Below are 57,671 nucleotides of genomic sequence, written 5' to 3'. Positions count from 1 at the left end.
GAGGTGCGGTCCTGGAAGCGGATCCGGATGAGGTCGGGCACCGAGTAGACACTGTGCTTCTTGCCGATCCAGTTCAGGCGGCTGCCCAGCAGGAACCAGGCGGCGGCGAACCCGAACGGCGCGAAGAGCCCGACGGCGATGAGCGCCTGCAGGCCCCAGGAGTACGTCTGCCCGGTGCCGCCGACCATGCCCCAGCCGGACTGGATGGACGAGAAGCTGGCGATGGCCATCACGAAGAAGCCGAGCGACTGGCCGGCCACGAGGAATTCCTTGGCCGACTTCATCTTGGTGTTGGCCCACGCGCCGATGGCGAACATGAGCACGAAATAGGCGAGAACCACGCCTATGACTACGGGATTGTTCATTTCGCGTCCTCTGAGTGGGTGGTGCGAAGCTGCGCTGGGTGATCAGCGCGCAGCTGCGCGCGGCGGATCTTGCCGGTGTTGGTGGTGGGGAGCTCGTCGAGGAAGACGACCTCACGTGGGTACTGGTAGAAGGCCAGCCGTTCCTTGACGAAGGCCTGGATCTCGGCGGCGAGCTCGGGCGAGCCGGTGGCGCCCTCGCCGAGGACGACGTACGCGACGATCGCCTCGCCGCGCAGCTCGTCCGGCACGCCGATCACGGCCACCATCTCGACGGCACTGTGGCGCAGGATCTGGTCCTCGATCTCGCCGGGGCCCACGCGGTAGCCGGCCGAGGAGATGAGGTCGTCGTTGCGGCCGGAGAACCAGAAGTTCCCGTCGTCGTCGACCTTGGCGAGGTCCCCGGTGTGCAGGACGCCGTCGGCGGTCTTCTCCGCGGTCTTCTCGGGCGCGTTCCAGTAGCGCAGGAACGCGTTGGGGCTGGGCAGCCGCACGCAGATCTCGCCGACCTCCCCCGCCGCGACGGGCTCGCCGAGGTGCTCGCCACAGCTGTCGAGCAGCACGAGGTCGAACCCGGGCGTGGGGCGGCCCATCGAGCCGGGCGGGGTCGAGAACTCGGCGTGACACGTGCCCACGATGAGATTGCATTCGGTCTGGCCGTAGATCTCGTTGACCTGCACGCCCAGCGCTTCGCGCGCCCATTCGGCCACGGCCTCGCCGAGCGCCTCGCCGCCGGAGAACGCGGCCCGCAGCCCGGTGCGCGAGTAGTCCACGTCGGAGGCGCGCATCATCTTGAGGATGGTCGGCGGCAGGAATGAGCAGGTCACGCCGTGTCGACGGAGGATGTGCTCGACGGTCTCCGGGCTGGGCCGCCGGGTGGAGGCGACCACGGGCACACCGCTGTAGAGGCTGGGCAGCAGCACGTCGAGCAGCCCCCCGGCCCACGCCCAGTCGGCCGGGGTCCAGAACACGTCGGCGGCGCTTTCCCCCGCCGCGGGGAACCCGTCGAGCGCGCGCACGACGCCCGGCATGTGCCCCAGCACGACCCGGTGGCCGTGGAGCGCGCCCTTGGGCTGGCCGGTGGTTCCGGAGGTGTAGATGAGCAGCGCGGGGTCGTCGGGTCCGGTGTCGGCGACGACGACGGCGAGGTCCGCCTCCTCCGCCACCGCGAGCGGCAGCACGGTAAGCGCGCCGGCCCCTGCAGCACCGGCAGCAACGCCGGCTCCGTCGGCGGCCGCCGCAGCGGACTCGTCGATCGCCGGCGCCGTACCGGCCGCGTGCATCGCCCCGGCCACCGGCGACGTCGCGTCCGGCACCGCATCGCCGGTCACCAGCACGGTGCGCAGCTCGGGCAGCTCGGCCAGTTCGTCGGCCAGGCGGGCGTAGCAGTCGGCGTCGAACACGGCCGCGACCGCTCCGGAGTCGCCCATGCGGAACAGCGCCGCCTCGGGTCCGAACTTCACCGACAGCGGCACCGCGATCGCGCCCATGAGGTACGCGGCCATGTGCGCCACGGCGGTCTCGGCGGACTGGGCGCACATCACGGCGACGCGGTCGCCCTCGCCGACCCCGCGCTCGCGCAGGAAGGTGATGAGCCGACGGGCACGCTCGCCCAGTCGGCCGAACGTGGTGATCTCCGGCGGGTCGTCGCCGCGGTCCACCACGATCGCGGGGTTCTCGGCCGGATGTGCGTCCATGCACGCGGCACCGATGTTGAATCGTTCCGGGATCTCCCAGTGGAAGTCCTCGGGCCGCAGCGGCGGGCGCCAGGGCCGGGCCGCCGGGCTGGCTGCGGCCCGGGTTGTGAACTCGCTCACGTCTGATGACATGCCATGACCGTAAGAGTGGCATAGACCACATACAATGGAGATTCCCCCTAGCTTCGGAGTGTGCCCATGTCTGAATCTCCATCCACCCCGTCCAGCACCTACGAGTTCCTCACCCTCGACGTCACCGAGGGCATCGCCCTGGTCACCCTGGGCCGGCCGCCGGTCAACGCCCTGTCCCGCGCGATGCAAGAGGAGCTCCGCGCAGTCGCCAGCGAGGTCTCCGGCCGCGACGACGTCGACGCCGTGGTGTTCACCGGCAGCGAGCGCGTCTTCGCCGCCGGGGCCGACATCAAGGAGATGCGGACCATGCCGCATGCCCGGATGGTCACCGAGGCCCGCGAGCTGCAGTCCGCGTTCACCGCCGTCGCCGCGATCCCCCAGCCCACCGTCGCCGCCATCACCGGCGCAGCCCTGGGCGGTGGCATGGAACTCGCCCTGTGCTGCGACCGGCGCATCGCCGAGGACAAGGCCAAGCTCGGCCAGCCCGAGATCCTGCTCGGCATCATCCCCGGCGCCGGCGGCACCCAGCGCCTGACCCGGCTCGTCGGCCCGGCGGTCGCCAAGGACCTCTGCCTCACCGGCCGCACCCTCACCGCCGCCGAGGCCCTCGAGCTGCGTGCGGTCGAGGAAGTCGTCCCGGACGGGCAGGCCACCACCCGCGCCCTCGAGTGGGCCCGGCAGTTCGTCGGCGGACCCCGTATCGCGCTGCGGGCCGTCAAGGAGGCCGTCGACCGCGGTATCGAGGTGGACCTCGACACCGGGCTGGCCATCGAGCGCGCCCTCTTCGCCGGACTGTTCGCCACCGAGGACCGCGAGATCGGCATGCAGTCGTTCATGGACTCCGGCCCCGGCAAGGCGCAGTTCACCGGCCGCTGAAGCCCGCTCGAGCCATGGCCGTCGACCTCGCCCTCGGGCTGCGCGACGTCCTCGACGCCTCCGCCGAGCTCGCCTCGGCGGAGGACGAGGACGCCGTGCTGCACATCGCCATCCGCAGGGCCCGCCAACTCGTGGGCACCGACCTGGCCTACGTCATGCTGCTCGACCCCGAGCGCGGCGACACCTACATGCGGATGGCCGAGGGCGCCACCAGCCCCAGGTTCGACACCATCCGCCTGGGCATGGGACTCGGCCTGGGCGGGCAGGTCGCCGAGGCCATGGCCCCCCGCTGGACCCGCAACTACCTCGTCGACGAGCAATACACCCACGTCATCGACCCGATCATCGTCGAGGAAGGCCTCACCGCGATCCTCGGCGTCCCCGTGCGCACCCACGGCCGGCTCACCGGGATGCTGTTCACCTCCGATCGACGCGAACGCGACTTCACCCAGGACGAGATCACCCTCCTCGCGCTCCTCGCCGACCAGATCTCGGCCGCCCTCACCGCCGCCGAACGCGCCTCCCGCCGCCAGCGGGACCTCGACTCCACCCGCGACGCCCTCGACATCGCCCACGCCGAGACCACCCGCCTGTCCGCCACCGTCGACCTGCACGAACGGCTCACCCGGCTGGTCATCTCCGGCACGACCGTCCCCGAGATCGTCGACCTCGTGGTGGACCTCGAGGGAGGCACCGCCGCCGTGTTCGACCTCGCCCACCGGGAGATCGGCTCGGCCCGCTCCCCCGAGGGACCGCCCGTCGACCTGCTGCGGCAGGTCCTGGCCAAGGTCGGCGCGGACTCCGAGTCCGCGACCACCGCGGTCACCAGGTCGGAGGACGGCCACCTCGTCGTCGTCACCCCTGTCGTCACCGGACCTGACCACCTCGGGTACGTCGCCTTCGCCAGCCGCGGGACCGTGCCCGCCATCCGGCCCGTCCTCGCGCGCGTGAGCTCGGTGATCGCGCTGATCCTGCTGGGGCACCGCGCGCGCGACGAGGCCGACAACCGCGTGCGTGGCGAGCTGCTGGCAGAGGTCCTGTCCCCCGGCGAGCACGACCTCGAGGCCATCGCCCGGCGGGCCGCCCTGCTCGGGGTGGACGTGGACGCCGACCTCGTGGCGCTGGTGATCACGCCCGCCGAAGCCCGGATGACGCGCGCGCTGGAGACCGAGTGCCGCTCCCTGGCCCGCGCCGACGACGGGCTGGTCACCACCTACGGCGACCGCGGTGTGATGCTCCTGCCGGGGACCGATGCCGGCGCCACCGCCCGCGACGTCGCCGCCCGACTCGGCGCACACCGGGCGACCGTCGGCGCCGCCGGACCGATCGTCGGCATCGCCGGGCTCGCGGAGGTGGGCGACCACGTCGAGCGGGCCGGACGGGCCGCGCGGCTGCTCATCGCGCTCGACCGGGCAGGTGACGGCGCCGCCACCGAGGAGCTCGGGCTGTACGGGCTGCTGTTCAGCGAGGTCGACCGCGAGTTCGTCACGCAGTTCATCGAGCGCAACCTCGGCCCGGTGCGCGACTTCGACCGCACCCGCGGAACCGCGCTACTCGACACGCTCGAGGCGTGGTTCGCCGCCGACGGCAGCCCCTCCGCCACCGCCGAGCGGCTGTTCGTGCACGTCAACACCGTGTACCAGCGGCTCGACCGGCTGGATTCGGTGCTGGGCACCGGCTGGCGCCGCGGCGACCGCGCGCTCGAACTGCGGCTGGCGCTGCGGTTGGCGGAGTTGCGGGGGGCGTGAGGTGCGGGGGCCCGACCCAAACCTGGGGTGCCCTGAACGGGCCGTGCAGGGCACCCCAGGTCAGCGGCGGTTTCGACGCAATGCGGCAGGGGCCGGCTGTCCGGCGGCAGGCTCAGACGACGGTGCCCGGCACGACCACTGGGTCGACTGCCGGGAAGTTGCTCTTCGCGTAGCCGGCGATCGATCGGATGCCCGCGATGTTGATCGTCCCGCCCACGGCTGCGCCCGCCACGGGCACGACCTTGACCAGGTTGATGGACCCCGTGGTGCCGAACTTGGTGACCAGACGGAAGCCCACCGCCTTGTTGATCTTGGTCAGGACAGTGCCCGGAACCCTTTTCAGGGCCGCGACGGCCGTCTTGGTGCCGATCTCGACTCCGGCCTTTGACATCGCCTCGACACCGGCGGATCCGATCAGCGACACCGCGATGACACTGCGGACCTCCTCGCTGTGAACGTCATATCCGCGCAGGTGTGCGACCGCCGCGATCATGCGGGTGGCTCGCGTGTAGAAGACGGTGACATCCGTGGGAATGGCCACCGCCATCGTGGCCAGCCCACCGAGTCCGGACACGAACCCCGACGCGCCCACGACCCTGGTGTGCGTGGCGATGATCCGCTTGATGGCCTTTTCGGCGTCGCCACCGGAGTGCTTGAGTGCCTCGGCGGCGATGGTCTCGGCACCCTTGACCGGTCCGAAACCGTTCACTCCCGAATCGAGGATGAAGTTGATGGTGGCCGTGGCCGCCGTCTCCATATCGCCTTCAGAGATCGACTTGGTGATCTCCTTGACACGATTGGGTTGGGCAATCGCCATGAGGGGGCGCCTTTCGGACAGGCCTGAGGGGGACGGTTCGCTCTCACTGCGGCCGCTAAGTGAGCCCGTGCGCCGGGGAGGGAGTCTCGGCACTGGGAAAGAGAATAAACACTCTTTGCCCCGAGCAGTTAACGGTGTCGACTATTCGGTGCGGGACGCGCGCCCGCGGCGTGGCCGGCCCGAGCCCTCTGACCTGGGGCGCCCTGAACGGGCTGAGCAGGGCACCCCAGGTCAGAGGCGGTATCGGCTGGCGACGGCCCGGGTGCCGGCGGTGGCGCGGACGGCCGGCTCGGGCTCAGATCGCAAGTGCCGCCGAGACCTCGTGGGCGGCGGTCGCATCAGAGGCGCCTGAGTGCGAGATCCTCCCGGACTCGATGACGTAGTAGACGTCCGAGGCCCGCAGCGAGAAACCCACGTGCTGTTCGACGAGCAGGACCGACAGGTCGCCGCGGGAGGCCAGGTCCACGATGATGCGCTCGATCTCGGCGACGACGTTGGGCTGGATGCCCTCGGTGGGCTCGTCCAGCACCAGCATCCGGGGTTCCGTGATGAGCGTCCGGGCGATCGCCAACTGCTGCCGCTGGCCGCCGGAGAGCAGGCCGGCTTTGCGGTCGAGCAGCTCCTTCAGCGCCGGGAAGAGGTCCAGCGACTCGTCGATCAGCGCCTTGCCGCGCTTGCGCCCATCGGCGACCACCTGGAGGTTCTCGGCCGTCGTGAGCTGGGTGAACGACTGCTGACCCTGCGGGACGTAGCCGATCCCGCGGGCCACCCGCGCGTGCGGCCGCAGGGAGGTGATGTCCTCGCCGTCGAACTCGATCGTCCCGCCCTTGCAGGGCAACAGTCCCACCGCGGTCCGCAGCAGCGTCGTCTTGCCGGCACCGTTGTGGCCGAGGATCGCGGCCACTCCCCCGGCCGGGACCTCGAGGTCGACACCGTGGACGACCTCCGAGCCCCCGTAGCCCGCGCGGACGCCGGTCATCTTGAGCAGTGCGGTCATCGTGGGGACTCCTCGGTCTCGTCTGCCAGCTCGGTGCCGGTCGCGGCGGCGGTGCCCAGGTAGACCTGCTGCACCTTGGGGTCGGCCTGGATCTCGGCGACGGTGCCCTCCGCGAGCACCTTGCCGGCGGCCAGGACGGTGACGGAGGTGGCGAACGCGCGCATGAAGTCCATGTCGTGTTCCACCACCACGACGGTGCGGTCGGCGGCGATGCGCTGCAGCAGCTCGCCGGTGGCCTGACGCTCCTCGGCGCCCATCCCGGCGACGGGCTCGTCGAGCAGCATGACGTCGGAGTCCTGGACCAGCAGCATGCCGATCTCCAGCCACTGTTTCTGCCCGTGCGCCAGCACCCCTGCCTTGGTGCCGGCGAGGTGCCCGAGCCCGATGGTCTCGAGCGCATCGGCGACCCTGTCCTCCCGGCCGTGGCGACGCCGCAGCAGGGTGAGCGGGCCGCGGCCGGCGCCGGCGGCGATGTCGAGGTTCTGCTCCACGGTGAGGTCCTCGAACACCGACGCCGTCTGGAAGGTGCGGCCGATGCCCATCCTGGCGATCTTGTGCGTCTTCATCCCCAGCACCGGCTGCCCCGACTTGTCGACGGTGCCGGTGGCGGGCACGAGCCCGGTGATCGCGTCGACGACGGTCGTCTTGCCGGCGCCGTTCGGGCCGATGAGGAAGCGCAGGTCGCCCTGGATCAGCGTGAGGTCGACGCCGTCCACGGCCTTGAACCCGTCGAACGTCACCGTCAGATCGCGGACCTCGAGGTAGGTGCCGGCGCCTCCCTCCCCGGAGCGAGTCCGGGCGTTCTTGCGGGCGCCGGAGCCGGGCAGGCCGATCTCGGCGCCGGTCAGGGTGCCCGCAGAGAGGGCGGCACCGATGCCGAAGGCGGTGGTCGGGGTCATCGGGACTCCTCGGGGGAAGCGGCGCCCGGCGCCGACGAATCGGGATCAGGTTCGGCGACGCCGGTGGTGGCGGGCCGGTCGGAGGTGGCGGCGCTCGTCGTCGTCGTTGTCGTCGTCGTTGTCGTTGTCATTGCGGGGGTGTCCTTCGCCCGCCGACGCCGCATCACGAACAGCGACGCCAGGCCGCCGGGCAGGAACCCCACCACCACGATGAACAAGATGCCCTGCAGGTAGGTCCACTGCGACGGGTACGCCTCGGAGAACGCGGTCTGCGCCCAGGCCACACCGATCGCGCCGAGCACCGGGCCGAGCAGGGTCGCGCGGCCGCCGATCGCGACGCCGATGAGGAACGCGATCGAGGGCGCGATCCCGATCGCCGACGGCGAGATGATCCCCACGATCGGCACGAACAGTGCCCCGGCGAGCCCCGCGGCGAACGCGGCCACGGCGTAGGCGAACGATTTGACCATCGCCGGGTCGTAGCCGAGGAACCGCACGCGCTCCTCCTGGTCACGGACGGCCACGAGCAACTCGCCGAACCGGGAGTTCATGAGCTGGCGCACCAGCAGCACCACGAGGAGCAGCGCCCCGCCGGCGAGGAAGTACAGCATCCGCCGGTTGGCCGGGTCGGACAGCGCGAACCCGAAGAACCCGGTGAAGCGGTTGAGCCCGTTGGACCCGCCCAGCTCCGGCCGGCTCACGAGGAAGATCGCGGCGGCCGCGGCCAGGGCCTGCGAGAGGATCGCGAAGTAGGCGCCCTTGACCTTGCGGTTGAACACCAGGTAGCCGAACCCGAACGCCAGCAGCGGCGGCACCAGCAGGATCACCGCGAGCGTGAACCCGGGCGAGGCGAACGGCACCCAGTACCCGGGCAGCGCGCGCATCCCGGCGATCTGCATGAAGTCGGGCAGTGCGTCGGCGCCGCCGCGGTCGCGGGCGTCGGCGATCTTGAGGAACATCGCCATCGCGTACGCGCCCACGCCGAAGTACACGCCCTGGCCCAGGGTGAGCATGCCGCCGCGCCCCCACGCCAGACCGATGCCGCTGGCGACGATCGCGTAGCAGAAGAACTTGGCCAGCAGGCTCAGGCGGAAATCGGACAGCAGCGCGGGCGCGAGGCCGAAGATGATCAGCGCGGCCACCGCGAGCGCGGCCCAGAACGTCCACCGTGGCCGCTCGGCGTCGCCGGTGAGCAGGCGCCGGGCGCGGGTGCGCCGGGGCGGCGCGGCGGCGGGATCGGCGGCGGCGGCGCTTCTCGCGCTCCTGACGGAGAGGGTGTCGGTCATGCCAGGCTCCTGGTCTTGACGGCGAACAGGCCCTGCGGGCGCACCTGCAGGAAGATGATGATGGCGACAAACACGAGGACCTTGGCCACCGAGGCGGTGGTGGAGTACTCGAAGAACGAGTGCAGGACCCCGAGCGCGAACGCCGCGATCACGGCCCCCCGCAGCTGGCCCAGGCCGCCCACGACCACCACGAGGAACGCGTCGATGAGGTACGACTGGCCGATCGTCGGGCTGGTCGAGCCGATGAGCGTGAGCGCCACCCCGGCGACGCCGGCCAGGCCGGAGCCGATGAAGAACGTGGTGATGTCGGTGCGGCGGGAGCTGATGCCCGACGACTCGGCGAGGTCACGGTTGAGCGTGACCGCCCGGATGCGGCGGCCCATGGGCGTGAACTTCATCGCGGCCATGACCGCGGCGACGCAGGTGATCGCCAGGACGAAGATGAACACGCGAGTCAGAGGCACCGACGCACCGAGCAGTTCGACGCTGCCGCGCAGGAACTCCGGCACCGCCACGTTGACGGCCGGCGCGCCCCAGATGTCTCGGGCGATCTGCTGCAGGACCAGGCCCACACCGAACGTGACGAGCAGGGTGTCCAGTGGACGGGCGTAGAGGCGCCGGATGAGCGTCACCTCGAGCAGCACGCCGAGCAGGCCGCCGACGACGAAACCCAGGGCCAGGGACAACAGCAGGCTCATCCCAGAGGCGGCGGTGATCTGCTGGACGACGTAGGCGGTGTAACAGCCGGCCATGATGAACTCGCCGTGGGCCATGTTGATGACGCCCATCTGGCCGAACGTCAGGCTCAGTCCGAGCGCGGCGAGCAGGAGGATGGAGCCGATGCTCAATCCGGTCGCGAGTTGTCCGACGAGGATGTCCACATCGGCTCCTTTCTCCGGGTCCCGCCCTCCCCCGCCCCCGGCTGCGGGCCGGGAGCGGGGTGGGCGGGGCTGGTATGGCGGGCGTCAGTTCCCGGACAGGTCGCCGGCCCAGTCGTAGGACTCGAGGAACGGGTCGGGCTCGATCGCCTCGCCGGAGCTCCACACCTCGTAGATCAGGCCGTCGGGGCGGATCTCGCCGACGATCGCGGTCTTGGAGATGTGGTTGTTCTCGCCGTTGATGGTGACGGTGCCCTCGGGGGCGTCGAAGCTGACGCCGTCGGCGGCGTCCTGGATGGCGTCGACGGCGAAGGAGTCCGCCTTCTCGACCGTGTTCTTCCACAGGTAGACCGACGTGTACGCGGCTTCCATCGGATCGGAGGTGACGCGGTTCGCGCCGTACTTCGCCTTGAACGCCTCGACGAACGCGGTGTTCTCCGGCGAGTCGATCGTCTGGTAGTAGTTCCACGAGGTCAGCTGGCCGTCAATATTCGCGGCGCCGATGCCCTGGACCTCCTCCTCGGCGATCGACACGCTCACCACCGGGGTGTCCTCGGCGGACAGGCCGGCGTTGGAGTACTCGCGGAAGAACGCCACGTTGGAGTCGCCGTTGAGCGTGTTGAACACGGCGTCCGGGTTGGCGGTGCGCACCTTGTTGACGATGGTGGAGAAGTCGGTCGAGCCGAGCGGGGTGTAGTCCTCGCCGAGGATCTCGACCTCGTTGGCCTCGGCCCACGCCTTGATGACGCGGTTGGCGGTCTGCGGGAAGACGTAGTCCGAGCCCACCAGGTACATGGACTTCACACCCTGCTCTTTGAGGTACTCCAGGGCGGGGACGATCTGCTGGTTGGTGGTGGCACCGGTGTAGAAGATGTTCTCCGACGCCTCGAGGCCCTCGTACTGCACCGGGTAGTAGAGCAGCGCGTTGGCGTCCTCGACCACCGGCAGCATCGCCTTGCGGGACGACGAGGTCCAGCCGCCGAAGATCGCCGCCACGCAGTCACTGGTGATGAGCTTCTGCGCCTTCTCCGCGAACACGGCCGGGTCGGACGCGCCGTCCTCCACCACGGGGACGATCTGCTTGCCCAGCACGCCACCCTCGGCGTTGATCTGCTCGATCGCCAGGGCGACCGAGTCACGCACTGTCTTCTCGGAGATGGCCATCGTCCCGGACAGCGAGTGCAGCGAACCGACCTTGATGGTGTCGCCGGAGGTGTCCACACAGGACTCGGCGGCGGCCGCGGCGGTGTCACCGGTCCGGCTGCCGCAGGCGGTGAGCGCTCCCGCGCCCAGGAGCACGAGGCCGGCGGTGGCCAGCGCGCGCCGGGTGCGGGTCGTGCGCGGCGTCTGGCCCGGGCGCGCTGACTTCCCAGAGGAGAGAGAGGTGGAGTTCACGTGGTTGACCTGACCTTCACTGACCGGCTGTCGAGGCCTCCCGCGGGCTGCGGGTCTCGAAGCGCGATGCCGATAAAGGTATGGCCACGATGTGAGTCAGCTGAGTCGCCGGTGTTTCGCCACCGTTGCCTCTACCGGCGGTGTGTGAACGGTGTGTATCTCGTTCGTCTCGCTATAAAACTGCGGCTGTGAGGGGCTCCTCTGGGCTCGCGCCGGAACCGCCGGCGCCGCACAAACCCGCCACCGCCGCCGCCGCCGGTTACGCGCCCCCTTCGACTTACGTGTCCTGTGTGTACGCCGTCGGTCGGGTTGTGCTGCCGGAACGGTCCATAGAGGACGCATACCCCGAAGGGCCGGGCGTCGGCGGGCCGGCCCGGCGGTCAGTTCTTCCGCAGATCCGGTGCCGGGGCGCCCAGCAGGTGCACGCGGGCGGCCGACCACACCGCCCGCACGGCGGCCTCCACGTTCTCCTGCCCTCGGCCCAGTACCCGCAGCCAGGCGCCGCAGCCGTCCGGCAGGGTGCTCACCCCGCACCGCACCGCCGCATCGGAGCCATCCGAACCCCGGGCCGAGCCCCGGGCCGCGGCCCCGGCCGCCTCGTCCGCCCCGGCCGCCTCGTCCGCCGCGGTCCGCATGACCGTGGCCAACTCGTCGGCCGGGCCGGGGGCCACCACGAACAGCGTCCCGATCGCGTCGGCGGCGCCGGCGACCAACGGATGCCCGGCCCGGTCCCGCGTGATGAGCGTGGTGTCCACGGCCAGCGGGGTGCCATCGGGGCGGGTGATCTCCACGGCGGAGACGTAGGCGTCCACGGCCCAGTTCTCGCCCCGGGCCACGCGCCCGGCGGTGAGGATGTCCGCGGCGATGAGTACCGCGTCGTCGGGGACCTCGGCGCGCAGTCGCTGCTGGAACCGGCTGCCGCCGTACGGGATGAGCGGGTCCGGCAACCACTCGCACACCGCGCCCGGGCCGAGGGTCAGGGTGACGGTCTGGGTCGCGAAGCCCACGTCCATCCGGTGCACGCGGTTCGCGGCCTGCGTCGTGATCAATGCGTGGGCTCCGGGCCCGAGTCGCACGTCCATGTCGAGCCGGTCGCCCCCGACGATCCCGCCGCCGGTCGACATCACGTACACCGTCGGCATCTCCCGCAGCACGGGGTCGATGTACAGCGGACGCATCACCTGCAACGGCGACTTCTGGAAGCGGTCGGCGAGCACCGTCCGCCCGGAGACACCGCGGCCGACGCGGTCACCGCCGGGACCGCCGCGGCCGCCGCGGTCATCGCCGGCGGCGAGGCGGAAGTCCAGATCGAGCACGCCCACCTTGCCGGGCGAGCCGACGGGCAGCGCGCCCGGCCCGGTCTGCGGACCGGCCGCGACGACCGGCCAGACGAACCCCGGGTCCGCGGCGCGGGTGAGCCGGTCGCTCACGGGGTGGGGAGCAGATCCGCCCGGCGGGACTCGAAATAGTCCAGCACCTCCGTGATGCCCTTCCCGCTGAGGCAGTCGGTGAGGGCGACGGGCTTGCCGGAGCGGACGCGGTCGGCGTCGGAGGCCATGACGTCCAGGTTGCAGCGCACGTACTTGGCGATGTCGATCTTGTTGATCACCAGCAGGTCGCATTCGGTGATGCCGGGACCGCGCTTACGGGGCATCTTCTCGCCCTCGGCCGTGTCGAGGACGAAGACGAACAGGTCGACCAGCGCCGGTGAGAACGTCAGGGTGAGGTTGTCGCCGCCGGACTCGTAGATGAGCGTGTCGACGTCGGGGTGTTCCTCGAGCAGCTCGGCGCCCACCGCGAGGTTCATGGTGGGGTCATCGCGGACGGCGGTGTGCGGGCACGAGCCGGTCTCCACGCCCACGACCCGGGCGGGGTCGAGGACACCGGCCAGGGTGCGGCGGACGTGTTCGGCATCCTCCTGCGTGTAGATGTCGTTGGTGATCACCGCCGGGGTGCGTCCCCGGCCGATCAGCTCCGGGACCAGCGCCTCGATGAGCGCCGTCTTGCCCGACCCGACCGGGCCGCCGATCCCGATCCGCAACACCTGCTGTGCCTCTGCCATGGACGAGACGCTAACGCAGTCGTGTTTCGAAACTGTTGCGCACTTCGGTGAATGCAGAACGGCGGAGTCTCCCGCTCCTAGTTCCTCGGGAGGAACACCGCTACCGACAGCGTCGCCACGGCGATCAGGACCACGACCATCGCGATGGTCCCCGGCCATCCCGCCAGGTGCAGGAAGATCCCCCCGGCGAAGCCGAAGATCGACGAACCCCCGTAGTAGCCCAGGTTGTACAGCGACGAGGACTGGGAACGTCCCGCGACGGCCGAGGCCCCCGCCCAGCCGGACGCGACCGCGTGAGAGGCGAAGAACCCCACGGTGAGAACCACCGTCCCGGCGATGATCACCCACACCTCCGGGATCAGGGTGAGTGCCGTGCCCGCCATCATCGTCAGATTGCCGGCGATCAACACCGGTTTGCGGCCGAAGCGCGAGGCCAGGACGCCGGCCCGCGGCGCGGAGAAGGTGCCGGCCAGGTACGCCAGGAAGATGAGGGACACCGCCCAGACCGGCAACGAGAAGGGCGGATCGATCAGGTGGAAGCCGAGGAAGTTGTACACGGCCACGAACCCGCCCATGGACAGGCATCCCTGCAGATAGATCACCAGCAATGCCGGTGATCGCAGGTTTCCCACGAGCGCCCCGATCGCTACCGACAGCCGGGTGACCCGAGGGGTGAAGTTCTGCGCCCTCGGCGCGGTACGCAGAAAGATCAGGACACAGAGAATCGCGACGCCCGTGACCACTAGCATCCCGGCCTTCCACCCGACCTGCTCCCCCACCGGAGCTGCGATGAGACGTCCGGACAGGCCTCCGATCGTGGTGCCGGAGACATAGCTTCCCGCGGCGATGGCGCCGACCCGCGGGTTCACCTCCTCGCTCAGGTACGCGACGGCCAGGGCCGGAACTCCCCCGAGCATGAGTCCCTCGACGAACCGCACCACCAGCATCGACGTGAAATCGGGCATGACCGTCATCAGCGCGGCGCAGACACAGGCGAGAATGATCGCCGCGAGCATCGCCTGCTTACGTCCCACCGCGTCCCCGATGTACGACCACGGGATCACGCCCAACGCCACCCCGAGAGTGGCGGCGGAGATCATGAGCGCGGCCCGGTCCGGACTGACGTCCTGGTCAGCCGAGATGAGCGGCAGCAGTCCCTGGGGTGAGTAGAGCTGGGCGAAGGTGGCCACGCCGATGAAGAAGAGCGCCGCCAACAGCCGGCGGTACTGCGGAGTCCCCGCCTGCAGCCTCACGTCGTCGCCACTCACGATGCGCGCACGCATTCCGAGAGCACCCGATTCCCCATGTCGACCTGCACACGCCCCTCCGCTTGGTCGGCCCTGGCTGCAAAGCGAACGCGGCCAGCGTAGGCCCTCCCACGAGGGGCATCGTCGAGTGCTTCGTCCGGCAGAGCGCCCCGGGCCGGGCTGCCCTGGCGGGGGTGTTCAGGGCACCGCAGGTCAGAGCGCTGCGCGTGGAGAACTCATGCGGGTCAGGAGGCGAAGAGCCGCGCGTCGGCCCGCTCGTGGTGGCACGAGGCAAGGTCCAGTACGGGCGCGAAGCCACCGAGTTCGGCGAGCGACCGGCCCACCGCGGCGTCGGCGACCTCCGCGATCACCGGGGCCGCCCCGCGCACGAGGGCCTGCGCACTACGGTGATCGGCCAGTCGCAGCCGCAGCGCAGCGCCCGACAGACTGATCACCAACGCCGTGAGATCCGCCGCGACGGCCTCCCGTTGGCTCAGCCCGCCGCGGGCGTACACGACTCCCATGACCACCGACTGCGACCCCGGCGACCGGCGGGCCCGGACGTGGTCGTTCCACGCGGACACCACCGGGTCGTCGAGGAGCTCGGCGGCCAGGTCGAGCACCTGCTTGCCGGTGCGGGTGGCGCCGTCGCGGAACTCGCGGGTCAGCCGCGTGGCGTGGAGCCGCCTGTCGATGCGGGTCAGCGCCGCGACCAGTCCGTCGAGGTCGGCTGAGTGCTCGTACGTGGCCTCCCAGGCGAGGGCCAGCGCGGTCGCCTCCGCCGGCCCGGCCGAGTACCGCAGGATCCCGTGCACGGCCTCGGCGACGGACCGCGCCCCGGCCCCGGCTCCGGCGTCCATCGCGCCGAGCTGCCGCAGCCCTTCGAGTCCGTGCGAGAGCGTGTACATGCCCGAGGGGAACGACGAGTCGGTGAACTGCAGCGCCAGCAGCAACTGCGAGAGGCCCGGGGTGCCCATCACGCCAGGTAGTGCAGCTGCGCGAGCGGCAAGGTGGTGGCGGGGGCGATGGTGGCGGGCTCGCCGTCGACGGTGACCACGTAGGTCTCGGGATCCACCTCGATGGTCGGGCAGCGGTCGTTGCGGACCATGTCCTTCTTGCCGATCCCGCGGCACCCGCGCACGGGCAGGCACGGCGAGGTCAGGCCCAGCTCCTCGGGCACGCCCGCCTCGATCGCCGCGGCGGACAGGAACGTCACCCGCGTCGACTGCAACGCCCCGCCGTACGCGCCGAACATCGGCCGGTAGATCACCGGCTGCGGCGTGGGCAGCGACGCGTTGGGATCGCCCATCGGCGCCCACACGATCATCCCGCCCTTGATGATCAGCGACGGCTTGGCCGCGAACGAGTCCACCGGCCACACCACGAGGTCCGCGAGCTTGCCGGGTTCGATCGAGCCGAGGTGGTCGGCGATGCCCGCGGCGATCGCGGGGTTGATGGTCATCTTGGCGACGTAGCGCAGGACGCGCTCGTTGTCGTTGCGCGCGCCGCCCGGCCCGTCATCCGAGGAGCCGTCGGGAGAGGCCGCCACGTCCTCGGGCAGCGGCCCCCGCTCGACGCGGCAGTGGTGGGCGGTCTGGAACGCGCGCTGCCACGACTCCCCGATCCGGCCCATGGCCTGCGAATCCGAGGAGAAGATGGAGATGATCCCCTCGTCGTGCAGGACGGTCTCGGCGGCGATCGTCTCGGCGCGCACCCGGGAGTCGGCGAAGCTCACGTCCTCCGGGATGTCGTGCGACAGGTGGTGGCACACCATGACCATGTCCAGCAGTTCGTCCACCGAGTTCAAGGTGTACGGCAGCGTCGGGTTGGTCGAGGCAGGCAGGACGTTGGGCTCGCCGCACACGCGCAGGATGTCGGGGGCGTGCCCGCCGCCTGCGCCCTCGGAGTGGAACGTGTGGATGGTGGAATCGCCGAACGCGGCGCGCGTGTCCTCGTAGAAGCCCGACTCGTTGAGGGTGTCGGTGTGGATCGCGACCTGCACGTCGTACTCGTCCGCGACCTCCTGCACGCAGCGGATCGCCGCGGGCGTGGTGCCCCAGTCCTCGTGGATCTTCAGCCCCGCTGCGCCGGCCACGATCTGCTCGACCGCCGACTCCGGCTGCGAGGTGTTGCCCTTGCCCAGCACCCCGATGTTCACCGGCAGCCCGTCCGCGGCCTGCAGCATCCGCCCGATGTTCCAGGCGCCCGGCGTGCACGTGGTGCCCTTGGTGCCCTCGGCCGGGCCGGTACCACCGCCGAACAGGGTGGTCACGCCGTTGCTCAGCGCCTCCTCGACCTGCTGCGGCGCGATGTAGTGGATGTGGGTGTCCACCCCGCCGGCGGTGACGATCTTGTGTTCGCCGGCCACCACCTCGGTGCCGGGCCCGATCACCAGCTCCGGGTGCACCCCGTCCTGCAGGTGCGGGTTGCCGGCCTTGCCCACGGCCACGATCCGCCCGTCGCGCACCCCTATGTCGCCCTTGACCACACCCAGCACCGCGTCGACGATGATCGCGCCCGTGATCACCAGGTCCAGCGCGCCCGACGCCCGCGTGCCAGCCGGGTCCTGCGCCATGCCGTCGCGGATCGCTTTGCCGCCGCCGTAGACGGCCTCGTCTCCGTACCCGCTGCTGCCGTCGGTGGTCACGGCGTTGTGATCGGTGGCGATCTCGATCACCAGGTCGGTGTCGGCAAGCCGCAACCGGTCACCGACCGTGGGTCCGTAGATGTCGGTGTAGGTGGCGCGCGGCAGCACGGTCGGCGGGCCGTCGGGGGCAGGGACGCGAGCGGCGGGCACACCGTCGGCGACGGGCGTGACCTCGTCGTCGTCGTCGTTGTCGTCACCGCCGCTGTGCAGGAACCCCCGCTCGACCATCCGCTCCAGCGCGCGTTCGCGCACGGCCGGGTCGTCGAGCGGGCCGTCGACCAGCCCGGAGAAGCCGTGGCACACCCGCTTACCCGCGAAGTCGACCAGCCGCACGGTCCGTGTCTGGCCGGGCTCGAACCGCACCGCCAGCCCCGCGCCGATCGCCAGATGCCGACCGTAGGCCGCGAGCCGGTCGAAGCGCAGCTCCCGGTTGGCCTCGAAGAAGTGATAGTGCGAACCCACCTGGACGGCGCGGTCGCCGGTGTTGGTCACGCGGACCTCGATGGTCGCGCGGCCGGCGCCCAGCTCGATGTCCCCGTCGCCGTAGAGGTAGTGCACCGAACCGGACATGTGTGGCTCCTGGAGGGTCGTGGGGCTAGTGGGAGTGCGTGTAGACGGTGCCGTCGGCGGCGACGTGCGAGTGCGCGTACCCGTGGCCGTCCTCGGCGTCGAGGGCGGCGTCGATACCGTCGTCGCCGTGGTCGAGCCGGTGCACGGCTTCGCGGACGCGGGTGTCGATCACGCTGCGCAACACCGCCGGGCCGAACAGGTACTCGCCCTCACCGGGCAGGTCGAGCCCGGTGACCGGCGCGGGGGCGAGGGTCGCCGACACCAGGGCCGGCCTCCCACCACCGAGGGCGCGGACGCGCTCGAGCCCCTCGGCCAGGTCGGGATCGGGTTCCTCGCCGCCGTGGAACGCCACCTCGACCAGGCCGGGTTGCCCGTACTGGCGGGCGAGCCGGGCGAGGCGGTACAGCTCGGCGTCGGCGAACGGGTCGATCGAGCGGCTCACCACGAGCGCCGAGCACACCGCACCGTGCCTGCGGATCACCGCGCGCAGCCGGGTGATGAGCATGGTCGCGTCGCCGAGCGGCGCGGCCAAGGCGACGCTGCCCGGGGCGAGCCGCGAGCCGCCCGGCCCGGTGACGGGCAGGCGGCCCCGGACGTCGCGCAACGTTCGGGAGCAGTCGGCGATCATCGCGGGCGCGCGGCCGAACGTCATGGGGACGACGACGACAACATCGCCCTCCCCCGCCTGGTCCGTCACCAGGTCGGCGAGCTCGCGGCCGGGCCGGGCCGCCGGGATGCCCAGGTCCGGCATCTGCTCGGACTCCGGTCCCAGCGCGAGGACGACCCGGGCGGTCGCCGGGTCGGTGTGCCCGTGGCCGTTCACGCGCTCTGCTCCACCGGCCCGATGGGGTCGTGCACGGTGACGAGCTTGGTGCCGTCGGGGAACGTGGCCTCGACCTGGATCATCGCCAGCCGCTCGACCACGCCGTCCATCACCTGACCGGCGTCCAGCACCTGCCGGCCGAGGTTCATGCACTCGGCGACCGTGCGGCCGTCGCGGGCGTGCTCGACGATCTCCCACGAGATGAGCGCGGTGGCCTCGGGGACGTTGAGCAGAACCCCGCGCTCGAGCCTGCGACGCGCGACCTCGGCCGCGGTGAACAGGGTGAGCTTGTCCAACTCGCGGGGGGTGAGCTTCATCCTCGGGTCCTTCTCTACTCGGGCGACGACGCATCCGGGATCGGCAAGGGCGTCGGCGTGTGCACCGGCGCTCGTACGAACGCTAGCGACGTCGTGTGTCGGCAGTGTTACCTGGCCCGGCGGTACCCGACCCGGCCGAGGCCTCAGACCCCGAGCGTCAGCGAGGGGGTGAGGGACCGCGAACAACACACGTTGATCAGGGCGTTGGACTCCCTCTCGGCGGGCGACTGGACCTCGTCGCGGTGGTCGGGGATGCCGGCCAGCACCGGCGTCAAGCACGATCCGCACAGGCCCTGTTCGCAGGCGAGGGTCGTCTCCACGCCGTCGCGGCGGAGCACGTCGGCGATCGTCTCGTCCGGGCCCACGGTGAGCTCCCGGCCGGTGGAGGACACGACCACGGTGAACACCTCCCCCGCGGTCTCCACCGACTGCGCCCGGGCGAACTGTTCGGTGTGCACCGCGTCCTTGGGCCACTCCATCGCGGCCGCACATCCCGTCGCCGAGGCGACCATGCCCAGCGGTCCGCAGACGTAGAGCGCCAGGCCCGGGGCCGGGCGCGGGATCACCGACTGGGCGTTGCCCCGGAACCCGTCGCCGTGGGCGCTGTAGTGCACCACCACCCGGTCCCGCCACGCGCGGCTATCCAGGTGGCGGCGCAGGGGCAGGCTCTCCGGCGTCCGCGAGTACACGTGCATCTCGAACGAGGCGCCCCGCCGGTGCAGCCTCTCGGCCATGGCCACCATCGGGGTGATCCCGATGCCGCCGGCGATGAGGACGCTGTGGTCGGCCTCCGGATCGAGCCTGAAGGTGTTCCGGGGGTGCGAGATCGTCAGCCGGTCCCCCACGGAGAGTGCGTGGACGGCGACCGAACCTCCCCGGCCGTCGTTCTCGCGCAGCACGGCGACGAGGTAGCGGTCGGTGTCGTCACCACGGCCGACCAGCGAGTACTGCCGGGTCAGCTCTCCCAGGTGGAGGTCGATGTGCGCCCCGGCGTCGAAGCCCGGCAACCGCGTCCCCGACTCGGCCGGGTGCAGTTCCACCAGGACGACGCGGTCGCCATCGGCGGTGAGTGAACCGACGACGACGTCGAGTACTCCGGCGGCGCTCATGCGGTGAAGAACTCGGACAGACCGGCGGCGCGCAGGGCCCGGCGGTAGGCGATCGAGGACCGGTCGGCGGGGATGTGGACCTCCAACTTCGGGTCGAGTGGCAGGTTCTCGGGTTTCTGTTGCTCCACGATCCGGCGGTCCTCGTTGAAGACCTGCAGGTTGAACTCGTACACCTCGGACAGCGGTTGGTCGGTGTCGAAGTTGCGGCACCGGGCGTCGAACAGCCGGGTCCGGGTGGCCGAGACCGGCGAGGCGGCGTTCATCAGGCTGAGGCGGATGCCGTCCGGGAAGAACACCACCAGGGTCCCGGTGAACGGCACGTGGAGTCGGTAGTGCCGCAGCCACAGGAAGTCGTCGGGGACCTCGAGCGCGGTCCCCGGCGGCAGGTTGGACACCGTCGACCAGTACTCGGACTCGAACCCGTCCGCGGTCGGCACCGGCATGTACTCGGGGACCACCTGGTTCTCGGGGTCGGCGAACGTCTCGTGGTGGACAAAGGCGAAGTGGCCCACGTCGAGGAAACCCTCGATCTGACGGCCGGCGAACGCCTCGATGTCGATCCACGGGCAGTTGATCTGCTGGAAGCCGGGCTCGTCCCAGTGCGGGACGGGCGGGATCGCCGGTTCGTCCCCGGGGGCCGCGGCCAGGGAGGTCCACACCAGGCCGTACCTCTCGACCGCGGCGTAGGAACGCAGGTGCATCCGGGCGGGGATCTTGTCTCCCGGATGTGCGGGAATCGAGGTGCACTTCCCGCCCGAGCCGAATCTCAGCCCGTGGTAGGGGCACCGGATGCCCTCGTCGTCGCCCTGGTCCTCCCCCAGGCTGAGCTTGGTCCCACGATGGGGACACAGGTCGTCGGCCACCACCACCTCACCGTTCTCCTTGCCACCCACCCGGTAGACCACCAACGGCACGTCCAACAGGGTCGCACCCAGGGGTCCGCCGGTGACCTCACCGGACGTGGCGACCGGGTACCAGTAGCGGGCCAGGATCTGCCAGTCATCGGGCGTGAACGTGAGCCCTCGGGGCAGCGGGAGCGGCTCCGGGGCGGTGTCGGTCTCCGCAGGTGACAGCGTCGTCAGCGACATGGGTTCTCCCTGTTGGAATTGGTGGGGCGGGGTGTCGTGCTCGTGGCGACGAGCGCGTCTCGACGGCTCGTCCGATTCACTGTGGTGATCGTAGGAAGCAATATTTATTAGTAGGCATCTATCGCGTTACGGCCGCGTTTCGACTCGCCCGCTCGTGGACCCGCCCGGTTATGGTCGACCCGTGCCCCACTCCCACCGCCGCGCCGGACAGGCCCCGGTCGAGCCCCTCATCAGTGCGTCCCTCGGCCGTGCGATCCGCGAGGCGCGCACCGCCAACAAGCTCTCCATGCGCGCACTCGCCGCCGCGGCCGAGATGAGCCAGCCGTTCCTCAGCCAGATCGAGGCCGGACAGACCATGCCCTCCCTGGCCACGCTCTACCGGATCGCCAAGGTTCTCGGGATCTCTCCCGCCGAGTTGTTGCCGGCCGAGCCGGATCCGGCGCCGGTCCACCTCTCGCGCGCCGCCGAGGCCACCTGGGTGCCGATCAGCGAGAAGGAGAACGCCGGCACCACGCGCGTGGTGTCCAAGGGGCTGGCGAACGTCCAGGAGTACCGGATCCGGCCGGGCCAGTACCTGGGCGACTGGTTCGAGTCCGACGGCGAGCTGAGCGTCTACGTCATCGAGGGCACCATCGCCGTCGACCTCGACGGCATGGACCCGTACGAACTGGGGCCCGGCGACGCACTCACCCACCCGGGAGGGCTGCGTAACCGCTGGTCAGTGGTCGGGGACGACCCAGTGCGCATCTTCCTCGTCTACGCCGGCGACCGCTGAGCGGCCACGCCCGGCACGGTCCGATCGCGCGCCCCGCACGCCGCAACACGGCCGTAACTCTATAGCCACAAGCAATAAATTATTGACTCCTACTATCGGCGATAGCCGACAGAAGAGAGTCAGACATGACCACCCAGCGCCTCCTCGTCCCCGATCTCGTCGTCACGATGGATCAGGACCTCACGGTCCTCTCGGACACCGCCGTCCTGGTCACGGACGGCGTGATCACCGCCATCGGCGACCCCGGCGAGCTCGCGCTGACCCACCCGTCAGCCGAGCGGGTCGACCTGCCCGACCGTCTGCTCATGCCAGGGTTGATCAACGCCCACCACCACTCGGGCATGCTGCGCGGCACCGCCGAGCACCTGCCCGTCTGGGAGTGGCTGCGGCTGCACATCGACCCCATGCACCGGGTCCTGCGTCCCGAGGAAGCCGAGGCGGCGGCGTGGCTCTGCTACGCGGAGGGCCTGCTCGCCGGCACCACCACCGTCGTCGACATGTGGCGGTACATGGACGGCGCCGCCCGCGCGGCCTCCACGCTGGGCAACCGCGTGGTGACCGTCAACTACGTGGGCGAACACCCCGACTTCGACTACTTCGACACCCTCGATGACAACGAGCGGATGCTTCGGGAGTGGACCGGCGCGGCCGGCGGACGCATCATGCCGTGGGTCGGCCTCGAGCACCCCTTCTACGCCGACGCGGCGGGCCAGCAGCGCGCGATCGACATGGCGAGCGACTACGACACCGGCCTCTACACGCATTGCAGCGAGTCGGAGGTCGAGCTGGCGGACTTCCGGGCGCGGTACGGCGCCCGGCCGATGTTCGCGCTCGAGAAGCTGGGGTTCTTCGACGTCCCACGCGCGCTGATCGCCCACGCCGTGTGGCTGGACCGGTCCGAGATCGACCTCATCGCCGAGCGCGGGGTGGGCGTGTCCCACAACCCGGTGTCCAACATGAAGCTGGCGAGCGGGATGGCCCCCGTCGCCGACATGCTCGCCGCCGGTGTCAACGTGGGGCTCGGGACCGACGGGGAGAAGGAGAACAACAACCTCGACATGTTCGAGGAGATGAAGGCCGCCTCCCTCCTCGGCAAGCTCCGCACCATGGACGCGGCCGCCATGGACTCCTGGGAGGTCCTGCGCATGGCCACCCGCGGTGGCGCGGCCGCGATCGGGCGGGGCGACGAGCTGGGGGCCGTGGCGGTGGGCCGCGCGGCCGACCTCATCGCCGTGCGTACCGACACCCCCCGGATGACCCCGCTGCTGCCCGACGGGTCCTACGCGAACCTGCACCACAACCTCGTCCACGCCGTCCGCGGCTCCGATGTCGACCTGACCATGGTCGCCGGCGAGATCGTGGTCCGGGACGGCCGGCTGGTCAACGCCGACCTGCCCGAGCTCATCGAGCGTGTCCGATCCCTGGTCCCCGACCTGTTCGACCGCCGCTCCGCCTGGCTCGAGACCCAGCAGGACCCCGCGGGACTGTTCCACGGCTGACCGCCGCCCTTCCCGCGTCTCCCCCACCCACCTCCACGGATTCGAGAACCCCCATGACGATCGAGATCCCCGCCATCGCCTACCGAGACCGGGTGGCCCGCTTCCTCTCCGACACCCCCGGTCGCCTGCTCATCGACGGCCGGTGGCTCGAACCGGATACCGGCCGATCCCTGCCCACGGTCGACCCCGCGACCGGAACCCACCTCGCCGACATCGCGTGCGCGGACCGGGAGGACGTCGACCGCGCGGTCGCCGCCGCCCGCACGGCGCTCGACGGCCCGTGGGCCACCATGACCCCGGCCGACCGGGGCGCGCTGCTCTGGCGCATCGCCGACCTCATGGAGGACCATCTCGACGACCTCGCGGAACTCGAGACCCTCGACCAGGGCAAGAACCTGCGGACCTCACGCTTCGGCGAGGTCCCGGCGGCGATCAACCAGTTCCGCTACTACGCGGGCTGGCCCACCCGGATCCTCGGCCAGACCATCCCCACCTCCCTGGGCCGGACCCCACCGGGCAAGCAGGTCCTCGCCTACACCCGTCGCGAACCCGTCGGCGTGGTCGCCGCGATCGTCCCGTGGAACTCCCCGCTGATCATGGCCGCCATGAAGCTCGCCCCCGCCCTGGCGGCCGGCTGCACGATCGTCCTCAAACCGGCCGAGAACACCTCGCTCACCGCCCTGTACCTGGGCCGGCTGCTGCAGGAGGCCGGGGTGCCGAACGGCGTGGTCAACATCGTCACCGGTCTGGGCGCCGCGACCGGCCAGGCCCTCGCCGAGCACCGCGGGGTCGACAAGATCGCGTTCACCGGCTCGACCGCCGTCGGCAAGCAGCTGGTGGCCACGGCCTCGGCCGACCTCAAACGCTGCACCCTCGAGCTCGGGGGCAAGTCCCCCGCGCTGGTGATGCCCGACGCCGACCTCGACGCCGCGGTCGAGGGCATCTCCCGGGGCATTTTCGACAACGGCGGGCAGGTCTGCGTGGCCAGCGCCCGCGTCTATGCCCACCGCTCGGTGTTCCGGGACGTCGTCGACGGCATGGCGGCCTTCGGCAGCAGACTCCGCCTGGGGCACGGCCTCGATCCCGACGCCGACCTGGGGCCGCTGGTCAGCGGGACCCAGGCGCAGCGCGTCGCCTCGTTCATCGACGAGGGCCGCCGCGACGGGGTGACCGTGGCCGGCGGCGGGGAGCTCACCGGCCCGGTCGGCACCTTCTACACCCCCACCGTGGTGACCGACGTGCGCGCCGACATGCGGCTGATGCGCGAGGAGGTGTTCGGGCCCGTCGCCGTGGTGACCCCATTCGACGACGTCGACGACGTCATCGGCTGGGCCAACGACTCGCGGTACGGCCTCGCGGCGAGCGTGTGGACCGAGGGCCTGAGCACCGCGCACCGCGTGGCCGCCCGACTGCAGGCCGGAACCGTGTGGGTGAACTGCCACTCCTTCCTCGGCCCGGAACTGCCCAAGGGCGGCCACAAGGAGTCGGGCTGGGGTTATGAGAACGGCCCGCAGGGGCTGGAGAACTACCTGGAGACCAAGACCGTCGTCGCGCTGGTCTGACCCGGCACGACCGCCACCAGGCACGACCGCCACCCGGCGCGACCACCTACGAGAAGGGACCACACCAATGAGAGCCGACGCCGTCGAAGCAGTGTTGAGGGGCCTGAAGAAGGCCGGGGTGAGCATCGCCACCTACCTGCCCGATTCGCTGCTCAAGGAGCTGTACCCGGCCCTGGACGCCGATCCGGACATCCGCACCATCCCCGTCACCAACGAGGGCGAGGGGGCCGCCCTCGCCGGCGGGGTGTTCCTGTCCGGCAAGCGCGCGGTGCTGGTGATGGAGAACTCCGGCCTGCGCGCCGCGACCGAGCACCTGGCCCGCCTCGGCCTGGGCGCCGGGATCCCGGTGGTGATGATCATGAGCTACCGCGGCGAGATGGGCGAGAACAACTGGTGGGCCATTCCCCACGGCGTCACCATGGAGCCCCTGCTCAAGACCCTGCGCACGCCCTACACCGTGGTGCGGGACGTCGAGGAGATCGAGACGGCGATCGTGCGCGCCTACGACACCGCCTACGCCTCCTACCACCACACCGCGATCGTGCTCGCCGGCGACCTGGTCCGCTGAGCACCCGAGAAGCACGGAAAGGAACCCCCATGAGCTACTCCCGTTTCGAGGCCATGACGCTTCTCGCGGCACGCCTGAAGGACGAACTGGTCATCCTGTCCCTCGGCGGCGCGGTCGACGAGTGGTACAACGCCGCCCCGCACATGCGCGAGGCGAGCCTGTTCCAGCAGCAGCTCGGCTGCGTCACCCCGGAGGCGCTCGGCCTGGCCGTGGGTCTGCCGCACCGCCGTATCGTCTCCCTCGACACCGACGGCGGACTGCTGTTCAACCTCGGCGCCCTGGCCACGGTCGCCAACGAGCAGCCCGAGAACCTCTTCATCGTCGTCTGGGACAACGAGCAGTACCAGTCCATCGGCGGCCCGGCGACCCACACCGCGGCCGGCCGCGTGTCCCTGTCCGGCATCGCCCGCGGGGCCGGCATCACCCACGCCTACACCGCGCAGACGCTCGAGGAGTTCGACGCGCACTGCGCGGCGGGCCTGGCCGCCCGCGAGCCGTACCTGGTGGTGGCCAAGACCGACGGGATCCTCGAGCCCGGGATCCGCCGCAAGCACTCCGACGGCCGCGAGGACAAGTACATCTTCGTCCGCCACGTGGAGGCCACCGAGGGCATCTCCATCATGGGTCCGAGCGAGCACAACTGATGCCGGTCGTCCACGCTCCCGCGGCGCACTACGACACGGTCGTGGTCGGCGGCGGCGCGGCCGGATGTGTGCTGGCCGCCCGCCTGACCGAGGACCCCGGCCGGCGGGTCCTGCTCATCGAGGCCGGCCCGGACCACCGGGGCCTGCGCGAGGTCCTCGACGCCGCCCGCTGGGACTCGCTCATCGGCGGTCGACTCGACTACGGCTACCGGTCCCGGCCGACCGACCACGTCCTGGGCCGCTCCATCGCGATGCCCCGCGGCCGGGTGCTCGGCGGCTCGTCATCGACCAACGCCATGCTCTGGTACCGGGGCCACCGGGCCGACTACGACGCCTGGGCCGAGGCCGGCGCCACCGGCTGGGGCTACGACGACCTGCTGCCCTACTTCCGCCGGTCGGAGGCCCGCCCCGGAGGCGATCCCGCCTACCGCGGACTGGACGGACCGATGCGGGTCGCGCCACTGGCCCGGGTGCATCCCATCGGCCACGCGCTGCTCGACGCCGCGGCCGAGCGGGGCCTGCCGGTACTGGAGGACGCCAACGCGGGGTCCAACGAGGGCGCCGTCGTCGCCGACTACAACGCCGTGATCGGCCCCGATGGCGGGTTCGAGCGCTGGAGCACCGCCCGCGCCTACCTCGAGCCGGCGCTGGCCCGCCCCAACCTGGAGATTCTGGTCGACTCCCCGGTTCACGCGGTCCTCATGACCGGCACCCGGGTGACCGGCGTACGGCACCTCGTCGACTCACGCGACCCCGGGCGGCGCGACCCGGTCGACACCCTCGCCGACCAGGTGGTCCTGGCGGCAGGCGCCCTGGACACCCCGCGTCTGCTTCAGCTATCGGGGATCGGCGACCCGGACCGCCTCGCCGCCGCGGGTGTTCCCGTGACCCACGCCCTGCCCGGCGTGGGCGAGAACTTCCAGGACCACCCCCTGATCCTGGGCATGAACTTCCGGGCGCGGGCCGACCTCGGACCGGTGGTCGGCAACGGCGGCGGCGTGATGGTCAACTGGCGCTCCTCCCACGCCGAACACGGCCCGGACCTGCACGCGGTGGTGGCCCACGGCTCCCGCGGCGACGACGCCCTGCACGCCGCGCACGACCTGTCGGGCAACCGGGTCTTCGCCCTGGTCCCGGGCCTGTACCGTTCACGCAGCGTGGGGTGGGTGCGGATCCGCTCCGCCGACCCGGGCACCCCGGCGGACTTCCACCCCAACTACCTGGCCGATCCCACCGATCTGGCGGCGATGGTCGAGGCGGTCGACGCGGTGCAGGACCTCGTGGCGACGACTGCCTATGCCGACCTCGCCCAGGGGCCGATCACGCCCGCGGCCGGCCTGGACACCGCCGCCACGACCCGATTCGTCAGGGAGAACATCGGTTCGTTCTTCCACTGCTCCGGCACCGCCCGGATCGGCACCGACGAGCTGGCCGTGGTCGATCCCCAATTGCGGGTCCGGGGCCTCGACGGCCTGTGGGTCGCCGACGCCTCCGTCATGCCGTCCATCCCCACCTGCAACACCCAGGCCCCCACCGTCGCGATCGCCGAACGCGCAGCCGAACTGCTCACCACCCACCGGTGACACCGCCCACCCGTAGCACCCGGCAGGAACACCCCAGGAGGACCCCACGATGACCGAGACCCCGCCCTCCCCCGGCGACTCCGACGCCCGCTCACCGGCAGCGGGCCTGGACGCCCTGAACTCCGCCGACGCGGAACAGCTCGCGCCGGTCCTCACCGACCTGTCCGGCTCCGCGGCGTGGGCGCGCGCGATGATCGACGCCCGCGCGTTCCCCACCACCGAGGCCCTACACACCGCCGCGCGGGACATCCTCGCCGGTCAGGACGACGACGAGGTGGTCGCCGCCGTAGACGCGCACCCTCCGATCGGTGCTCGAGGGCGGGTGAGTGAGGCATCGGCCAGAGAACAGAGCGCCGCCGCCAGCGCTGACGCCGAGATCGCCCACCGCCTGGCCGAGGGTCAGAAACGCTACGCCGAACGCTTCGGGCATGGTTTCCTCGTCTGCGCGACAGGATTGACCGCGGAGCAGGTCCTGGCCGAGGTCGACCGCCGGATGGCGATGACCCCCGCGGAGGACCTCGCCGCCACCCGCGAGCACCTGACCCGCATCAACTCGCTACGTCTGGACCGCCTACTCGAGGAGGGCACGCTCTGATGTCGGTCAGCACCCACGTCCTGGACACCGCCACCGGTTCCCCCGCTGTCGGGTTGGCCTATTCCCTGGCCGACGATTCCGGCACCGTCCTCGCTTCCGGGGTCACCGACGACGACGGTCGCGGCCCCGACCTGAACCTCGTCGCGGTGCCGGCCGGGGTCTACCGCATGACGTTCGACACCGGCGCCTACCAACTGTCGCGCGGCACGACAGGCTTCTACCCGGAGGCGGTGGTGTGCTTCCAGGTCGCCGACCCATCCGCTCACCACCACATCCCGCTCATCCTGTCGCCGTTCGGGTACAGCACCTACCGCGGATCCTGACGCCGCTCACCTGGGGTGCCCTGCGCGCCCCGTCGAGGGCACCCCAGGTCAGCGGGCTCGTTGGTTCAGGGGCCGCCCGACCCACATGCCGACCGACTCAGCGGCCCGCCCGGGGAGGTAACCGGCCCAGCGGCCCGGACAGCGCTGCCCTGACCACGGTGCCCTGGACAGCACTGCCCTGAACAGCCCTGCCCTGCGCGCCCCTTGCAGGGCACGCCAGGCCGGGGGGTGACAACTGTTGCCCCCGGGCCGGCTAACTCAGGGCGCCGCCCTTCGACGGCCGACGGCAATCGCGCGTCCGTCGCCGTTGTTCATCTCTAGCCCACACGCCGCCTCAGCAGCCGACCCAGGGCCCTGACCTGGGGTGCCCTGCGGGACCCGGTCAGGGCACCCCACAGGCCGACCGACTCAGCGGCCCGCCGGGCGAAGCTCGGCGGCGATCGCGTGTTCGTCGGCGGTGACCAGCTCGTAGTCCCGGACCACCACGCGGCCCCCGACCACCACATGCCGGGGTCGGCGGCCGGGCGAGACCCACAGCAGGCCGCGGACCGGATCGGCGACACCGGCGTCGGCGACACCCGAGACGTCCCACACCACGAGGTCGGCTGCGCAACCCGGGTCGAGTCGGCCCAGTTCGGGACGCCCCAACCCGTCCGCGGATCCGGCGGTGGCCATGGTCAGGACCTCGAGAGCGTCGAGGGGCCGGCCGACCAGCGGGGCGACCTGCATCGCCAGCCGGGCGTCGGCCAGGAGGTGGCCGGCGTCGTTGCTCCCGCCGCCGGAGGTTCCGAGGCCCACGGGGACACCGGCGTCCAGCAAGGCCGCGACCGGCGCGACGCCCCAGCCCATCGGCAGGTCGCAGCCCGGGGCGTGGGTCGCGGTCACGCCACGGCGGGCGAGCAGCGCGGCCTCGTCGGCCGTGATGTCGCACAGATGCGCCAGGGTGACATCGGGCTCGAGCCAACCCCACTCGTCCAGCAACTCGAGGGGCCGGCGACCGTACTCGCGGGCGGCGCGCTCGACGTCCACCTGTTCGTTGGCCTGGGTCCGCCGACGCAGCCCGTGCCGGGCCGCGACCTCACGCAGCGTCGCGAACGTCTCCGGCCCGTCGGCGTGCACGCCGGATGGTCCGACGGCGAGCTGCCGGAACCCGTCCGCGCTCGTTCCGGAGGTGGCGTCCGGCAGATGCGCGGCCAGGATCGCGGTGACCGACTCGGCGGCGGCGTCCGGATCGTCCCCGGCAGTGCCGCGCACGAACGCCAGGCGGGCACCGAGCGAGTCCGCTGCGGCGAAGGCGGCGCCGGCCAGGTCGACGGGGTCCTGACCAGCGGGCCAGGTGAGGTGGTGATCGGCGACCGTGGTGACGCCGCACAACAGCGACTCGGCCAACGCCACCCGAGCAGCCGAGAACACCAGCTCGGGGTCCACGGCCGCGCTCACGTACGCCGCGCGCATCACGCCCAGCCACTCCGCCATCGCCACGCCCCGCGTGCCCGGAAGTGTCCGGAACGCGCTCTGCAACAGATGATGGTGCGCGTTGACCAGGCCCGGAGTGATGACCCCGCCGCGGGCGTCCAGGATCTCGGCGGCGGAGCTCGTCGTCGTCGCCGTACTCTCGTGGCCCACCCGGCCGTCCACACAGGTCAGCGAGGTCAGCGAGGCCACCGGCGTCGTCGGCCCCGCCGACCGGGTACCGGCCGTCTCCCACCCCGGCGTCCACACCGCCGAGGCTCCGGTCACGTGCAGCACGCGCGCCGGCGGTGCCTGGGTCACGACGCGCCTCCCACCGCGGCGGGGGCCGACAGGTCCGCACCCGGGTCGGCCGCGGCGGGTGCGACCCCGACTGCGGCGGTGCCCGGGCCCGGCTCGTCGGCGGCGATCTCGACCGGAGCGAAGGAACGCAGCCACACCTGGTCGGGAGTGAGCGGGATGGCGTCCTGGCGGACCCCCGTGGCGCGGCGCACCGCGATCCCCACCGCGGCGGCGACCGGGCAGTACGGCGCCTCGGACATCGACTTGGCGCCGAGCACGCCCTCGGCCTCGACGGTGTCCGCGAAGAACACCTCCGTGCGCGGCACGTCGCCCATACGCGGCGGGTGATAGTGGCGGAAGGTCGCATTGGACACGGCGCCGTCGGAGTCGAGGAGCATCCGCTCGTACAGTGCCGCGCCGAACGCCTGGGCCACGCCGCCCTCGATCTGGCCGCGGAGCTGCTGCGGGTTGAGCACCCGCCCGGCATCCACGGCGTTCACGCTCTGCAGCACGCGCACCACACCGGTGTCCGGGCACACGGCCACCCGGACGCCCTGGACGGTGAACGCGGCCTGGCGCCCGAGCCCGTCGGCCGACCCCTCCGCGGACACCGGCAGGTGCGCGCCGGAGCGGAGCAGTGAGGCGACCCGCGTGGCGGCGCGGTGCAGCGCCCGGCCGCCGACGACCGTGCCGGCCGAGCCGAACGCGCCCGTGTCGTGGGCGAGGAGGTCGGTGTCGGAGGCGTGCAACACCACCGAGTCCGACGGCACGTCCAGCACCTCGGCGACGATCTGCGTGTGCACGGTGGCGGTGCCGTTGCCGAACTCCGCGGTGCCGACATAGGCGTGGACCGTGCCCTCGGCGTCGACCTCGACCCGCGCGGACCCGTGGTGGCCGCCGGGCGGATTGGTGGCGATCATGCACAGCGCGACCCCGCGGCCCTCGAGCCACCCGGGCGGGGCGGCGTCCCCGCGGCCGGAGGCCAACGCCTCCTCGACGTGGTCCACGCACTGGTCGAGTCCGTAGGAGGACAGGGAGAGCTCGTCGTCCGGTCCCGCAGCGCTGATGAGCGGGTCGCCCGGCCGGATGACGTTGCGCCTGCGCAGCTCGAGCGGGTCCAGACCGGCCTGGTCCGCGAGCTCGTCCAGGGCGCTCTCCAGCGCGAAGCCCACCTCGCCGAGGCCGTAGCCGCGGAACGCCCCCGAGGGGACGGTGGTGGTGTAGACCGACTCGGCGTCGACCCGCTTGGCAGGACTGCGGTACAGCTCCATCGACTCGGTCACGGCGTGGAACATCACGCCCGTCGTGTGGCCGCCGTGCGCGCCGGCGTCGACGAGCACGTCGAACGCGAGAGCGGTGAGGCGGCCGTCGTCGTCGCAGGCCGCCGTGATCGACACCCGGAACGGGTGGCGCACGGTGGCCGAGGTGAACTGCTCCTCCCGGCTGAACTCCCACACCACGTCCCGACCCGTGCGCAGCGCCGCCAGCACCGCCAGGTCCTCGACGATCAACTCCTGCTTGCCGCCGAACCCACCGCCCACCCGGGCGGCGTGGACCCGCACGTCCTGGCGGTCCAACCCGAAGATGTGCGCGAGCTCGTCCCGGACGAGGAACGGCACCTGGGTGGAGGACCGCACGTCCAGGGTGCCACCGCGGACGGGGCCACCATCGATCAGTCGGGCGATCACCGAGTGGGTCTCCAGGTGCGCGTGCTGCAGTCGCGCGGTGCTCCACGTGCCGCTCACGACGTGGGCCGCCGAGGCGATCCCGGCGGCGAGGTCGCCGTGTTCGGCGTGGAACTGCGCCACGACGTTGCGGGCCGGGTCGGCGATGCGCGACTCGGGGCCTGCATCGCCGTGCAGGAGCGGGGCACCGGGGGCGCGGGCGGCCTCGGGGTCGTAGACCGGCTCGAGCACGTCGTACTGCACGTCGATCTCCAGGCACGCGCGCCGGGCGACCGCGGCCGTCTCGGCGACGACCGCCGCCACGCGCTGGCCGCGGTAGCGGATCACCCGGTCCAGCACTCGGGTGTCGTCCGGATCATCAGTCCGGTTCTGGTGGCGGGCGGCGGAGAACGGGACGCCGGGATCGTCGTGGTGGGTCAGCACCGCCACGACCCCCTCCATCGCCAGGGCCCGGCTCGCGTCGATCCGGACGATCCGTGCGTGGGCGTGCGGCGAGTACAACACCGCCAGGTGAGCGCACCCGGTGACGTCGGTGTCCAGGGTGTAGGGCTCCCGTCCGCGGACCACCCGCTCGCTGGCGGGCGCGGCCACCGGGTCACCGATCCGGCCCGACCGATGGGCGCAGGTCACGCCGTCGAGCGCGTCGGAGATCGCCCGGTACCCGGTGCAGCGGCACAGGTTGCCCTTCATCGCCGCGGTCCGGGCGGCGGGCCCACCGTCGCGGGCACACGGCGCCCGGTCCAGCCCCGTGGCAGTGGTGACCATGCCCGGCGTGCAGTACCCGCACTGGAACGCGGCCGCGGCGGCGAACGCCTCGGGGACCTCGTCCGGTACGCCGGAGGCGGTGCGCACCTCGGCGCCCTCCGCGCGGTGGGCGGGCAGGACGCATGAGTGCGTGGGCACCCCGTCGACCAGCACGGTGCACGCACCGCAGTCGCCGGTGTCGCAACCTTTCTTCACCGCGTGCACACCGGATTCGCGCAGCAGCGTGCGCAGACACTGCCCCGGCCTGGGGTCGAGCTCGGTGTCCCTACCGTCGATGACGACTCTCATCACCGCTCCTCTCCTCTGGGCCCGTCGACCAGCTCCTCCACCACGGCGGCGGCGCCCAGGCCGGCCACGTGCCGGCGCCACCGGGGATCTCCCTGTGGGTCGGAGTACCAACGCGGCAGCGCCCGCACGGCGTCGGCGGCCTCGGCCGGGGTGACCGGGCGGTCCCACACCAGGACCTCCGGCGCGGGCACCGCGGCGGTCACCACGAGCGTGCACCGCCCGTCCGGGTCAAGCCGCCCGGTGACCAACGCACCCGATCGACCGCTGGGCACCAGCGAATACCTGCGCACCGCGTACCTCGACCGCAGCCGGGCGGCGGGGAACCGCAGCGCGCGCAACACCTCCCCGGTCGTCAGGGCGGTGGTTCCCGGCCCGGTGACGAACTCCGCCACCGGCACCGTGCGGGTGTCACCGTCGGGCGTCCAGATCTCCGCGACCGCGCCGAGCGTGCACGCCGCGGCGGTGCCGGCGCCGGCGGGCAGCGCCGCGCACAGATTGCCGCCCCACGTGCCGCGGGACCAGATCTTCCACGACGCGAGCAGGCACGAGAACGTGTCGTGGAGGAACGGCCGGATCGACGCGGTGAGCGGGTGGTCGAGGACCGTCCGAAGCGAGGCCGTGGCGCCGGCCCTCAGGTCCCCGTCGGGCAGGCGCTCCAGGTCCGGCCACCCCAGGTCGACCAGGTCCACCAACCCGGCGAGGTGTTCGTGCCGTTCGCCGTGCAGCGCGGTGCCCCCGGCCAGCGGCGTCGCCCCGGCCAACAGGGCGGCGTGCACGTCGACCCGGTCCCGCGGCCGGTGCAGCTCGGTGACCGTCACCAGATCCACCGCCCTCACCCCGCCTTCGCGAGCAGTCGCCGGCGGGCGGCCACCACGTCGCGGGACACCGCCTCGGCGTCCACGGTCACGACCCGGCCCGCGTCCACGACCCGTCGGCCCTGGACCCACACCCCCGCCATCGGCGGCCGCGACCCCAGGACGAGGGCGGCGACGGGATCGTCGATCCCCGCCAGCGCGGGCGTATCCAGTCGCCAGAGTGCGACGTCGGCCAGGTACCCGGGTGCCAGTCGGCCGATCTCGCCGTCGCGGCCCAGCGCCGTGGCCCCGCCGACGGTGGCCATCCGCAGCGCGGTACGCACGTCCATCGCCCGGGGTCCGCCGACACCGCGGGCCAACAACAAGGCAGTGTGCATCTCCTCCCGCAGCACGCCCGACTCGTTGCTCGCCGAGCCGTCGACGCCCAGCCCCACCGGGATCCCGGCGGCGAGCATGTCCGGCACCCGCGCGATCCCGGCGCCCAGGCGGCCGTTGGAGACGGGACAGTGCGCGGCCGCCATCCCGCCGGCGGCCATCGCGGCGATCGCCGGGTCGTCGAGGTGCACGGTGTGCGCGAACCACACGTCCGGGCCCACCCAGCCCACCGACTCCATGTACTCCATCGGCGTGCTGCCGAAGCGCTCGCGGCAGAACACCTCTTCGTCGTCGGTCTCGGCCAGGTGGGTGTGCAGGCGCACGCCCCGCTCGCGGGCGAGTTCGGCGCTGGTGCGCATCAGGTCGCCCGTCACCGAGAACGGCGAACACGGTGCCACCGCGATGCGGCACATCGAGTCGGGCGCGGGGTCGTGGAACCGGTCGATGACGTCGGCCGTGCCGGCCAGGATCGCGTCGGTGCTCTCCACCACTGAGTCAGGCGGCAGCCCGCCGTCGCGCCGACCGAGGTCCATGGACCCGCGGGTCGGGTGGAACCGCAGCCCCACCGCGGCGGCCGCGGAGATCTCGGCGGCGAACACGTCCCCGGCGTCGGCGGGAACCACGTAGTGGTGGTCGGTGGTCGTGGTGCAGCCGCCCAACGCCAGGTGGGACAGTCCACCGAGCGCGGCGGTGCGTACGTCGTCGGCGTCGATCCCCGCCCACACCGGGTACAGCGTGGTGAGCCACTCGAACAGGGTCGAGTCGACGGCCAGGCCCCGGGTGAGCCACTGGTACAGGTGGTGATGGGTGTTGACCAGGCCGGGCGTGGCCACGCAGCCCGTGCCGTCGACCCGCTCGGCGTCGGCCGGGACCGACGCGGGGTCGCACCGCCCCCGGCCGACCGCCACGATCCGCCCGCCGTCGAGCAGCACGTGCCCGTCGGTGTATTCGGCCCCGGCGACTCCCGGGCCGTCCATGGTGACGACAGCGCAGTTCTCGATGAGGACCGGCCGGCCGGTGGCCGGGGTCGCGAGGGGCGGGGTCATCAGAAGGCTCCGATCGGGCTGGTGGGGCTGTGGAAGGTGGAGCGGTGGAAGGTGGGGCTGTGGAAGGCCGGCGCGAAGCCGCGCGCGCGGGCCGAGCGGATCATGCGCTCGGTGAGCTGCGCGTCGGCCTCGTCGGCGAGCGGATGCAGGCTGCGCGCGCCCTCCGCCACCAGTCGTCCGCCCACGTAGACGTGGGTGAGGTTGCGCAGCGAGCAGGCCAGAACGTAGGTGGCGACGGGATCCCAGATCGGCCCGGTCGCGGGCCTGGTGGGGTCGACGACGACGAGGTCCGCGTACTTCCCCACCTCCACGCTGCCGACCCTGCCGGACAGGCCGAGTGCTTCCGCGGCCCCCAGGGTGTGCATCCGCAGGACTTCGCGGGCGGCCAGCACCGCGGCATCCGAGTGGACGGCGCGCTGGGTGTACAGGCCGATCCGCATGTTCTGGAACGGGTCGGACAGGTCGGTGCAGGACTGGTCGTCCAGGCCCATCCCCACGCGGATGCCCGCGTCCCGGTACCGGGTGATGTCGGCGATGCCCGAGCCCAGCCGGCCGTTGGAGGTGGCCTGCCAGATCACGGCCGAGTCGGTCTCGGCGACCCGGCGGACCATGTGGTCGGTGGGGTGGACGAAGTGCCCGAACGCGAACTCGGGGCCCAGGACCCCGGCGCGGTCGTACCAGTCGAACTTGGCCCGCTGCACCTCGAGGTGCTCGGCGGTCTCCACGAAGTGCGCCTGGTTGCCCACGCCGTGGGTGGCCATGGCGTGGCGTTCGCGCTCGGCGGTGACCGGCGACGACGACCACTGCACCGACCCGAACACCGACCCGCCCAGATCCAGTTCCCGGGGGACCGTGCGCAGCCGGTGCTCGGTGACGTGGGCGAACGCGTCGAAGCACTCGGCCTCGGGCAGTTGCTCGTCGTCGAGCCGGGTGGACGTGACGCACCGGAGGCCGGCGTCGGCCTGGGCGTCGATCTGCCGGGTGAGGAAGTCGACGTCGTGGACGCGCTCGGCGACCAGGGTCGAGGTGGAGTGGTCGAACACCGCCACCACCCGGCTCTGGGTGAAGTTGTAGGCGCTGGTCACGCCGTTGCGCAGGAAGTCCAGGCAGCCGGCGAGGGTGAACCAGTACAGGTCCTCCGCCTCCGCCCCGACCATCATCTCGCCCATCGTCGAGACCCAGCCGTAGAGCGTGTCGTCGGGGGCGGTGCCGCGCATGCCGGCGGTGAACAGGTGGCTGTGCGCGGAGACGAACCCGGGCGCGAGGATGGCGCCGCCCAGGTCGTGGACTGTGCCCGGCAGGCCGGGTGGCGGGTCGCCGGGTCCGAGTCCGGCGATGACGCCGGCGGCGTCCACGTGGACCCAGCCGTGGAACCAGGCCGGGGCCGCCGGGTCCGCGGACACGGGCAGGACCAGCGCGTCGGTGAAGGTGATCATGGAGCTCTCTCGTTCTCTCGTGTGTCAACCCGGAAGTTCCACGGCCCGCCAACGCCCGCCGTCCGGCTGGAAGCGGCGCCGGTGGGAGGGCTCGTCGCGGCCGGCGGCCCAGAAGGTCACGGACTCGGGGCGCAGCCGCATCCCCAGCCACGTCTCGGGTGGCTGCGCCGGCGACGGACCGAACCGGTCGATCGCGGCAGACCACACCCGGCGTCTGCCCGGCGGCGCGAGCTCGGCCGTCGCGAGGTCGTTGGTCCAGGCGAGTAGCTTGAGGTACTCGCTGCGGGCGTGATAGCTCGCCAGGTGTTCCTCCGGCTCCGTGGGCGACGCGACCCCGGTGACGGTGAGTTGCCGCGTCCGGTCCGCAGACACCACGACCAGCGTCGCCCGCGGGTCGGCGGACAGGTCCCGGGCCTTCTGGGACCGCGAATCGGTGTGGAACGTCGGCCCTTCGGTCGTGACGCCCGAGACCAACAGGTGTCGGCAGTGCGGTGTGCCGTCGGGGCCGACGGTGGCCAGGACTCCCAGCGGCGGGTCCGCCGGGTCGATCGCCAGCCACGCCACCATCGCCTCCAACGGGTCGTCGGCGGGGCCGGGCATGGTGACCACGGGCAGCTCGGCGGCGGTCATCGCGCACCCCCTGCCGGGGTGGGCGCGGTGGCCGGGGCGGCCGGGGCGGTCACGGTGGCGGCGACGGTGACCCCGCGCGCCGGGTCGAAGTCGGCGATCTCGCCCAATGCCCCGGCGACGGTGTCCACGTGCCGGGCGACCAACCGGGCGCCGGTGGCGGCGTCGGCGCCGGTGGGGTCGCCGATCACCCCGGTGTCGGAGAGGTCATCGGCCAACCAGCCGAATTTCACCGGGCCGGTGAACCCGATGTGCGTGCACTCCGCGACGCCGGCCGGGACCCTCGCCTCGGCCGCGGCCATGTCGACGAGCTCGGGGTGAAGGTGCAGCATCATCGAGGTCTCCGCCCACCCGGCGTGGATTCCCATCCCCAGTTCGGTGGGACCGGGCTCCGCCCGGCCGGCGTAGAGGAACGTCCGAAGACCGAACCGGCGGCGCAGCTCGCGCAGCGCCACCTCGAGCAGCGCCGAGTTACCGCCGTGGCAGTTCACGAACAACACGCGGGTGAACCCGCCGGCCCGCAGCGCCGACCCCAGGTCGACCACCTCGCGCATCAGGGTCTCGCCGGAGATCCACAGGGCCCCGGGGAGGTTGGCGTGTTCGTCGCTCTTGGTATAGCCCAGCGCGGGCATCAGCCAGGCGTCCACACCGGTGGCCGCCGCGGCGGCCACCGCGCGGGCGGCCACGTGCTCGGCGACCAGGAGGTCGGTGGCCAGCGGCAGGTGCGGGCCGTGCGGTTCGATCGCGCCGGCCGGGATCACGGCGACGGGGTCACCGGATCCGACCCGGCCCGCCTCGACGGTCGTGAGTTCGGCGTACCGCCGCTGCGGCCCGATCACGCCTCCCACCGCCCGGGGTTGAGCAGGCCATACGGGTCGGTGCGGGCCGCGAGCGCTCGGACTGCCTCGGTGTCGTGGTCCACGCGGTACTGGTGCGGCGAGTGCACGCGCACCCCCAGCTCCTCCAGCACCGGCACACCCGCGTACGCGGCCTCCGGCGTGGAGTAGTGCCCGTTGAGCATGCCGAACATCCGCCCGTGACCCGCTTCCAGGTGCAGGGTGCCGCCCGGATAGACGGCCTCGACCTCGTCGAGGCGCTCCACCAGCGCGTCGCCCTGGACCTCCATGTGGAACCACGTGTCGGGCTCGGCCTTCTGCAGCCAGTGCGTGGGGTGGTTGTAAGACAGTGTCGAGACCTTGATCGACTCGTTGACGCCCTCTCGGACCGCCTCGACCAGTCCCCCGGTGTCGGCGATGATCGCCCGGACCTCGTCGACCGCGGCGGCGTCGACGATCGCCCGCAGGCTCGCCCTGCCCGCGGGGATGGCCTCGTCGGCGGGCAGGCACGAGGCCACGTGGACGTCGTCGGCAGAGCACAGGCGCGGCGCGGGCTCGACCAGGTGGACCCGCCGGACCGCGGCGAAGGCGTCGTGGTGGTCGTCGTAGCTGGCGTACACGCAGCGCCAGTCCTGGAGCGGTTCGATCCGGACCGTGGCGCGCACGATGTTCCCGGCGACCCCGTAGGTGTGGACGAACGGTTGGGCCTCGGCGCCCTCGAGGTGCACGATCTCGGCGTCCTCATGGGCGAACACCACATCGAGCGCCTCGACGAACCCCTCGTGGTTGCGGCCGTGCACGATCGTCCCGGTCCCGGCCGAGCCCCCGGCGAGGAACCCGCCGAGCGTCGACTGCACGGTCGACGGGTACATCCACAACTGGCTGTCGTGCGACGCCAGCTGTTTTTCCAGGGTGATCATGCGCGCCCCCGCCTCGGCGGTGACGACTCCGCGCTCCGGGTCGACGTGGTCGATGCCGCGCAGGGCCGTCAGGTCCAGCACCAGCCCGCCGTGCAGCGGGACCACCTGGCCGTAGTTCCCCGTTCCCTTACCGCGGGAGGTGATGGGGACCCGTCGGCGGACGGCGGCGCGCACGATGCCGGGCACCTGCTCCACGGAGGTCGGTCGGCACACCACCTGGGGCCGGCCGATCGGCCACTGCGCGCGCAGGATCGGGCTGAGATACGACCCGTCCACCGACGCCTTGTCCAGGGAGCGGTCGTCGGTGTGGACGGCGTCCGGGCCGAGCAACTCGAGGAGGTCGTCGACGAGGCCGGCGATGTCGTGGCCGGCGGCTCCTGAACGGGTCGCGTCGGGCCGGGGCGGTGCGGGGGTCGTGGTCCGGGTCATGGGGTCCTCCAGAACGAGGGGCGTGAATATTGAAGTGATCAATAAAGGCAAGAATCCCCTCGCCGTGTTTCGGGGGAATTACTCGGGACGACGGCCGTGTTACGAATCGGAGAAGTCAGCATCCGAGCAGGTCAGGGCATCAACGGCGCTATACGGGTCCTTCGGCACACCGCACGCGCGACACCGCCCGGCCCTCCGGAAGAGAGGGCCGGGCGGTGCGGCCGGGCGGACCCGTCGCGGGGCCGCGGGTCAGTACCCCAGCGAGATGGAGGGGTCGATGAACTCGTTGGTCATGACCACCTCCGGCGTCATGGGCTCGGCGATCTCGATCCCCTCCGCGGCGAAGATCGGCCGGTTGAGCTCGATGAGCCGCTCCCACCGTGCGGGATCGAAGTCGCCGGCGGTGCCGTTGTCACCGTCGCTCACCAGACCCTCCTCACGCATCATCTCGAGCCCGTAGTCGGCCTGCCCCTGCGAGTAGACCCACCCGGTGTTGTACTGCTCCACCAGGTCCAGCATCAGATCGGTGGTCGGCTGCGGGTCGGAGACGTAGTCGACCAGCCCACGCTGCAGGACCGGGACCAGCTTCTCCAGGCACGGTGCCTGCTCCTCGAGCTCCCCCGTCCGCACGCTCACCGCGGACTTGTAGTTCGGATATCCCGCGTCGTGGACGAGCTGGTAGTCGACCGGCTTTCCCCATTCCGGCAGATCGTTCTCGTAGACGTACAGCTCACTGGAGGCGAACCCCTGCTGCGCGGTGCGTCCCTGGTCGGCCACGAAGCTCGAGGTGGACCCGTCGTAGCTGCCGTCGATCTGGGCCTCGTCGAGGATCCCGGCACCGGTCAGGTAGCGCCAGTAGGTATCGGCCTCGAAGGTGAGGATGCGGGCGCCGGTGGCCTTGAGGTCGGCAATCTCCTCGACCTCGGGGTAGGTCTCCGGGTCCCACATGATCATCATGGGGTTTATCTCGAGCGGAGAGAACACCGCCGTCACCGGGTTGGTGGTGGACACCTGGATCGCCTGGTCACCGTCCACGAAGCCCAGCATGATGTCCGGGTCGGTGTACATCTGCGCGGACACCGGCTGGAATCCGATCGCGGGTCCGCCCACGCGGATCTCGATGTCCACGCCCGTGTACTCGTCGGACACGAACAGCGGGCCGACGACCTTCTTGGCACCCGCGTCGATCTGCGGGTCGGGGCCGAGGAGGTCGTAGATGTGGCCGTGCTCGGCCTCGGGGTTCCAGTCGGTCTGGACCACGATCGTCTCCGGGCAGACGTCGCTCAGGTCGATGTCCCCGATCGCGCCCTCGTAACCGGAGCCGGTGGACTCCGCGGAACCGCCACAGGCGGTGAGTGTGGCCAGGGCCAGGGTGCCGACGACGGCCCCGGTGGTCAGTCGACGGGACGTGCGGCGTCCTCGTGTCGGGCGGGGGTTCATGTCTGTGGGCCTTTCTCGGATGGTGTGTGGGGGAAGGGGCGGGCCGGGCCGGGTCAGGTGTCCCGCCAGAACCCGTGGTGGACCTCGCGGGAGCCGGGGACGTCGACGGGTCCGATCACCTCGATGGGCCTGCGACCGCGGGCGAAGACCTCCCGGCACGGCATCGCCATGGTGAGGTTCTCCGGGTCGTCGCCGGTCAAGGCGGCCAGATCGGTCTCGGACAGGGCGTAGACCACCCGGCCGAGACCGGCCCAGTACGTCGCCCCGGCGCACATGACGCAGGGTTCCGCACTGGTGACCAGGGTCATCCCGGCCAGTTCGCGGGGCTCGTAGCGGAGCCCCACCGCCCGGACGACATTGGTCTCGGCGTGTCCGATCAGGTCGTGCCCGGTCCCGACGGTGTTGGTGGCGGAGGCGACCACCTCGCCGTGGGCATCGACCACGATCGCGCCGAAGGGGTGGTTGCCCTCCGCCCGCGAGCGACGAGCGACGTCCACCGCGGTCAACAGGTGCGGTGACCAGTCCACTGTCACGGCATCCCGATCGCCGGGTCGATGAACTGGTTCGTCACCACGGTCTCCGGCGAGACGTCCGGGGCGAGCTCCACGCCGAGGGTGCCGTAGGCGCCCTTGAGGATCTCGACCATGTCGGCCACCCGGGCGTCCTCGAAGTTGCCGATCGTGTCATCCGGGCCGTTACCGACGAGCCCCAGTTCCAGCATCGTCTCGTGGGAGTGCGCGGCCAGTTCCGGGCTGTAGACCCATCCCGTGGCGTACTGCTCGACGATGTCGACGATCAGCTCGTTGGTGGACGACGGATCCTCGAAGTAGTCGACGGTCGCCTGCTGCAGGACCGGCACGAGCTTCTCCAGGCACGGCGAGTGCTGCTCGAGCTCAGCCGACCGGACCGAGATCATCGACTTGTAGATCGGGTATCCGATGTCGTGCAGCAGCTGGTACGCGACCGGCTTGCCCCACTCGGGGACCTCGTTCTCATAGATGAACGGCTCGGCGCTTGCGAAGCCCTGCTGGGCGACCTCGCCGCGGCCGGCGACGAAGTTGGACGGGGAGCCGTCGTAGCTGCCGTCGATCTGCTCCGGGTCGAGGATCCCCTCGCCCGTGAGGTAGTTCATGTACACGTTGCCCTCGAAGTACAGGACCCGGGCCTGCTCGTCCTTGAGGTCCGCGATCTCCTTCACGTCCGGGTAGGTCTCGGGGTCCCACATGATCATCTGCGGGTTGATGTCCAGCGGCGCGAAGACCCCGATCGTCGGGTTGTTCAGCGAGGTCTGGACGGTCTGGTCCGAGTCGACGTAGCCGAGCATGATGTCCGGGTCCTGGTACATCTGGGCCGTGACCTGCTGGAACCCGATGGCGGGACCGCCGGCCCGGATCTCCACGTCCACACCGGTGTACTCGCCCGAGGCGAACAGCGGTCCGGAGATGGACTTGGCCCCCGCGTCGACCGTGGGGTCCGGGCCGAGGAGCTCGTAGAGGTGGCCGTGCTCGGATTCGGGGTTCCAGTCGGTCTGGATGACGATCTCCTCCGGGCAGACGGCGGAGAGGTCCACCGCGCCGATGTCCCCGCTGTACCCGGAGGCGGCCTCTGCGGACTCGGAATCGCCGCAGGCGGTGAGGGTGACGGCGCCGAGCGCGCAGAGCGCGGCCACGGAGACGGCGGAGCGGGCGGTGCGTGTACGTCTCATGGGTTCTCCTGGAGTGGGTGCGGGCGGGACGGGCGGCGTATTGATGTGATCAATATCAGCGGCTGAGATGAGTGAACCTTCTCCGTGTTTCCACGGTGTTGCGGCAGGTGACGAGTGTCGTTACGGGATCAGCGGGACTCGTCCGGGTTGTACCACCGGCCCACGACCTTGCGGGACAGCAGTCCGAAGACCAGGAACACGGCCACGCCGAGCAGGGATGCCAGGATGATCGAGGCGAACAGCTCCGGCGACTGCAGCCGCGCGCGGAACGTGTCGATGAGGATGCCGATGCCCGGGTCGCCCTGCTTGAAGAAGAAGTCGCCGACGATCGCACCGACGACCGACAGGCCGGCGGCCACGCGCAGGCCCTCGAACAGGGCGGGCAGCGCCGCCGGGGCCTCGAGCTTGCGCAGGACCGTCAGTCGCCCGGCCTGGTGGAGCTTGAACAGTCGACGCAGGCCAGGATCCACGGACTTCAGACCGAACAGGGTGTTGGACACGATCGGGAAGAGCGCGATCAGCACGCACACGAACACCCGGGCGGTGAACCCGAAGCCGAACCAGAAGCCGATCAGCGGCACCAGCGCCAGGATCGGGATGCACTGCAGCACCACCGCGTAGGGGAACAGCGCCCGCTCAGCCCACTTCTCCTGGCTCATGATGATCGCCCACACGACACCGATCATGAACGCGATCGCCAACCCGGTCAGCGCGACGGTCGCTGTGCGTCCGAGTGCCTCGAGCATCCCCGAGATGTTGGGTCCGAGCAGGCCGTCGGCGATCACCACATGCGGCGCCGGCAACAGGAACCGCCGCGACGGTTCGAGCACCCCGTAGCTGACGAAGTACCACAGGCCCATCACCGCGGCGAGGACCGCCAACGGACCGCCGTAGCGGACCACGGGACCGTCCGCGGACAGTCGGAACCGACTGCGGGTCGGCGCGCTCGGCGGAGCGGCAGCGCCGGACCCGGCGGGATCGCCGGCGGGGGCCGACCCGGCCGGTTCGGCCACGGGGCCCGGGCCCACGTCCGCGGTGGTTACCTCGTCGTCGTCGTCGCTCTTCACGGTCGAGCGGGCGGTCGTTCCGTTCATCAGTGTGCCTCCTCGAGTGCCTGGGAAACCTCGCCGACGAGGTTCATGTAGTCCGCCGTGTAGCGGATGTCGGGGTCGCGCTCCGGGCCGAACGGCACGTCCACCGAGTGGACGATGCGCCCCGGCCGACCGGACATCACCACCACGCGGGTGGACAGGTACACCGCCTCCGCGACCGAGTGGGTGATGAACAGTCCGGCGAACCGCTTGGCCGCGAACAGCCCCAGCAACTCGTCGCCGAGTCGTTGCCGGGTGATCTCGTCGAGCGCGCCGAACGGCTCGTCGAACAGGAACAACTCCGGGTCCAGGGTCAGCGAGCGGGCCAGCGAGACGCGCATCTTCATACCCCCGGAGAGCTCCTGGGGCAGGGACTTCTCGAACCCGGCCAGGCCCACCAGCTCGATCGCGGCGGCCGCACGGTCACGACGTTCGGTGCGGCCGACCCCGTCGAGCTCGGCGAGCATCTCCACGTTCTGCGCGACCGTCCGCCACGGCAGCAGGGTGGCGTCCTGGAAGACGTAGCCGATGCGGTCGGTGCCGGTCTGCATGTAACCGTCGGTGTGGGTGGCGAGCCCGGACGCGAGGCTGAGCAGCGTGGACTTACCGCAGCCGGACGGCCCCACCACGCTGACGAACTCGCCCGCGCGGATCCGCAGGTCCACGCCGTCGAGCGCGCGCGTGCCGTTGGGGTAGGTCACGCCGACGCCCGAGAATCCCAGGATCTCTGCGCCGGGTCGGGCGGTCTCCGCCGCCCGGGTGTCGGTGGGTGTGGTCATCGGGACTCCTCGAGGGTGGGGGTGGGTTGGTGGGCATCGCACGGAGCGGCGCGGGCCAGCGGGTCGTCGGGCGGCGTGTCGGAGGGCGGCGTGTCGGAGGGCGGCGTGCCCCCGGGGTCGACGACGACGAGGACCTCCCTCGCCGCCACCACGCAGCCCGCCCGCAGCACGATCCGGTCGGGTGGCGCGTCGGCGATCACGTCGTCGAGCCCGCCCGCTCGGACCAGCAGCAGATCGGCCCGGAGGCCGGGCGAGGGGCCGGCGGGCGGCAGACCCATGACCTCGCGGGCACCGCCCGTGACGAGCTGCCACGCGGTGTCCATGTCGAGGTGGGCGGCCACGATCAGCAGCATCGCCGTCTCGGTGGCGTCGGAGCGGCCGACCGGGTTGAACGGGTCGCGCACGTTGTCGGCGCCGGCGGCGACGGTCACGTCGGTCTCGAGCAGGGCGCGCACCGGGGGCAGGCCGCGCGGGACGGAGGTGCAGCCGGCACGGCCCTGCAGGTACAGGTTGGTGATGGGCAGGGTCACGACGCCCACGTTCGCCCTGCTCAGCGCGCCGGCCGCACGGGACTGGCCCGCCCCGTCGAGCGACCCGATGCGGCAGCAGTGCCCGGCCGTCCGGATCTGCCCCGCCGGCCAGGACGCGACGCGGTCGGTGAACACCTCGAGCATGGCGTGGTCGCCGTCGAGGAACTCGTCCACGTGCAGGTCGATGCCGGTGTCCAGTTCCTCGGCGAGGTCCACCAGCCGGTGCGTCTCGGCGACCGGGTCGGTCGAGATGTGCGGGGCACCGCCGATGAGGTCGGCGCCGGCCGCGATCGCGGCGCGGGCCCGGTCCGCCGGGTCGACCTCGTTGACCATCACCGCGATCTGCAGGTCCATCACCCCGGCGAGTTCATCGCGGACCCGCACCAGGGCGCGGACGCCGCGCAGCGGGTCGTGGTCGTCGTGCAGGTCGACGTGGCTGCGGACCGCGGTCGTCCCGTTGGCCACCAGCTTGCGGGCCGCGGCGAGGGCGCGGGCGTGGATCTCGTCCTCGTCCACCGTCGCCGCGTAGGCCCTCCACGTACCGATCGCCGCGCCCAGGTCACAGCCCGGCGGCCGCGTCGCTCCCCAGCTCAGCGCCTTGTCGAGGTGGGCGTGCGGCTCGGCGGGCGCGGTGAGCACCAGGTACCCGCGGGCATCGATCACCGAGGCGCCACCCGCGGGACCGCCACGCAACGGGGTGGTCCCCGCATCGGTCACGGCCACGACCACCCCGTCGACGATGTCCACGTCGACCACCCGGCCGCCCTGCAGGCGCGCCCCCTCGATCCGGTCCACGTGCCGCGGCGCGACTCGTCGTGGTTCCATCGTTCCCCTCCTCTGCCGACTCGTGCGTTCCCCGCCGACCCTCCGACCCGGCTCCTCTCGGCAGCCCGGGCTCTCTGATCGGGTGCGGCACTTGTGCATCCGACCCCGGAGCGGGATAGTGACCCCGGGTATTGATCGGATCAATAAAGACGAGTGTGGTGGCCCCGTGTTTCGGAGGCATTACCCCGCTGTTCCGGCGCGGTTCCGGTGCAAGCCGATCCCGCAGCGACCCGCCTACCTACAGGGATATAGCCCCACCAGACCCCGACCCGCCCAGACCCCGACCCGCCCAGACCGCACGGGAGGCCCCATGACCACCGCACGAGGCGACTCGCTGGACCGTCTCGGCGCGCGCATCCGGCACCACCGCCGCCAACTCGGACTGACGCTCGTCGAGGTGGCCGACCAGGCCGGGATCTCGCAGCCCTTCCTCAGTCAGATCGAGCGCGGTAAGGCGGCGCCCAGCATGTCCACGCTCGAGGGTCTCGCCCACGCCCTCGGCACCACCCAGGCCCACCTCCTCGACGCGGTCACCGCCGGCGGGGACCCCACCGCCACCGGCCCCGCCGGCCAGGATTCGGGCCCCGGCGACCCGATCCACGTCCAACGCTCCACCGAGGGCGCCACCCTGACCCGGGCGGAGGGCACGGTCGGCGGTCACACCCGACTCCTGCCCGGAGGCCCGGGGGGCACGCAGTTCCTCGAGTTCGTGGAGACCAACCACGTCCCGGGCCGGTTCTTCGAACACCCCGGCCAGGAATGGCTCTACGTCACCCGGGGCACCGTCCTGCTCGAGGTCGGCGATTCGCTCACCCGACTCGAGTCGGGCGACGTCGCGAGGTACAACGGCACCCTCCCCCACCGGTGGTACGTCCCCGACGGCGGCGAGGCGTGCCTCATCGTCGCCCGACCGGGTTGACCGCCACCGGGCCGCCCGACCTGCGCTTGACCACCACGACCACCCGCCTCAGCTGGGACATCCCCGCCCCGGCGCCCTCCCTCGCGCGCCGACCTGGGGCGCCCTGCGGGGGCCGAGCAGGGCACCCCAGGTCAGAGCACCCAAGACCGTGCGCCGCCCACGGCGCCACACCCTTCACCGAACCAGAACCCGGACCCACCACTCCCCCGAGACCGCCCGCACCACGCATGCCCTCTACCTGCGGTGCCCTACGGAGGGTGCGCAGGGCACCGCAGGTCAGCGGGCGCCGCGGTGATTAGCGACGACGACGAGGCCGGGGATCTCCCCGCAATGGGATCACACTCACTCGCGTGTTCGATCCGGTCTCCCTGCCCGCGGTGTCAGACCTAGAACATATGGTCGAACCATGACGAGCACCTCCAAGTCCGACGCCCATGATTCCTCCTCCCATGCTGCGATCGTCCCCTATGCCCCCGGCCCGTTCGTGCCGCCTAAGGGGTTCACCACAGCGACGGGTCCCGCCGTCGACGTGATCGTTCCGGAGGCCTACTCGCGGTGGGATCCGCATCAACAGCGCGGATATCTCGCACAACGCCTGATCAACGCGGCGGAGGGGCGCACTGTCGCCTTCGCCTATGACTGCGTCCGGGTCGCAGGACAGCGCGACCGCCACCGGGACCCGTGGGAAACCGCCGCCTCGATGGTCAGCGCCTCGATGGCGTTGTCCCGGCACGGCGCCTCGCGTCTGGTCACCACCGCGGTCGAGTTGACCGAGCGCCTCCCCCGTACCGCGGCCCTGCTCACGACCGGGTGGATCGGCATCCTCGCCGCCCACACGATCGCGGAGGAGACCGCGATGGTCGCGGACGAGCTCATGCCCGAGCTCGACAGGCGGATCAGTGAAGCGCTGGCCCCCACCAGACGCCGCACCCACCCACCGAGACTCGGCCCGCTACGGAAAATGCTCACCAAGACCGTCTCGGCGTGCGACCCGGTCGGGGCCGACGCCAGGGCGAGGGAGGCGCGGCGGGACCAGGATGTCGAGATGGTGCCGCTGGCCGACGACAGGGCGCTGATCACCGCGCACCTCACCGCCGAGACGGCTGTCGAGATCGCAGATCGCATCGACGCCCTGGCGCGCACCGCCTCCGAGGACGATCCGCGTTCTCTCGGTGAGCTGCGAGCAGCGGGCCTCCTGGCGCTGAGTCGTGGGTGGGCCTGCCTGCCCGACGTAGACGGCGGACACCCCGGTGATCCGGACGGGCAGGCTGCCGCCCGGCGGGTGACCATCTACGCCTACGACGACGGCAGTCCGGGCAATCGTGGCCTCACGCTGGCCGGGTACGGGCCGATCACCGGCCACACCGCCGAGCAACTGGAGCGCAACGCTCGTCGCCGGATCGACTCACTGGCCGACCTCGCGGACCCCGAATCGGACGCGGCCCGGCGGTACGCGCCCTCCGAGGCGTTGTCGCGCTTCTGCAAGGGCCGGGACGGCACCTGCGTCTTCCCCGGTTGCCAGACGCCCGCGGAGAAGACCGATCTGGACCACATCATCCCGTTCGACCACGACAACCCGGAGTGCGGCGGGCACACCACGTCCGATGATCTCGGCTCCCTCTGCCGCTTCCACCACCGACTCAAGACCGACGGCATCTGGGCCTATTACCGGGACACCGACGGGACCTACGTCTGGCTCCACGGCCCCAACCACCCGGAAGCCGACCCCGGAACGCGCATCACGACGGTCCCCGGCGGACCGCTGGCCGCACTCGCCGCACCGCGCCATCCGGAATCCAGCCGGCGTCAGCAGGAGGCGGCCGAGGCCGGCAGGACCGGCGGCGGTTCACCGATCTCGCGCAGGCGCCCCCACCTGCGTCACCGCCGCGCCGCGGAGCGCAGCAGGCTGCGAGCCCAGGCCCACCACCGTCGACAGGAGGACCGGGCCGGGCGCCCACCGCGTTCCGCCCACCTGCAGGACGACCGGCCGCAGCAGGACCAGCCGCAGTCCTCGGCACTCGACGATGAACCGCCGTTCTGATGCGGTACCTCTCAGAAGCGGGGGCTCGTCGGGTACCAGCCGTCGTCGGGGCGGTGCGGGCCGATCGACCGGACCTCGCGGAACTCGAAGTCCGCGAAGTCGTCCGCGAGGTGGTCCCAGTTCTCGCGGGTGATCGCGGTGGTGACCGCCCCCGCGATTCGACCCACACCACCGTAGATGCCGGACAACTGGTTGCCGGTGACGCCCATGGACGTGCGCGCGCCGGTCGAGAAGTGGTGCAACCGGGCCACCCAGGGCGCGGAGCCCGGTCGGCGTTCGGTGAACTCGAAACCCGGGCCGAGGTAGGGGTTGCGGCCTGCCGGGTGGTCGGAGGCGTAGTCGTGCACGTCGGCCCACAGGGCGATGTCGTCGACGAACTCAGCGAGTTCCGGCCGCAGTCGCAGATCGACCTCGTACCCGGTCGCGGCGATCACCACATCGGCGTGGAAACGGCCGCCGGGGGTGTCGATCGCGAGTTCGGTACCGCCGGCCCCGTCGTCGGCCACCTCGACCGAGTCCCAGCCGCAGCCGGTGTGCAGTGCGAAGCCGGGGTGGGCGAAGCACCGCCACACCGTGTGCTGGGTCGGTGGCTGCGGCAGGCCCCCACTGAGGAGGGTGAAGTCCCACTTCGCCCGATCGTCGAGGTCGTAGAAGCGTTCCTGCATGCCGGGGAACTCCATCCACCGCAGTGGGTTGGAGTCCGGGACGGTGTCCCGCCGCATGAACAGCTCAGCTCGAGCGGCGCCGTGGTCGAGGGCGGTGGCGGCGTTGTCGAACCCGGAGGCTCCCCCGCCCAGGACTGCGACCCGCCGGCCGCGAAGTGCCTCGAAGTCGATCGGGTCCTCGGTGTGGAACCAGCGCTCGCGCGGCAGCGCGCGAATCATCTCCGGGACCCGCTGCCCGCCGCCCCCGTTCAGGCCGAGCGCGAACACGATCCGCCTGGCGGTCACGGTCTGTGTGTGCCCGTCCGCGGCGGTCACCTCCACGACGAAGGGGCCATCCGCCGTGGCGGGTCGGTGGACGGCCGCCACCCGCGTCTCATGACGGACCTCGATCCCCGCCGCAGTGCGGTACCAGCGCAGGTAGTCGTTCCAGTCCAGACGCGGCACGAGGTCGATCTCCTGCCACGCCCGCTCGCCGTAGACCGCCTCGAACCAGCGGCGGACATGCAACGACGGGACATCGAACTCGATGCCTCGCATGTGTTTGGGGCTGCGCAGGGTGTGCATCCGTGCGTAGCGGTCCCAGCAGCCCACCCGATCGGCGGGCCCGTCGTCCACCACCAGGACCCGGTCGATCCGTTGACGGCCGAGCGCGAAGGCGGTGCCGAGCCCGGCCTGGCCGCCCCCGATGACGAGCACGTCGAGCTGCGCGGACCCGGGCTCACGCGGGATCCAATCCCGTGCGTGGCTGGTGGTGGCGATGTCCTCGCGGACGCGGGCGGTCAGCGCCGCGAGCCTGGCGTCGGCGTCGGCCAGGCGGCGGGGACCCCGGCCGGCACCGGCGGCGGGGCTTGCGGCGGGGTCGGCTGCGGGGTCGATTGCGCCCGGTGTGGGGAACGTGGGCGCGTCGGGCATCACGGAGGTCATGGACGTCTCCTGCGGCATCGGGGCCCGGGTCCTGTGCCCGGGCGGACACCGCGCCGCTGCCTGACTGATGACTCGGCCGCCGGGGCGTCGGTCGCCCGGCGGCCGGGTCGGCTGCGCCGACCGCACCGTCGCGGTGTCGCCTCCGAGTCTGGCACCAGCGCTTTTCCGCCGTGTTACGCCGAGGTGAGGGCGGTGTGAGGGCGGTGTGAGGGCGGTGTGAGCCGAGCGCGGAGGTCAGTGGTCCGCGGGGACCGCGGAGGCCATCGCGTTCAGGGCAGCCTCTGTCAGCCGGCCGTGGACTCGCAGTCGCGCGATGCCGCCATCGGGGAAGACGTCGAGGCGGACGTACCGGACCTGCTCGGTCGGCGGGACCACGAACCTGTGTCGGCAGTCCGGGAGCAGCGGGGTGCGCGACACCAGGTCGATCCACCGGCCCGGCGAGCCCAGATCGTCGACGCATCGGACGCCCCGCAACGACGCGGCGCCGGGTGCGTTGCCGATGTAGTAGGAGGTGTCGATCTCGACTCGGTCCACCGTTCCCTCCCCCGCCAGTGCCAGGGTGACGTGGTCGTTCCCGTCCCCGCGACGGCGTGCGTTCTCCCATCCCTCGCCCATGTGCCGGGAGCGACCGGGCGCGATGATGTTCTCCGGTGACGAGTAGAACAGGTCGGAGCAGTCCACCACCCTGCCGCCGTTCTCCGCTGCGGCGAGGTCGATGGTGCCGGTGAGGAAGCGTGGGTCCGGGGTCGGTTCGCCGTGAACCCGCAGCCGCGCGACCCCGCCGTCGGGCAGCATCCGCAGGCGGACGTGCGTCACGGGCCGTCGGGCCGGATCCGGCACCTCGAAACTATTGCGGGCGTCCCCGGCTACCGGGCTGGGAGGGACGAGGAGTTGCCACGGCGCGTCGAGCAGGTCGTCCATGGTGGGGTGACCATCGATCCACACACCGTCGACCGCGACCCGGGGCGGGTAGTTGCCGCGGAAGTAGGCGGTGTCGACCACCACGCCGTGGACCCGTCCGGGCACACCGAGTCTGATGATCGCGGTGTCCTCACCAGGGTCGCGTCGGCGCCGTGTCTCCCAGCCGTCGTAGACCTTGCCCTTGAGGCCGAAGAGCGCCGGATCGAATACCGGGTCGCCGGGCAGGATCAGGTTCTCCTTCTCGGCGAAGAACTCGTCGTTCGCCCAGACCACCGCCCCCGCGAGCTCGCGGGAGGCCAGGTCGGGCAGCGAGAAGACGTCCGGCGCGAGGGCGGTGGCAGTCGCGGTGGCAGTCGCGGTGGCAGAAGCAGGGGCGTTGGTCATGATCGGTCTCCGGTCTCGGCGGCGGGGGCGGGCGTGGTGGCGGCGTGGTCCCGGAACACCGTCCGGCCGCGGGCGGGCAGGTCGGGACCGGTCCGCCGACCACCGAGGTAGACCTGCGTCACGACGCCGGCCAGGGCGCGTTCGGCGTAGGCGGTCACGGGGTTCCTGTGCTGGAGACGCTCGGGCAACACCACGAACGCCTCGTCGGGTGCGAGGACCACCAGGTCCGCGCGGGCGCCGGGCCGGATCGCGCCGCGGTCGGACAACCCGGCGAACTCGGCGGGCCCGGAGGCCATCCACCGCACCACGTCGGGCAACCCCATCCCCCGGCGGCGGGCCTCGGACCACATGATCGGCAGCCCCAGCTGGACGGAGGCGATCCCGCCCCACGCCTCGCCGAAGTCGCCGGTGTCGAAGCGCTTGAGCTCCGGCACGCACGGTGAGTGGTCCGAGACGACGAGGTCGATCGTCCCGTCGCGCAGTCCCTCCCACAGCCGCTCCCGGTTGCCGGCCCCGCGGATCGGCGGGCAGCACTTGAAGTGGGTCGCACCGGGCTGGATCTCCTCGGCGAACAGGGACAGGTAGTGAGGGCACGTCTCCACGGTGATGGGCAGCCCCTCTGCCTTGGCGTCGCGGATCAGTGGCAGTGCGTCGGCGGCGGACAGGTGCAGGATGTGCGCCCGGCAGCCCGTGCGGCGGACGCCGTCGATGACCTGCGCGACCGCCCGCACCTCGGCGGCCACCGGCCGGGAGTCCAGGAAACCCTCGTAGTCCGGCCCGGCGGGCGGGGTCTGGGCGTCGATGGTCTCGGCGTTCTCGGCGTGCACGATGAGCAGTCCACCGAACCCCGCGATCTCGGCCATGGCCGACAGCATCTGCGCGCGGTCCAGGGGCGGGAACTCGTCGATACCGGAGTGCAGCAGGAAGCACTTGAACCCGAACACCCCGCGGTCCCAGAGTTCGCGCAGCCGGCCGAGGTTCTCCGGCACCGCGCCGCCCCAGAACCCGGTGTCGACGTGCAGCTTGCCCACCGTGCTGGTGAGCTTGGCGTCGAGCGCGGCCGGGCTGGTGGTCACGGGGCTGGAGTTGAGTGGCATGTCCAGCAGCATGGTGACCCCGCCGCAGGCCGCGGCGCGGGTGGCGCTGGCGAAGCCCTCCCAGTCGGTGCGTCCGGGCTCGTTGACGTGCACGTGCGTGTCGACGAGTCCGGGGAGCAGGACGACCTCGCGGGGCAGGGTCACGGTGGGGACGTCGGCGGGTGCCCGGCCGAGTGCACCCGGGTCGACGTCGACGGTCTTGATGGTGCCGTCGGCGACGACGACGAGGGCTTCCCGCTCGACGCCGTCGACGATCGCTCGGTGGGCCCGGAACACCAGGTCGGGGTGGGTCATCTGCTCTCCTCGTGGTCGGCGCCCGGGCGGGTCAGCTCGGCCAGGTCGGCGCGGCCGACGCCGGCGAGGGTGGTGATCTCCTCGCCGGTGACGGCGCCGCAGTCCAAGGCGCGGAGGCAGAACGCGGCAAGCGCGCGGGCGGTGGCGGGTTCATCGAGGTACCCGCCCGCGCCGGGCCCGGCGGTGGTCGTGAGCGGGGTCGTGAGCGGGGTCGTGCCGAGGTAGTCCGCGAGCCGGGCGCAGGCGGTCGGCAGGGACCGCCGGTAAAACGCGTAGGTCGCGGCGTAGCGGGAGACCAGTTGGGCGGGATGCAGGTCCCAGCCCTGGTAGAAGCCGCGGCGCAGTGACCGGTCGATGAGCCGCGCGTGAAGACGCCACCCCGCGCGCACCGCCTCCGCGTCGCCGACGGGCAGCCGGTTGGTGGAGCCGTCGGACAGTGCCACTCCGGTACCGGCGGCGGCAACCTGCATGACGGCCTTGGCGTGGTCGGCGACCGGGTGGTCCATGGCCTGGTATTCGGCGGCGATTCCGCACGCCGCCGAGTAGTCGTAGGTGCCGTAGTGCAGACCGATGCACCGTCTGGCGGATGCATGGATGAGACGGGCGACCATCGCCGACCCGTCGGGGCCGCAGATCGATTGCGGGGTCTCGATCTGGATCTCGAATCGCAGCGTGCGCTCGGGCAGTGCGCAGGCCTGTTCGAGCCGGACGCACAGGTCGACCATCGCCAGGACCTGGTCGACGGAGGTGACCTTGGGCAGGGTGGGCCGGAGTTGCGTGAAGTGTGCCGGCAGCTCGTCGCGGTCCGGTGCCCCGGCCCCTGCCCCGGCGCGGCCGAGAGCGAGCACGAACCGGGTGAACGTCCGGATGCCCCGGTGCCGCGTGGCGGGGTCGAAGGATCCGAACCGCAGACCCCAGAACGGCGGGAGCGCGGCGCGGGCGGTGGACCCGGTCAGTTCGGCGACGATCCGTTCGACGTGGGCGTCCTCGTCGCGGTGGCGGTCGCGGGGTGCGACGCCCCGCTGGGTGAACCCGTCCTCGAAGTCGATCCGTAGGTCCTCGACCGGTTCGCGGAGCAGTTTGGCGCGTACCAGGGCGTGGATTGTCTCCGCGTCGTCGGCCGACAGCAGGGCCGGGTGACCGTCACCGGCCGCCAACACGCCCGCGAGCGCGGCCGGGTCCGGCAGGTGTTCGTCGAACGCCTCGAGCGCGACCCCGCCCACCTCGCTGATGATCCCTGCGTGGACGCGCTCGGCCGGCAGGTAGAGGGTGTGCACCGGCTGGCGGATGACGGGCGTGCCGGGGAACCGGGCGACGAGCTCCGCATCGGGGGCGGCCAGGCGGGCGTCGGCCTCGGCGAGCACGCTCGCGAGGAGGTCACCGCTGGGGTCTACGGTGCCGGGGCTAGTGGAGTTGGCGGGGATGGTCACGAGGCGCCCCCGGCCTGTGTGAGCGCGAGATCCGGGTCGACTGTCGGGGTGGCGGCGAGCGGCGCGTCGGGTCCGGCGGGCGATGCGGCCACCGCGATCGCGAAGTCCGCGATCGCCGCGCTGAGCAGGCCCTGCGCGGACAACTGCGGGGCGTGACCAGTGTGGAGGGTGACGACCCGCGCACCCGGGGTGAGCTGCTGCATGCGGCGCTGTGCGACGATCGGCACGGTGCGGTCCCAGGTCGCCTCGATGTACAGCCTCGGCACCCTGCCGAACCGATCTACGGTCCACCGTGGGGCGATGAGTCGCGCGCTCTCCTGCTGCGGCCGCAGCCGCCTCGAGGCGGCGATCGCCTCCCCCGCCGGGGCATCGTGGAAGAACACCGCCGCGGCCGCCTCGGGAGGGACCGCGGTCACCCGGCCGCCTGCCCCCGGCTCGAGCCACCGGGAGATCCCGACGTCCGCTCGGAGCCCCAGGCCGGCGCACAGTGCGGCGAAGTCCATTCCGGAGGGCAGCATCATGCCCGCGACGAACGCCACCCCGGCGACCCGGTCGGGCATCCGCTCCGCGACCTGGGTGACCACGACACCGCCGCCCGAGTGCCCCACGAGCACGGCGGGCCGCTCCAGCCGCCGCACCAACGCGCACACGTGATCGGTGAGGATGCCGAGGTCGACCACCTCGCCGTCGTCCACCACGCCCTCGACCCCCACGCCCGGTAGCTCGACCACGTGCGGGCGCAGGCCCGCCGCGCGCAACGGACCGGTGACGGTGTCCCACACCCAGCCTCCGGCCCACGCGCCGTGGACCAGGACGACGTCCGTCACGGCGCGATCACCGAGCCGGACGCCGCGAGCACCCGGGCGGCCTCGCGGACCGCGGCGGTGTTGGCCTTGCCGTGGCGGGAGCCGGCGAGCTTCGCGGCGATGTGGTCGCGGACCGAGATGGGCTCGTAGGCGTCCCCGTCGGCGCCGACGAACTCCGGCAGGGTGCCCACCACGGCATCGACGTTGCCGTCGTGGAAGAACGCTGCCGAGCGGCGCCGCACGATGCCGCCGTCCACGACGGGCGGCGCGACGCGGTGCAGGGTCGACATCCAGCGGTCATTGGTCAGCCGCGCGGTGAGGTCACCGAGGTTGACCAGCAGCCCGCCCTCGACGGGCTGGACGTCGTGCCACACGCCGTCGGTGCCGAGGACCTGGAGTCCGGCGACCCGGTCGGCCCACAGGACGGTGACCAGCCCGAAGTCGGTGTGCTCACCCATCCCGCGGAGCTCGCCGTCGAGGGTCACAGGCCCCTCCGGCAGCGCATAGTTCACCATGCGCAGCACGTCGATCGAGTGGTCGGTGAGCTGCTCGAAGATCCCGGGCGGCTGGCCGAGGGCGTCGGCAAAGACGCGGGTCAAGGTCCGGGCGACGCGGGAGGCCTCGGCGAAGTAGGCGTCGATCCGGGCGCGGAAGCCGTCGACCTCCGGCCAGACGTTGATGCCGTAGTCGGCCTCGTCGAGGTCGAGATCCTGCTCGAGCGCGGTGAACGATCGCGCCTCGACGCCCACGTTGAACGCCTCGAAGAAGTCGTTCATCCGCCCGGCCGACTCCACGCCCAGGCTCAGGCTCAGCGCCTCGCTCTTCGGCGGGCTGTACCCGCGGTTCGCGTCGGGCACCCGGTAGGCGTTCTTGGCCTCGAGAGGCAGTGCGAAGAAGTCGTCGATCGCGGTAGCGAGCCCGTCGATGACCGTGGGCGCGATCCCATGGCCGACGATCTGGATGAACCCGACGCTCGAACAGGCCTCGTCGATCTCGCGGGCGACCCGGGCCCGTGCGGTGGCGATCGCCGGGTCGGCGGCCGGGTCTGCAGGTCCGGGTTCGGTGACGTACGGGGAGATGTCGACGATGGGGACGTGGAACGCGGGAGGGGTCATCTGTGTCTCCTGGGGCTGCGCTGACGTTGCGCTACATGTGTATCGACGCGCGGTTCCGGCACGGTCACTGAAGCGTGTCCCCCGTGTTACGTCGCGGGTGGGGTGGCTCGGCGGCCGCGTTCACCGGTGGATCGCGGCGTCCATCCCCACGAGAGGCGACCCGGTTCCGCCCCGGTGGTGGGCGACGAGCTCGGCCGCGATCGACAGTGCCGTCTCCGCCGCCGTGCGGGCGCCGAGGTCCAGCCCGATCGGCGAGTGCACGCGCTGCAGCGCCGCCTCGGGGACCCCCTCCGCGCGCAGGTCCGTCATCCGCTGGGTGTGGGTGCGGCGGCTACCCATCGCCCCGATGTACCCGGCGCGGGTCCGCAGCGCCTCGACCAGCAGCGGGAGGTCGAACCTCGGATCGTGGGTGAGGACGCAGATCGCGGTGGAGGCGTCGACGCGGGTCCCGGCGAGGTACTCGTGTGGCCAGCACCGCACCACCTCGGCGGCCGCCGGGAAGCGCTCGGCAGCCGCGAACACCGGACGGGCATCGCACACCGTCACCCGGTAGCCCAGCTGGGCGCCGAGCGGCACGAGGGCCTCGGCGAAAGCCGTCGCCCCGAACACCAGCAGCCGTGGTGGGTCGAGCCGGTGCAGGAAGACGCGCGCGGGCAGGCCGGCGGTGGTGAGGCCAGCGGTGGTGACGCCGGTTCCGCGTCCCTCGGCGATCGCCGCGGCCACCGGCCCGCGGGCCCAGGGCGGGGCCTCGTCGTCGTCGACCCCTGTCCCCCCGTCTCCTCCCACCACCATCCACTGCCCGGCGCAGGGGCCGTCCAGGACGGTGGCCGCGACCACGGCGCGGCGCTCGCGCGCGGCGGCGATGAGGCGATCGGCAGGGTGAACGGCGCCCGGGGGTGAGTCCTCGGCGGCGAGGGATTCGACGAACACCTCGAGCGATCCGCCGCAGGTGGGGCCGACATCGAGTAGTGGGTCGGGGAGCTCGTCGCCGTCCGGACCGAACCGCGCGAGGGCCGGGCGACCGTCGGCGAGGGCCTGCTCGCAGAGGGTGTACACCGCCGCGTCAACGCAGCCACCGGAGACGCCGCCGACCACGTCCCCGGTCGCGGAGACGGCCATCGCGGTGCCCGGGGCCAGCGGCGCCGACCCTCCCGTCGCGACGACCCGGGCCAGCGCGCACGCGATGCCGGCGCTGCGCCAGCGGGCCAGCGTCTCGGCCACGAAGATGTCCA

General features: G+C 71.8%; 50 protein-coding genes (2 of these 50 only partly in view). 12 read left to right on the top strand and 38 right to left on the bottom strand.

Features of this window, described 5'->3' with window-relative positions; all coding sequences use genetic code 11:
- Positions 1-365, bottom strand: partial view of a sodium:solute symporter family transporter gene (locus AC3DE3_RS16075; protein ID WP_260488730.1) — the start only. Its footprint begins 1,219 nt before the window's first position; the window shows 365 of its 1,584 coding nt (coding positions 1-365); the start codon lies at positions 363-365; the stop codon falls past the left edge of the window.
- The gene (locus tag AC3DE3_RS16070) at positions 362-2,191 is read right to left on the bottom strand and encodes an AMP-binding protein (RefSeq protein ID WP_488370643.1); all 1,830 of its coding nucleotides are present in this window, start codon (positions 2,189-2,191) and stop codon (positions 362-364) included. Before AC3DE3_RS16070 ends, AC3DE3_RS16075 begins: the two co-directional genes overlap by 4 nt.
- 66 nt (positions 2,192-2,257) lie before the next feature.
- On the opposite strand from AC3DE3_RS16070, the gene AC3DE3_RS16065 reads away from it, so the two are divergent.
- Together AC3DE3_RS16065 and AC3DE3_RS16060 are read left to right on the top strand one after the other, a co-directional pair.
- Positions 2,258-3,067: an enoyl-CoA hydratase/isomerase family protein gene (locus AC3DE3_RS16065; protein WP_488370642.1), complete on the top strand. Its 810-nt coding sequence runs from the start codon at positions 2,258-2,260 to the stop codon at positions 3,065-3,067.
- A 14-nt stretch (positions 3,068-3,081) separates the two neighbouring features.
- A complete protein-coding gene (locus AC3DE3_RS16060) occupies positions 3,082-4,815 on the top strand; it encodes a helix-turn-helix domain-containing protein (protein ID WP_488370641.1) in 1,734 nt (577 codons plus the stop codon).
- Positions 4,816-4,927: 112 nt separating this feature from the next.
- On the opposite strand, the gene AC3DE3_RS16055 is transcribed toward AC3DE3_RS16060, so the two are convergent.
- The 15 genes from AC3DE3_RS16055 to AC3DE3_RS15985 all read right to left on the bottom strand — a co-directional run bounded on the left by AC3DE3_RS16055 (position 4,928) and on the right by AC3DE3_RS15985 (position 20,950).
- Complete coding sequence (locus AC3DE3_RS16055) at positions 4,928-5,632, bottom strand: EcsC family protein (protein WP_488370640.1); 705 nt, start codon at positions 5,630-5,632, stop codon at positions 4,928-4,930.
- Between the two features lie 295 nt (positions 5,633-5,927).
- Entirely contained in the window at positions 5,928-6,629 is a 702-nt protein-coding gene (gene urtE, locus AC3DE3_RS16050; RefSeq protein WP_488370639.1) for an urea ABC transporter ATP-binding subunit UrtE, read from the bottom strand.
- Positions 6,626-7,528 (bottom strand): urea ABC transporter ATP-binding protein UrtD, encoded by a 903-nt coding sequence (gene urtD / locus AC3DE3_RS16045; RefSeq protein ID WP_488370638.1) that lies wholly within the window; start codon positions 7,526-7,528, stop codon positions 6,626-6,628. The genes urtE and urtD overlap by 4 nt, the downstream gene beginning before the upstream one ends.
- Positions 7,525-8,814, bottom strand: coding sequence for an urea ABC transporter permease subunit UrtC (gene urtC / locus AC3DE3_RS16040; RefSeq protein ID WP_488370637.1), 1,290 nt, complete (start codon positions 8,812-8,814; stop codon positions 7,525-7,527). The genes urtD and urtC overlap by 4 nt, the downstream gene beginning before the upstream one ends.
- Positions 8,811-9,695, bottom strand: coding sequence for an urea ABC transporter permease subunit UrtB (gene urtB, locus AC3DE3_RS16035; RefSeq protein ID WP_488370636.1), 885 nt, complete (start codon positions 9,693-9,695; stop codon positions 8,811-8,813). The genes urtC and urtB overlap by 4 nt, the downstream gene beginning before the upstream one ends.
- 84 nt (positions 9,696-9,779) lie before the next feature.
- Positions 9,780-11,009, bottom strand: a complete 1,230-nt coding sequence (gene urtA / locus AC3DE3_RS16030; RefSeq protein WP_488370674.1) for an urea ABC transporter substrate-binding protein — start codon at positions 11,007-11,009, stop codon at positions 9,780-9,782.
- Between the two features lie 458 nt (positions 11,010-11,467).
- Positions 11,468-12,517 carry an urease accessory protein UreD gene (locus AC3DE3_RS16025; protein ID WP_488370635.1) on the bottom strand — a complete coding sequence of 350 codons (1,050 nt, stop codon included), beginning with the start codon at positions 12,515-12,517 and terminating at the stop codon, positions 11,468-11,470.
- Positions 12,514-13,149, bottom strand: coding sequence for an urease accessory protein UreG (ureG, locus tag AC3DE3_RS16020; protein WP_488370634.1), 636 nt, complete (start codon positions 13,147-13,149; stop codon positions 12,514-12,516). Before ureG ends, AC3DE3_RS16025 begins: the two co-directional genes overlap by 4 nt.
- Before the next feature lie 77 nt (positions 13,150-13,226).
- A complete protein-coding gene (locus AC3DE3_RS16015) occupies positions 13,227-14,432 on the bottom strand; it encodes an MFS transporter (protein WP_488370633.1) in 1,206 nt (401 codons plus the stop codon).
- 209 nt (positions 14,433-14,641) lie between these two features.
- Positions 14,642-15,373 (bottom strand): urease accessory protein UreF, encoded by a 732-nt coding sequence (locus tag AC3DE3_RS16010; RefSeq protein ID WP_488370673.1) that lies wholly within the window; start codon positions 15,371-15,373, stop codon positions 14,642-14,644.
- Positions 15,373-17,613: an urease subunit alpha gene (gene ureC, locus AC3DE3_RS16005; protein ID WP_488370632.1), complete on the bottom strand. Its 2,241-nt coding sequence runs from the start codon at positions 17,611-17,613 to the stop codon at positions 15,373-15,375. The genes AC3DE3_RS16010 and ureC overlap by 1 nt, the downstream gene beginning before the upstream one ends.
- Positions 17,614-17,638: 25 nt before the next feature.
- Entirely contained in the window at positions 17,639-18,436 is a 798-nt protein-coding gene (locus AC3DE3_RS16000; RefSeq protein WP_488370631.1) for a hypothetical protein, read from the bottom strand.
- On the bottom strand, positions 18,433-18,753 hold the full coding sequence (locus AC3DE3_RS15995) for an urease subunit gamma (RefSeq protein WP_488370630.1): 321 nt from the start codon (positions 18,751-18,753) through the stop codon (positions 18,433-18,435). Before AC3DE3_RS15995 ends, AC3DE3_RS16000 begins: the two co-directional genes overlap by 4 nt.
- 143 nt (positions 18,754-18,896) lie before the next feature.
- Positions 18,897-19,862 carry a PDR/VanB family oxidoreductase gene (locus tag AC3DE3_RS15990; protein ID WP_488370629.1) on the bottom strand — a complete coding sequence of 322 codons (966 nt, stop codon included), beginning with the start codon at positions 19,860-19,862 and terminating at the stop codon, positions 18,897-18,899.
- Entirely contained in the window at positions 19,859-20,950 is a 1,092-nt protein-coding gene (locus tag AC3DE3_RS15985; protein ID WP_488370628.1) for a Rieske 2Fe-2S domain-containing protein, read from the bottom strand. Before AC3DE3_RS15985 ends, AC3DE3_RS15990 begins: the two co-directional genes overlap by 4 nt.
- Positions 20,951-21,131: 181 nt before the next feature.
- On the opposite strand from AC3DE3_RS15985, the gene AC3DE3_RS15980 reads away from it, so the two are divergent.
- From AC3DE3_RS15980 to uraH, 8 genes are all read left to right on the top strand, one after another.
- Positions 21,132-21,725 (top strand): helix-turn-helix domain-containing protein, encoded by a 594-nt coding sequence (locus AC3DE3_RS15980; protein WP_488370627.1) that lies wholly within the window; start codon positions 21,132-21,134, stop codon positions 21,723-21,725.
- 125 nt (positions 21,726-21,850) lie between these two features.
- Complete coding sequence (locus AC3DE3_RS15975; protein WP_488370626.1) at positions 21,851-23,224, top strand: amidohydrolase family protein; 1,374 nt, start codon at positions 21,851-21,853, stop codon at positions 23,222-23,224.
- Between the two features lie 53 nt (positions 23,225-23,277).
- Complete coding sequence (locus AC3DE3_RS15970; protein WP_488370625.1) at positions 23,278-24,786, top strand: aldehyde dehydrogenase family protein; 1,509 nt, start codon at positions 23,278-23,280, stop codon at positions 24,784-24,786.
- Positions 24,787-24,853: 67 nt separating this feature from the next.
- On the top strand, positions 24,854-25,354 hold the full coding sequence (locus AC3DE3_RS15965; protein ID WP_488370624.1) for a thiamine pyrophosphate-binding protein: 501 nt from the start codon (positions 24,854-24,856) through the stop codon (positions 25,352-25,354).
- A gap of 29 nt (positions 25,355-25,383) precedes the next feature.
- Positions 25,384-25,998 (top strand): thiamine pyrophosphate-dependent enzyme, encoded by a 615-nt coding sequence (locus AC3DE3_RS15960; protein ID WP_488370623.1) that lies wholly within the window; start codon positions 25,384-25,386, stop codon positions 25,996-25,998.
- A complete protein-coding gene (locus tag AC3DE3_RS15955; RefSeq protein WP_488370622.1) occupies positions 25,998-27,581 on the top strand; it encodes a GMC family oxidoreductase in 1,584 nt (527 codons plus the stop codon). The genes AC3DE3_RS15960 and AC3DE3_RS15955 overlap by 1 nt, the downstream gene beginning before the upstream one ends.
- Positions 27,582-27,630: 49 nt before the next feature.
- Positions 27,631-28,176, top strand: a complete 546-nt coding sequence (locus AC3DE3_RS15950; protein ID WP_488370621.1) for a 2-oxo-4-hydroxy-4-carboxy-5-ureidoimidazoline decarboxylase — start codon at positions 27,631-27,633, stop codon at positions 28,174-28,176.
- A complete protein-coding gene (gene uraH, locus AC3DE3_RS15945; RefSeq protein ID WP_488370620.1) occupies positions 28,176-28,499 on the top strand; it encodes a hydroxyisourate hydrolase in 324 nt (107 codons plus the stop codon). The genes AC3DE3_RS15950 and uraH overlap by 1 nt, the downstream gene beginning before the upstream one ends.
- A 408-nt stretch (positions 28,500-28,907) precedes the next feature.
- On the opposite strand, the gene AC3DE3_RS15940 is transcribed toward uraH, so the two are convergent.
- The 14 genes from AC3DE3_RS15940 to AC3DE3_RS15875 all read right to left on the bottom strand — a co-directional run bounded on the left by AC3DE3_RS15940 (position 28,908) and on the right by AC3DE3_RS15875 (position 45,843).
- Entirely contained in the window at positions 28,908-30,164 is a 1,257-nt protein-coding gene (locus AC3DE3_RS15940; protein WP_488370672.1) for an amidohydrolase family protein, read from the bottom strand.
- A gap of 104 nt (positions 30,165-30,268) precedes the next feature.
- Positions 30,269-32,989, bottom strand: a complete 2,721-nt coding sequence (locus tag AC3DE3_RS15935) for a molybdopterin-dependent oxidoreductase (RefSeq protein ID WP_488370619.1) — start codon at positions 32,987-32,989, stop codon at positions 30,269-30,271.
- A complete protein-coding gene (locus AC3DE3_RS15930) occupies positions 32,989-33,816 on the bottom strand; it encodes an FAD binding domain-containing protein (RefSeq protein WP_488370618.1) in 828 nt (275 codons plus the stop codon). Before AC3DE3_RS15930 ends, AC3DE3_RS15935 begins: the two co-directional genes overlap by 1 nt.
- Positions 33,817-33,821: 5 nt before the next feature.
- Positions 33,822-35,225 carry an 8-oxoguanine deaminase gene (locus AC3DE3_RS15925; RefSeq protein WP_488370617.1) on the bottom strand — a complete coding sequence of 468 codons (1,404 nt, stop codon included), beginning with the start codon at positions 35,223-35,225 and terminating at the stop codon, positions 33,822-33,824.
- On the bottom strand, positions 35,225-36,661 hold the full coding sequence (locus AC3DE3_RS15920; RefSeq protein ID WP_488370616.1) for an amidohydrolase family protein: 1,437 nt from the start codon (positions 36,659-36,661) through the stop codon (positions 35,225-35,227). Before AC3DE3_RS15920 ends, AC3DE3_RS15925 begins: the two co-directional genes overlap by 1 nt.
- Positions 36,662-36,685: 24 nt before the next feature.
- Positions 36,686-37,291, bottom strand: coding sequence for a pyridoxamine 5'-phosphate oxidase family protein (locus AC3DE3_RS15915; protein WP_488370615.1), 606 nt, complete (start codon positions 37,289-37,291; stop codon positions 36,686-36,688).
- Complete coding sequence (locus AC3DE3_RS15910; protein ID WP_488370614.1) at positions 37,288-38,136, bottom strand: creatininase family protein; 849 nt, start codon at positions 38,134-38,136, stop codon at positions 37,288-37,290. The genes AC3DE3_RS15915 and AC3DE3_RS15910 overlap by 4 nt, the downstream gene beginning before the upstream one ends.
- Complete coding sequence (locus AC3DE3_RS15905; protein ID WP_488370613.1) at positions 38,124-39,473, bottom strand: FAD-binding oxidoreductase; 1,350 nt, start codon at positions 39,471-39,473, stop codon at positions 38,124-38,126. The genes AC3DE3_RS15910 and AC3DE3_RS15905 overlap by 13 nt, the downstream gene beginning before the upstream one ends.
- Positions 39,474-39,722: 249 nt before the next feature.
- The gene (locus AC3DE3_RS15900; protein WP_488370612.1) at positions 39,723-40,913 is read right to left on the bottom strand and encodes an ABC transporter substrate-binding protein; all 1,191 of its coding nucleotides are present in this window, start codon (positions 40,911-40,913) and stop codon (positions 39,723-39,725) included.
- 53 nt (positions 40,914-40,966) lie between these two features.
- Positions 40,967-41,446: a nucleoside deaminase gene (locus AC3DE3_RS15895; protein WP_488370611.1), complete on the bottom strand. Its 480-nt coding sequence runs from the start codon at positions 41,444-41,446 to the stop codon at positions 40,967-40,969.
- Positions 41,443-42,618 (bottom strand): substrate-binding domain-containing protein, encoded by a 1,176-nt coding sequence (locus AC3DE3_RS15890; protein ID WP_488370610.1) that lies wholly within the window; start codon positions 42,616-42,618, stop codon positions 41,443-41,445. The genes AC3DE3_RS15895 and AC3DE3_RS15890 overlap by 4 nt, the downstream gene beginning before the upstream one ends.
- 128 nt (positions 42,619-42,746) lie before the next feature.
- Positions 42,747-43,712, bottom strand: a complete 966-nt coding sequence (locus AC3DE3_RS15885; protein ID WP_488370609.1) for an ABC transporter permease — start codon at positions 43,710-43,712, stop codon at positions 42,747-42,749.
- Positions 43,712-44,488, bottom strand: a complete 777-nt coding sequence (locus tag AC3DE3_RS15880) for an ABC transporter ATP-binding protein (RefSeq protein ID WP_488370608.1) — start codon at positions 44,486-44,488, stop codon at positions 43,712-43,714. Before AC3DE3_RS15880 ends, AC3DE3_RS15885 begins: the two co-directional genes overlap by 1 nt.
- A complete protein-coding gene (locus AC3DE3_RS15875; protein ID WP_488370607.1) occupies positions 44,485-45,843 on the bottom strand; it encodes an amidohydrolase family protein in 1,359 nt (452 codons plus the stop codon). The genes AC3DE3_RS15880 and AC3DE3_RS15875 overlap by 4 nt, the downstream gene beginning before the upstream one ends.
- Before the next feature lie 310 nt (positions 45,844-46,153).
- Here AC3DE3_RS15875 and AC3DE3_RS15870 point away from each other — a divergent pair, with 310 nt between their 5' ends.
- Together AC3DE3_RS15870 and AC3DE3_RS15865 are read left to right on the top strand one after the other, a co-directional pair.
- On the top strand, positions 46,154-46,762 hold the full coding sequence (locus AC3DE3_RS15870; protein WP_488370606.1) for a helix-turn-helix domain-containing protein: 609 nt from the start codon (positions 46,154-46,156) through the stop codon (positions 46,760-46,762).
- A 406-nt stretch (positions 46,763-47,168) separates the two neighbouring features.
- Positions 47,169-48,803 carry an HNH endonuclease signature motif containing protein gene (locus tag AC3DE3_RS15865; protein ID WP_488370605.1) on the top strand — a complete coding sequence of 545 codons (1,635 nt, stop codon included), beginning with the start codon at positions 47,169-47,171 and terminating at the stop codon, positions 48,801-48,803.
- An 11-nt stretch (positions 48,804-48,814) separates the two neighbouring features.
- Here the strand turns inward: AC3DE3_RS15865 and AC3DE3_RS15860 are convergent, their stop codons facing one another.
- From AC3DE3_RS15860 to AC3DE3_RS15830, 7 genes are all read right to left on the bottom strand, one after another.
- Positions 48,815-50,392: a SidA/IucD/PvdA family monooxygenase gene (locus AC3DE3_RS15860; RefSeq protein ID WP_488370604.1), complete on the bottom strand. Its 1,578-nt coding sequence runs from the start codon at positions 50,390-50,392 to the stop codon at positions 48,815-48,817.
- 234 nt (positions 50,393-50,626) lie between these two features.
- Positions 50,627-51,697, bottom strand: coding sequence for an allantoicase (gene alc, locus AC3DE3_RS15855; RefSeq protein WP_488370603.1), 1,071 nt, complete (start codon positions 51,695-51,697; stop codon positions 50,627-50,629).
- Entirely contained in the window at positions 51,694-53,088 is a 1,395-nt protein-coding gene (gene allB / locus AC3DE3_RS15850; protein ID WP_488370602.1) for an allantoinase AllB, read from the bottom strand. The genes alc and allB overlap by 4 nt, the downstream gene beginning before the upstream one ends.
- A complete protein-coding gene (locus AC3DE3_RS15845) occupies positions 53,085-54,518 on the bottom strand; it encodes a DUF6986 family protein (RefSeq protein ID WP_488370601.1) in 1,434 nt (477 codons plus the stop codon). The genes allB and AC3DE3_RS15845 overlap by 4 nt, the downstream gene beginning before the upstream one ends.
- Complete coding sequence (locus AC3DE3_RS15840; RefSeq protein ID WP_260488762.1) at positions 54,515-55,345, bottom strand: alpha/beta fold hydrolase; 831 nt, start codon at positions 55,343-55,345, stop codon at positions 54,515-54,517. Before AC3DE3_RS15840 ends, AC3DE3_RS15845 begins: the two co-directional genes overlap by 4 nt.
- The gene (locus tag AC3DE3_RS15835; RefSeq protein WP_488370600.1) at positions 55,342-56,439 is read right to left on the bottom strand and encodes an isopenicillin N synthase family dioxygenase; all 1,098 of its coding nucleotides are present in this window, start codon (positions 56,437-56,439) and stop codon (positions 55,342-55,344) included. Before AC3DE3_RS15835 ends, AC3DE3_RS15840 begins: the two co-directional genes overlap by 4 nt.
- Before the next feature lie 120 nt (positions 56,440-56,559).
- On the bottom strand, positions 56,560-57,671 hold the 3' portion of the coding sequence (locus AC3DE3_RS15830) for an XdhC family protein (protein WP_260488764.1). Its footprint extends 1 nt past the window's final position; the window shows 1,112 of its 1,113 coding nt (coding positions 2-1,113); the start codon is cut by the window's right edge — 2 of its three bases fall inside, at positions 57,670-57,671; its stop codon occupies positions 56,560-56,562.

Source organism: Dietzia sp. IBK-p2-16D (genome assembly GCF_057773085.1).
This window is presented reverse-complemented; position numbering and strand designations above follow the sequence as displayed.

Bases quoted from the DNA above. Each gene is read 5' to 3' on its own strand.
- uraH (WP_488370620.1), top strand. From the start codon at position 28,176: ATGTCGGTCAGCACCCACGTCCTGGACACCGCCACCGGTTCCCCCGCT.
- AC3DE3_RS15920 (WP_488370616.1), bottom strand. From the start codon at position 36,661: ATGATCACCTTCACCGACGCGCTGGTCCTGCCCGTGTCCGCGGACCCG.
- AC3DE3_RS15995 (WP_488370630.1), bottom strand. From the start codon at position 18,753: ATGAAGCTCACCCCCCGCGAGTTGGACAAGCTCACCCTGTTCACCGCG.
- AC3DE3_RS15990 (WP_488370629.1), bottom strand. From the start codon at position 19,862: ATGAGCGCCGCCGGAGTACTCGACGTCGTCGTCGGTTCACTCACCGCC.
- alc (WP_488370603.1), bottom strand. From the start codon at position 51,697: ATGACCAACGCCCCTGCTTCTGCCACCGCGACTGCCACCGCGACTGCC.
- AC3DE3_RS15890 (WP_488370610.1), bottom strand. From the start codon at position 42,618: ATGAGACGTACACGCACCGCCCGCTCCGCCGTCTCCGTGGCCGCGCTC.
- AC3DE3_RS15905 (WP_488370613.1), bottom strand. From the start codon at position 39,473: ATGACCCGGACCACGACCCCCGCACCGCCCCGGCCCGACGCGACCCGT.
- AC3DE3_RS15835 (WP_488370600.1), bottom strand. From the start codon at position 56,439: ATGACCCCTCCCGCGTTCCACGTCCCCATCGTCGACATCTCCCCGTAC.
- AC3DE3_RS15950 (WP_488370621.1), top strand. From the start codon at position 27,631: ATGACCGAGACCCCGCCCTCCCCCGGCGACTCCGACGCCCGCTCACCG.
- AC3DE3_RS15865 (WP_488370605.1), top strand. From the start codon at position 47,169: ATGACGAGCACCTCCAAGTCCGACGCCCATGATTCCTCCTCCCATGCT.
- AC3DE3_RS16070 (WP_488370643.1), bottom strand. From the start codon at position 2,191: ATGTCATCAGACGTGAGCGAGTTCACAACCCGGGCCGCAGCCAGCCCG.
- AC3DE3_RS16055 (WP_488370640.1), bottom strand. From the start codon at position 5,632: ATGGCGATTGCCCAACCCAATCGTGTCAAGGAGATCACCAAGTCGATC.
- AC3DE3_RS16010 (WP_488370673.1), bottom strand. From the start codon at position 15,373: ATGGGCACCCCGGGCCTCTCGCAGTTGCTGCTGGCGCTGCAGTTCACC.
- AC3DE3_RS16065 (WP_488370642.1), top strand. From the start codon at position 2,258: ATGTCTGAATCTCCATCCACCCCGTCCAGCACCTACGAGTTCCTCACC.
- AC3DE3_RS15915 (WP_488370615.1), bottom strand. From the start codon at position 37,291: ATGACCGCCGCCGAGCTGCCCGTGGTCACCATGCCCGGCCCCGCCGAC.
- AC3DE3_RS15970 (WP_488370625.1), top strand. From the start codon at position 23,278: ATGACGATCGAGATCCCCGCCATCGCCTACCGAGACCGGGTGGCCCGC.
- AC3DE3_RS15860 (WP_488370604.1), bottom strand. From the start codon at position 50,392: ATGACCTCCGTGATGCCCGACGCGCCCACGTTCCCCACACCGGGCGCA.
- AC3DE3_RS15955 (WP_488370622.1), top strand. From the start codon at position 25,998: ATGCCGGTCGTCCACGCTCCCGCGGCGCACTACGACACGGTCGTGGTC.
- urtD (WP_488370638.1), bottom strand. From the start codon at position 7,528: ATGACCCCGACCACCGCCTTCGGCATCGGTGCCGCCCTCTCTGCGGGC.
- AC3DE3_RS15885 (WP_488370609.1), bottom strand. From the start codon at position 43,712: ATGAACGGAACGACCGCCCGCTCGACCGTGAAGAGCGACGACGACGAC.
- AC3DE3_RS15935 (WP_488370619.1), bottom strand. From the start codon at position 32,989: ATGAGAGTCGTCATCGACGGTAGGGACACCGAGCTCGACCCCAGGCCG.
- allB (WP_488370602.1), bottom strand. From the start codon at position 53,088: ATGACCCACCCCGACCTGGTGTTCCGGGCCCACCGAGCGATCGTCGAC.
- AC3DE3_RS15900 (WP_488370612.1), bottom strand. From the start codon at position 40,913: ATGAACCCCCGCCCGACACGAGGACGCCGCACGTCCCGTCGACTGACC.
- AC3DE3_RS15875 (WP_488370607.1), bottom strand. From the start codon at position 45,843: ATGGAACCACGACGAGTCGCGCCGCGGCACGTGGACCGGATCGAGGGG.
- AC3DE3_RS15965 (WP_488370624.1), top strand. From the start codon at position 24,854: ATGAGAGCCGACGCCGTCGAAGCAGTGTTGAGGGGCCTGAAGAAGGCC.
- urtC (WP_488370637.1), bottom strand. From the start codon at position 8,814: ATGACCGACACCCTCTCCGTCAGGAGCGCGAGAAGCGCCGCCGCCGCC.
- AC3DE3_RS15925 (WP_488370617.1), bottom strand. From the start codon at position 35,225: ATGACCCCGCCCCTCGCGACCCCGGCCACCGGCCGGCCGGTCCTCATC.
- ureG (WP_488370634.1), bottom strand. From the start codon at position 13,149: ATGGCAGAGGCACAGCAGGTGTTGCGGATCGGGATCGGCGGCCCGGTC.
- AC3DE3_RS15960 (WP_488370623.1), top strand. From the start codon at position 25,384: ATGAGCTACTCCCGTTTCGAGGCCATGACGCTTCTCGCGGCACGCCTG.
- AC3DE3_RS16015 (WP_488370633.1), bottom strand. From the start codon at position 14,432: ATGCGTGCGCGCATCGTGAGTGGCGACGACGTGAGGCTGCAGGCGGGG.
- AC3DE3_RS15870 (WP_488370606.1), top strand. From the start codon at position 46,154: ATGACCACCGCACGAGGCGACTCGCTGGACCGTCTCGGCGCGCGCATC.
- AC3DE3_RS15880 (WP_488370608.1), bottom strand. From the start codon at position 44,488: ATGACCACACCCACCGACACCCGGGCGGCGGAGACCGCCCGACCCGGC.
- AC3DE3_RS16060 (WP_488370641.1), top strand. From the start codon at position 3,082: ATGGCCGTCGACCTCGCCCTCGGGCTGCGCGACGTCCTCGACGCCTCC.
- AC3DE3_RS15975 (WP_488370626.1), top strand. From the start codon at position 21,851: ATGACCACCCAGCGCCTCCTCGTCCCCGATCTCGTCGTCACGATGGAT.
- ureC (WP_488370632.1), bottom strand. From the start codon at position 17,613: ATGTCCGGTTCGGTGCACTACCTCTACGGCGACGGGGACATCGAGCTG.
- urtE (WP_488370639.1), bottom strand. From the start codon at position 6,629: ATGACCGCACTGCTCAAGATGACCGGCGTCCGCGCGGGCTACGGGGGC.
- AC3DE3_RS15985 (WP_488370628.1), bottom strand. From the start codon at position 20,950: ATGTCGCTGACGACGCTGTCACCTGCGGAGACCGACACCGCCCCGGAG.